Origin of the sequence: Shinella zoogloeoides, from assembly GCF_030733845.1 — a bacterium.
Lineage (GTDB): Bacteria > Pseudomonadota > Alphaproteobacteria > Rhizobiales > Rhizobiaceae > Shinella > Shinella zoogloeoides_C.
The window spans coordinates 57,672-114,054 of the sequence record NZ_CP132313.1; the positions used below are offsets into that span (position 1 = coordinate 57,672).

The 56,383-nt window shown below is 65.2% G+C and carries 55 protein-coding genes and 1 riboswitch (2 of these 56 only partly in view); of the genes, 27 read left to right on the forward strand and 28 right to left on the reverse strand.

All coding sequences use genetic code 11. The features are described from left to right. From Q9316_RS22975 to Q9316_RS23000, 6 genes are all read right to left on the reverse strand, one after another. Positions 1 to 471, reverse strand: the 5' portion of a protein-coding gene (locus Q9316_RS22975; RefSeq protein WP_306036137.1) for a hypothetical protein. Its footprint begins 123 nt before the window's first position; the window shows 471 of its 594 coding nt (coding positions 1-471); its start codon is at positions 469 to 471; the stop codon falls past the left edge of the window. Beyond that, complete coding sequence (locus tag Q9316_RS22980) at positions 468 to 1,064, reverse strand: hypothetical protein (RefSeq protein ID WP_306036138.1); 597 nt, start codon at positions 1,062 to 1,064, stop codon at positions 468 to 470. The genes Q9316_RS22975 and Q9316_RS22980 overlap by 4 nt, the downstream gene beginning before the upstream one ends. 134 nt (positions 1,065 to 1,198) lie before the next feature. Beyond that, a complete protein-coding gene (locus Q9316_RS22985) occupies positions 1,199 to 2,443 on the reverse strand; it encodes an ABC transporter permease (RefSeq protein WP_306036139.1) in 1,245 nt (414 codons plus the stop codon). After that, positions 2,440 to 3,126 carry an ABC transporter ATP-binding protein gene (locus tag Q9316_RS22990; RefSeq protein WP_306036140.1) on the reverse strand — a complete coding sequence of 229 codons (687 nt, stop codon included), beginning with the start codon at positions 3,124 to 3,126 and terminating at the stop codon, positions 2,440 to 2,442. The genes Q9316_RS22985 and Q9316_RS22990 overlap by 4 nt, the downstream gene beginning before the upstream one ends. A gap of 2 nt (positions 3,127 to 3,128) precedes the next feature. After that, positions 3,129 to 3,593: a hypothetical protein gene (locus tag Q9316_RS22995; RefSeq protein ID WP_371878073.1), complete on the reverse strand. Its 465-nt coding sequence runs from the start codon at positions 3,591 to 3,593 to the stop codon at positions 3,129 to 3,131. A gap of 78 nt (positions 3,594 to 3,671) precedes the next feature. Then, positions 3,672 to 5,426, reverse strand: coding sequence for an alkaline phosphatase (locus Q9316_RS23000; RefSeq protein WP_306036141.1), 1,755 nt, complete (start codon positions 5,424 to 5,426; stop codon positions 3,672 to 3,674). 191 nt (positions 5,427 to 5,617) lie between these two features. Here Q9316_RS23000 and Q9316_RS23005 point away from each other — a divergent pair, with 191 nt between their 5' ends. The 13 genes from Q9316_RS23005 (at position 5,618) to Q9316_RS23065 (ending at position 19,154) form a co-directional block, all read left to right on the forward strand. Next, on the forward strand, positions 5,618 to 6,286 hold the full coding sequence (locus Q9316_RS23005) for a DUF2161 domain-containing phosphodiesterase (RefSeq protein ID WP_306036142.1): 669 nt from the start codon (positions 5,618 to 5,620) through the stop codon (positions 6,284 to 6,286). Between the two features lie 100 nt (positions 6,287 to 6,386). Continuing rightward, a complete protein-coding gene (locus tag Q9316_RS23010) occupies positions 6,387 to 6,563 on the forward strand; it encodes a hypothetical protein (protein ID WP_306036143.1) in 177 nt (58 codons plus the stop codon). A gap of 165 nt (positions 6,564 to 6,728) precedes the next feature. Continuing rightward, positions 6,729 to 8,252, forward strand: coding sequence for an ABC transporter substrate-binding protein (locus tag Q9316_RS23015; RefSeq protein ID WP_306036144.1), 1,524 nt, complete (start codon positions 6,729 to 6,731; stop codon positions 8,250 to 8,252). A 60-nt stretch (positions 8,253 to 8,312) separates the two neighbouring features. Next, positions 8,313 to 9,251, forward strand: a complete 939-nt coding sequence (locus Q9316_RS23020; RefSeq protein WP_306036145.1) for an ABC transporter permease — start codon at positions 8,313 to 8,315, stop codon at positions 9,249 to 9,251. Positions 9,252 to 9,262: 11 nt separating this feature from the next. Beyond that, positions 9,263 to 10,114, forward strand: coding sequence for an ABC transporter permease (locus tag Q9316_RS23025; protein ID WP_306036146.1), 852 nt, complete (start codon positions 9,263 to 9,265; stop codon positions 10,112 to 10,114). Continuing rightward, positions 10,111 to 11,778: a dipeptide ABC transporter ATP-binding protein gene (locus Q9316_RS23030; protein WP_306036147.1), complete on the forward strand. Its 1,668-nt coding sequence runs from the start codon at positions 10,111 to 10,113 to the stop codon at positions 11,776 to 11,778. The genes Q9316_RS23025 and Q9316_RS23030 overlap by 4 nt, the downstream gene beginning before the upstream one ends. Then, entirely contained in the window at positions 11,768 to 13,219 is a 1,452-nt protein-coding gene (locus Q9316_RS23035; protein WP_306036148.1) for an amidase, read from the forward strand. Before Q9316_RS23030 ends, Q9316_RS23035 begins: the two co-directional genes overlap by 11 nt. Positions 13,220 to 13,231: 12 nt before the next feature. Beyond that, the gene (locus Q9316_RS23040) at positions 13,232 to 14,161 is read left to right on the forward strand and encodes a MurR/RpiR family transcriptional regulator (protein WP_306036149.1); all 930 of its coding nucleotides are present in this window, start codon (positions 13,232 to 13,234) and stop codon (positions 14,159 to 14,161) included. Between the two features lie 36 nt (positions 14,162 to 14,197). Continuing rightward, positions 14,198 to 15,382, forward strand: a complete 1,185-nt coding sequence (locus tag Q9316_RS23045) for a serine hydrolase domain-containing protein (RefSeq protein ID WP_306036150.1) — start codon at positions 14,198 to 14,200, stop codon at positions 15,380 to 15,382. A 220-nt stretch (positions 15,383 to 15,602) separates the two neighbouring features. Beyond that, on the forward strand, positions 15,603 to 16,505 hold the full coding sequence (locus Q9316_RS23050) for a bile acid:sodium symporter family protein (RefSeq protein WP_306036151.1): 903 nt from the start codon (positions 15,603 to 15,605) through the stop codon (positions 16,503 to 16,505). A 75-nt stretch (positions 16,506 to 16,580) separates the two neighbouring features. Next, positions 16,581 to 18,137, forward strand: coding sequence for an alpha/beta fold hydrolase (locus tag Q9316_RS23055; protein ID WP_306036152.1), 1,557 nt, complete (start codon positions 16,581 to 16,583; stop codon positions 18,135 to 18,137). Between the two features lie 132 nt (positions 18,138 to 18,269). Next, positions 18,270 to 18,749: a carboxymuconolactone decarboxylase family protein gene (locus Q9316_RS23060; protein WP_306036153.1), complete on the forward strand. Its 480-nt coding sequence runs from the start codon at positions 18,270 to 18,272 to the stop codon at positions 18,747 to 18,749. Positions 18,750 to 18,794: 45 nt separating this feature from the next. Next, the gene (locus tag Q9316_RS23065; RefSeq protein ID WP_306036154.1) at positions 18,795 to 19,154 is read left to right on the forward strand and encodes a nuclear transport factor 2 family protein; all 360 of its coding nucleotides are present in this window, start codon (positions 18,795 to 18,797) and stop codon (positions 19,152 to 19,154) included. A gap of 55 nt (positions 19,155 to 19,209) precedes the next feature. Here Q9316_RS23065 and Q9316_RS23070 read toward each other — a convergent pair whose 3' ends face one another. The 3 genes from Q9316_RS23070 to Q9316_RS23080 all read right to left on the reverse strand — a co-directional run bounded on the left by Q9316_RS23070 (position 19,210) and on the right by Q9316_RS23080 (position 22,320). Then, a complete protein-coding gene (locus Q9316_RS23070; RefSeq protein ID WP_306036155.1) occupies positions 19,210 to 21,252 on the reverse strand; it encodes a caspase family protein in 2,043 nt (680 codons plus the stop codon). 211 nt (positions 21,253 to 21,463) lie between these two features. Next, complete coding sequence (locus Q9316_RS23075) at positions 21,464 to 21,961, reverse strand: RES family NAD+ phosphorylase (protein WP_306036156.1); 498 nt, start codon at positions 21,959 to 21,961, stop codon at positions 21,464 to 21,466. Positions 21,962 to 21,969: 8 nt separating this feature from the next. Then, positions 21,970 to 22,320, reverse strand: a complete 351-nt coding sequence (locus Q9316_RS23080; RefSeq protein ID WP_306036157.1) for an MbcA/ParS/Xre antitoxin family protein — start codon at positions 22,318 to 22,320, stop codon at positions 21,970 to 21,972. Positions 22,321 to 22,494: 174 nt separating this feature from the next. Between Q9316_RS23080 and Q9316_RS23085 the strand changes: the two genes are divergently transcribed. Further along, positions 22,495 to 22,713 carry a hypothetical protein gene (locus Q9316_RS23085; RefSeq protein ID WP_306036158.1) on the forward strand — a complete coding sequence of 73 codons (219 nt, stop codon included), beginning with the start codon at positions 22,495 to 22,497 and terminating at the stop codon, positions 22,711 to 22,713. Positions 22,714 to 22,856: 143 nt separating this feature from the next. Here Q9316_RS23085 and Q9316_RS23095 read toward each other — a convergent pair whose 3' ends face one another. From Q9316_RS23095 to Q9316_RS23115, 5 genes are read right to left on the reverse strand one after another with little or no spacing between them, the layout of a single operon-like run. Continuing rightward, positions 22,857 to 23,615: an iron ABC transporter ATP-binding protein gene (locus tag Q9316_RS23095; protein ID WP_306036159.1), complete on the reverse strand. Its 759-nt coding sequence runs from the start codon at positions 23,613 to 23,615 to the stop codon at positions 22,857 to 22,859. Then, positions 23,612 to 24,583, reverse strand: a complete 972-nt coding sequence (locus tag Q9316_RS23100) for an iron chelate uptake ABC transporter family permease subunit (protein ID WP_371878075.1) — start codon at positions 24,581 to 24,583, stop codon at positions 23,612 to 23,614. Before Q9316_RS23100 ends, Q9316_RS23095 begins: the two co-directional genes overlap by 4 nt. Continuing rightward, entirely contained in the window at positions 24,573 to 25,538 is a 966-nt protein-coding gene (locus tag Q9316_RS23105; RefSeq protein WP_371878076.1) for an ABC transporter permease, read from the reverse strand. Before Q9316_RS23105 ends, Q9316_RS23100 begins: the two co-directional genes overlap by 11 nt. A 47-nt stretch (positions 25,539 to 25,585) precedes the next feature. Next, positions 25,586 to 26,509 carry a siderophore ABC transporter substrate-binding protein gene (locus Q9316_RS23110; RefSeq protein ID WP_306036161.1) on the reverse strand — a complete coding sequence of 308 codons (924 nt, stop codon included), beginning with the start codon at positions 26,507 to 26,509 and terminating at the stop codon, positions 25,586 to 25,588. A 55-nt stretch (positions 26,510 to 26,564) separates the two neighbouring features. Further along, complete coding sequence (locus Q9316_RS23115; protein WP_306036162.1) at positions 26,565 to 28,673, reverse strand: TonB-dependent receptor domain-containing protein; 2,109 nt, start codon at positions 28,671 to 28,673, stop codon at positions 26,565 to 26,567. A gap of 168 nt (positions 28,674 to 28,841) precedes the next feature. On the opposite strand from Q9316_RS23115, the gene Q9316_RS23120 reads away from it, so the two are divergent. Beyond that, positions 28,842 to 30,311 (forward strand): glycosyl transferase family protein, encoded by a 1,470-nt coding sequence (locus Q9316_RS23120; RefSeq protein ID WP_371878095.1) that lies wholly within the window; start codon positions 28,842 to 28,844, stop codon positions 30,309 to 30,311. Between the two features lie 69 nt (positions 30,312 to 30,380). Here Q9316_RS23120 and Q9316_RS23125 read toward each other — a convergent pair whose 3' ends face one another. The 6 genes from Q9316_RS23125 to Q9316_RS23150 are packed head-to-tail and all read right to left on the reverse strand — an operon-like array spanning position 30,381 to position 36,640. Then, positions 30,381 to 31,049 carry an adenosylcobinamide amidohydrolase gene (locus tag Q9316_RS23125; RefSeq protein WP_306036164.1) on the reverse strand — a complete coding sequence of 223 codons (669 nt, stop codon included), beginning with the start codon at positions 31,047 to 31,049 and terminating at the stop codon, positions 30,381 to 30,383. 4 nt (positions 31,050 to 31,053) lie between these two features. Further along, the gene (locus tag Q9316_RS23130; protein WP_306036165.1) at positions 31,054 to 32,088 is read right to left on the reverse strand and encodes a DUF6925 family protein; all 1,035 of its coding nucleotides are present in this window, start codon (positions 32,086 to 32,088) and stop codon (positions 31,054 to 31,056) included. Continuing rightward, on the reverse strand, positions 32,081 to 32,878 hold the full coding sequence (locus Q9316_RS23135) for an ABC transporter ATP-binding protein (RefSeq protein WP_306036166.1): 798 nt from the start codon (positions 32,876 to 32,878) through the stop codon (positions 32,081 to 32,083). Before Q9316_RS23135 ends, Q9316_RS23130 begins: the two co-directional genes overlap by 8 nt. Next, positions 32,875 to 33,876, reverse strand: coding sequence for a FecCD family ABC transporter permease (locus tag Q9316_RS23140; RefSeq protein ID WP_306036167.1), 1,002 nt, complete (start codon positions 33,874 to 33,876; stop codon positions 32,875 to 32,877). The genes Q9316_RS23135 and Q9316_RS23140 overlap by 4 nt, the downstream gene beginning before the upstream one ends. Then, on the reverse strand, positions 33,873 to 34,721 hold the full coding sequence (locus tag Q9316_RS23145; protein WP_306036168.1) for an ABC transporter substrate-binding protein: 849 nt from the start codon (positions 34,719 to 34,721) through the stop codon (positions 33,873 to 33,875). Before Q9316_RS23145 ends, Q9316_RS23140 begins: the two co-directional genes overlap by 4 nt. Further along, positions 34,721 to 36,640, reverse strand: a complete 1,920-nt coding sequence (locus tag Q9316_RS23150; RefSeq protein ID WP_306036169.1) for a TonB-dependent receptor plug domain-containing protein — start codon at positions 36,638 to 36,640, stop codon at positions 34,721 to 34,723. The genes Q9316_RS23145 and Q9316_RS23150 overlap by 1 nt, the downstream gene beginning before the upstream one ends. Before the next feature lie 158 nt (positions 36,641 to 36,798). Next, positions 36,799 to 37,002: riboswitch (cobalamin riboswitch) on the reverse strand. A gap of 176 nt (positions 37,003 to 37,178) precedes the next feature. Between Q9316_RS23150 and Q9316_RS23155 the strand changes: the two genes are divergently transcribed. Together Q9316_RS23155 and Q9316_RS23160 are read left to right on the forward strand one after the other, a co-directional pair. Then, positions 37,179 to 37,475, forward strand: a complete 297-nt coding sequence (locus Q9316_RS23155) for a type II toxin-antitoxin system TacA family antitoxin (RefSeq protein WP_306036171.1) — start codon at positions 37,179 to 37,181, stop codon at positions 37,473 to 37,475. Next, complete coding sequence (locus tag Q9316_RS23160; RefSeq protein ID WP_306036172.1) at positions 37,472 to 37,969, forward strand: GNAT family N-acetyltransferase; 498 nt, start codon at positions 37,472 to 37,474, stop codon at positions 37,967 to 37,969. Before Q9316_RS23155 ends, Q9316_RS23160 begins: the two co-directional genes overlap by 4 nt. 12 nt (positions 37,970 to 37,981) lie before the next feature. On the opposite strand, the gene Q9316_RS23165 is transcribed toward Q9316_RS23160, so the two are convergent. After that, entirely contained in the window at positions 37,982 to 38,761 is a 780-nt protein-coding gene (locus Q9316_RS23165; RefSeq protein WP_306036173.1) for a FadR/GntR family transcriptional regulator, read from the reverse strand. Positions 38,762 to 39,035: 274 nt separating this feature from the next. On the opposite strand from Q9316_RS23165, the gene Q9316_RS23170 reads away from it, so the two are divergent. From Q9316_RS23170 to Q9316_RS23200, 7 genes are all read left to right on the forward strand, one after another. Next, a complete protein-coding gene (locus Q9316_RS23170) occupies positions 39,036 to 40,007 on the forward strand; it encodes a substrate-binding domain-containing protein (protein ID WP_306036174.1) in 972 nt (323 codons plus the stop codon). Between the two features lie 119 nt (positions 40,008 to 40,126). Continuing rightward, on the forward strand, positions 40,127 to 41,659 hold the full coding sequence (locus tag Q9316_RS23175; RefSeq protein ID WP_371878077.1) for a sugar ABC transporter ATP-binding protein: 1,533 nt from the start codon (positions 40,127 to 40,129) through the stop codon (positions 41,657 to 41,659). Positions 41,660 to 41,671: 12 nt separating this feature from the next. Then, positions 41,672 to 42,673: an ABC transporter permease gene (locus Q9316_RS23180; protein ID WP_306036175.1), complete on the forward strand. Its 1,002-nt coding sequence runs from the start codon at positions 41,672 to 41,674 to the stop codon at positions 42,671 to 42,673. 9 nt (positions 42,674 to 42,682) lie between these two features. Then, complete coding sequence (locus Q9316_RS23185; protein ID WP_306036176.1) at positions 42,683 to 43,582, forward strand: aldose 1-epimerase; 900 nt, start codon at positions 42,683 to 42,685, stop codon at positions 43,580 to 43,582. A gap of 42 nt (positions 43,583 to 43,624) precedes the next feature. Beyond that, the gene (locus Q9316_RS23190) at positions 43,625 to 45,262 is read left to right on the forward strand and encodes a GMC family oxidoreductase (protein ID WP_306036177.1); all 1,638 of its coding nucleotides are present in this window, start codon (positions 43,625 to 43,627) and stop codon (positions 45,260 to 45,262) included. A 47-nt stretch (positions 45,263 to 45,309) separates the two neighbouring features. Beyond that, positions 45,310 to 46,458, forward strand: a complete 1,149-nt coding sequence (gene dgoD, locus Q9316_RS23195) for a galactonate dehydratase (RefSeq protein ID WP_306036178.1) — start codon at positions 45,310 to 45,312, stop codon at positions 46,456 to 46,458. Between the two features lie 11 nt (positions 46,459 to 46,469). After that, entirely contained in the window at positions 46,470 to 47,249 is a 780-nt protein-coding gene (locus Q9316_RS23200) for an SDR family oxidoreductase (RefSeq protein ID WP_306036179.1), read from the forward strand. A 33-nt stretch (positions 47,250 to 47,282) separates the two neighbouring features. Here Q9316_RS23200 and Q9316_RS23205 read toward each other — a convergent pair whose 3' ends face one another. Beyond that, entirely contained in the window at positions 47,283 to 47,531 is a 249-nt protein-coding gene (locus Q9316_RS23205) for a hypothetical protein (protein ID WP_306036180.1), read from the reverse strand. Positions 47,532 to 47,705: 174 nt separating this feature from the next. On the opposite strand from Q9316_RS23205, the gene Q9316_RS23210 reads away from it, so the two are divergent. Further along, positions 47,706 to 48,002, forward strand: a complete 297-nt coding sequence (locus Q9316_RS23210; protein WP_306036181.1) for a hypothetical protein — start codon at positions 47,706 to 47,708, stop codon at positions 48,000 to 48,002. Between the two features lie 42 nt (positions 48,003 to 48,044). Here the strand turns inward: Q9316_RS23210 and Q9316_RS23215 are convergent, their stop codons facing one another. The 6 genes from Q9316_RS23215 to Q9316_RS23240 are packed head-to-tail and all read right to left on the reverse strand — an operon-like array spanning position 48,045 to position 53,146. Then, positions 48,045 to 49,154 (reverse strand): amino acid ABC transporter permease, encoded by a 1,110-nt coding sequence (locus Q9316_RS23215; protein ID WP_306036182.1) that lies wholly within the window; start codon positions 49,152 to 49,154, stop codon positions 48,045 to 48,047. After that, positions 49,151 to 50,332 (reverse strand): ABC transporter permease subunit, encoded by a 1,182-nt coding sequence (locus tag Q9316_RS23220; protein WP_306036183.1) that lies wholly within the window; start codon positions 50,330 to 50,332, stop codon positions 49,151 to 49,153. The genes Q9316_RS23215 and Q9316_RS23220 overlap by 4 nt, the downstream gene beginning before the upstream one ends. A gap of 18 nt (positions 50,333 to 50,350) precedes the next feature. After that, on the reverse strand, positions 50,351 to 50,878 hold the full coding sequence (locus tag Q9316_RS23225; RefSeq protein ID WP_306036184.1) for a protein-tyrosine phosphatase family protein: 528 nt from the start codon (positions 50,876 to 50,878) through the stop codon (positions 50,351 to 50,353). Further along, a complete protein-coding gene (locus tag Q9316_RS23230; RefSeq protein WP_306036185.1) occupies positions 50,875 to 51,447 on the reverse strand; it encodes a GntR family transcriptional regulator in 573 nt (190 codons plus the stop codon). The genes Q9316_RS23225 and Q9316_RS23230 overlap by 4 nt, the downstream gene beginning before the upstream one ends. A 44-nt stretch (positions 51,448 to 51,491) precedes the next feature. Then, positions 51,492 to 52,073, reverse strand: coding sequence for a protein-tyrosine phosphatase family protein (locus Q9316_RS23235; protein ID WP_306036186.1), 582 nt, complete (start codon positions 52,071 to 52,073; stop codon positions 51,492 to 51,494). A 29-nt stretch (positions 52,074 to 52,102) separates the two neighbouring features. Next, a complete protein-coding gene (locus Q9316_RS23240; protein ID WP_306036187.1) occupies positions 52,103 to 53,146 on the reverse strand; it encodes a transporter substrate-binding domain-containing protein in 1,044 nt (347 codons plus the stop codon). Positions 53,147 to 53,510: 364 nt separating this feature from the next. Here Q9316_RS23240 and Q9316_RS23245 point away from each other — a divergent pair, with 364 nt between their 5' ends. Together Q9316_RS23245 and Q9316_RS23250 are read left to right on the forward strand one after the other, a co-directional pair. Next, positions 53,511 to 55,619, forward strand: coding sequence for a TonB-dependent receptor family protein (locus Q9316_RS23245; protein ID WP_306036188.1), 2,109 nt, complete (start codon positions 53,511 to 53,513; stop codon positions 55,617 to 55,619). A 16-nt stretch (positions 55,620 to 55,635) separates the two neighbouring features. Then, positions 55,636 to 56,383 carry the 5' portion of an ABC transporter substrate-binding protein gene (locus Q9316_RS23250; RefSeq protein WP_306036189.1) on the forward strand. The gene runs 236 nt beyond the window's last position, so 748 of the gene's 984 nt are visible here — the first part of the coding sequence; its start codon is at positions 55,636 to 55,638; its stop codon lies off the right edge, out of view.

Genomic DNA, 56,383 nt, shown 5'->3' on the forward strand with positions numbered 1-56,383 from the left:
CACCAGCGTTTCGGCGATGAGGAGGACCCCGCCGTCGATCTCGCCTTCAGGCAGCTCGAAGATGAGCAGCATCGGGCGCGGGATACCCGGTTCCAGCCGTTCGGATCCCAAAAGGCCGATTGGATCATGGACGCGCGTGCTACTGGCGAAGCGCCTGCCGGACGGTCCTTGCCATGCGGCAGAGGCGAGGGTGACGGATTCGTCTTGCGCCCTCGCCGCCGCCTCGATAACGAGCCAGCGCCCGGAGGTCGTATAGACACGCGGTTCTGCGAAGCTCGAAACGATCAGCTTCCCGGCCATATGGACATTGGCGACACCGAAAACGAAGCGCCCGGTTTCAGCGGGTTTTCCTGCGGCGGCCGGCACGGTCACCGGCGAGAGGATTTCGCTGTAGTAGGGTGTGGATTGCTGCAAGCCGAAAAGCAGCACTGCGGCCAGAAGAATGGCGAGGATGTTCGCGAACGTCGTCACGTGTCAGCGCTCCCGTCCTTCTGGGCCACAGTCAGCGGCACGACCGCCACGGCGTCGCGGTCGAACCAGTTCGAGGCGCCGTAGAGGTTGTCGCGCTTCTTGTAGATCTGGCTCCCTATCAGCAGCTTCAACTCGCGGGGCAATACCTGCCCGGCCGGCCATTCCCAGGTAGCGGTCAACTTCTCCGGCAGGCCCGGATGCAAGCCGCCCCCGATTGCCTTGTCCCGCACCAGATAGAAGGTCGGAGGCGCAAGTTCCGTCTCCGGGATGGCGAAGGTCAAGAGCTTGGCCGGCAAGTAAGCCGTGGATGCAGAGCGGTTGTCTGCCTCGAAATCGATGAGCAGGAAGGTTTTCGGCTCGAAGGGCTCGCTGCCGGAAGGCGGAAGATGGCTCATGCGGGCGCTGCCGATGGTGACATGCCATTGCCCGGTATCGACCCTTTCTCCCGGTGCGGCCGAATGCAGGGGCTCCGGATTGGCCGCGTGATAGATGGCGGTGCCAAAGGAAACCGCGCTTGCGACCAGGCTTCCGATGCTGGCAGCGGCAAGGGTGAGTAGCCGTTGCCGGAAACTTCGCCGTTGCTCGTTCGTCATTTCGACTCCCGGTCAGCAGCCCCTTGCATTGTCCCCTGACCCGGAGGATAGCCCGATTTTTACGTATGCGCCAAGCTCGCCTTGGCAAAAGCGCGTCGGCGGTTCACGCTTCCAATCGACAGATCGCCTGAAATTCAGCTCCTCAGCGCGCTTGCCGGGCTCAGGCGAAGTGTCGAGAGTGCCGGGAGGATGGAGACGAGTATGGCGGCGAGGACGAACCAGAAAACGAGGGACAGGTCCTCGCGCGCGAATTCCACCGGCATGCGGATGGCGGTCGTCGCGGCGAGGTTGGCCGATATCAGGTGGGCTGCGCAGTAGCCGATAGCGATGCCGAGCGCGAGGCCGGCGAGGAAGAGCAGGAAGAGTTCGCCCCAGACGATGGCGAGGATCGAGCGCCGCGGCGCGCCGAAGGCCCTCAGCGCTCCGATCTGCCGCCGCCGGGCGCCGACATGCATGATGGTGACGAGCAGCACGGCGGCGACGACGATGATCTGCGTGCCGATGGCGATGGCAAGCAGCAGGCCGCGGGCATCGCCGAGCGTCGCGTAGAGGCGGGTCAGCACCTCGGCGGGGAAGACGGCAAGCGTCGTCTCGCCGCGATAGTCCTGGCGCAGGCGATAGGCATCGGAAATGGATCTGGGCTTGACGAGGACGGCGGGAATGCCGGGCGTCGCGGCGTCGAAATGTTCGTCGAGCGCGGCATCGGCCTCGACAGGCGCTTCGTGATCATGGTCTCCGTGAGCCGCTTCGCCGCCGTGGTCATGCTCTTCGTCCCCCGCCATGCCATGCAGTTGCCAGACGGCGCGGATCGGCACGAGGATGGCGCGGTCCCAGGCCGTGCCCGTCGGGGCCATGCGGCCTCTCACCGTGTAGACGATCTCGGTGTGGGTGTGGCCGCCCTGGTCTGCCGTCCCATGCATCGGCTTGATCTCAGCGCCGATCCGCTTCGGTACATCCGAGCCGATAACTGCATCGCCGAGATGGGAGAAGATCGCGCCCTCGGCAAGCGTCGGCGACAATGCAGCGATAAGGTTGCTCGTCGTGCCGACGACCGGATGACCGTCGGCGGAATCGCCGAAGCCGACGGGCGCGGCGAATTCTACGCGTGGATCCTCCGAAAGCCTGGCCAGCACGCTGCCTGCCATCAGCGGCAGCGGTGAGGGCTGGAGGAAGACGGCGGAAAGCGCGAGCTGCGTTTCGCTGCCGGCGGCGCCGACCAGCAGGTCGAATTTTTCCGCTGCGCGGGCGCTGCCGAGCCTGACGGCGCGCTCCTGGAGGGTGACGGTGACGCTGAGCGCGACCGAGAGCGCGATCAGCACGACGACGGCCAGTGCGCCGCCCTTGAACCGCATGATATCGGCGAGGATGAAGCGGATCATGCTGCCAGCGCCTCCGCGCTGTCCGCAACGATGCGGCCGCCCTCAAGGCCGATGCGCCGATCGAGCCGTTCCATCAACGCCGGATCGTGGGTGACGACGACGAGCGTCGCGCCGTCCTGCCGGGCAAGGCGTACGATCAGCTCGGAGATCGCCTCGCCGGTGCGGCGGTCGAGGCTGGCGGTCGGCTCGTCCGCGACGATCACGCCCGGTTTGGACAACAGCGCCCGTGCCACCGCGACGCGTTGCATCTCGCCACGCGACAGTGTTTCGACGGGTTGGCCCGGCCGGGCGATGCCCGTCGTTTCGAGCAGGTGGTGCGCGCGCTCGCGCATCGCCGGCGTCAGGCGGCGGGAGAGTCGCGCCGGCAGCACGACGTTTTCGAAGGCGGAAAGACCGGGAAAGAGATGAAAATCCTGCATGACGAGGCCGATATGGGCGGCGCGGAAGGCGTCACGCCTGCCGGCGGAGAGGGCGGCAATGTCCGTGCCGCCCCATGAGGCGGACCCTTGCGTCGCCGTTTCGAGGCCGGTGACGACGTTGACGAGCGTGCTCTTGCCGGAGCCCGAGGCGCCGGTGACGGCAAGCTGGCTGCCTGCGGGAAGATGCAGCCGGGAAATGGAAAGCACCGGCGTTTCAAGGCCGGGAAAGCGCATTTGAAGGCCGGAAATATCGAGCGCCAGCATGGTCAGACCGTGTTGAACGCCGCGTCGCGCAGGCGCAACTGGCTGCGGAAGCCGGTTTCCGGGTCGGTCCAGGCACCATATTCGAGTACGCCATGCGTTTCGATGGGCGCATTGTATTGCACGAAGGTCTGCTTTTCGGCGAGGTAGACGACGAGGATATTGTCCGGCCAGTCGGCATCCGAGGAGCAGAACGGGCAGAGCGACATGGGGATTTCCGTGAGCACGAAGAAGTTGGCCTCGGCCTTCAGCGGCGGCGCCATGAAGCCCTTGAGGGTGACCTCCGCGCCGTTCAGCCGCTTCACCTTGTCGGAGAATTCGAGGCCGAGCACGCCGAAGCTCTTGTAGAGTTCGCCGAAGCCGAGTTTTTCGCCCGATGATGCCGGGCGGGCGAAGGAAAGGGCGGGCAGGGCTGCGAGCGTCGAGAGCATCCGTCGCCGGGTGAAAAACGCGCGCGGGATATCCGTCATGGCCATGCTTCCTTCTTCCTTCACGATGGTGCGGACAGGCAGCACAGCGCCGCCTGTCCGCCAAAGGGCAAAAGCCGCTCAGTCCTTGGCCGTGCCGAGGGCGAACGTATCGGCGAGCACGCGGTAGACGTCGCTCTGTTCCATATAGCCGCGGAAGCCTTCCGCGCCGGGGCCGGCCGCCTGGAGCACGATGTCGTCGACGGCATGCACGCCGGTGTCCTCGTCCTTGGGAATGTTGCCCGTGACGAAGACCGCGCCGGGAACGTCCTTGTAGGCTTCGTTGGCGATATACTCCTTCGCCTCGTTCTGCACGGCCGGAACGAACGGGCCGTCGAGCTTGGGACGGAAGGTCTCGTAGTGATCGGGACCATTATTGGCGGCCAGGAACAGGCGGCGCGAGACATCGACGCGGTCGGGGTAGCCGTCGCCGTCCTTGTCCTCGTAGTTGGGGAAGCCGGCATTGTCATAGGTGCCGACCTTCTCGCGCATTTCCGTGCCCGGCTTCTCGTCATCGACCGTGCCGATGATGCCGACGCCGTGCGTGTGGTCGCCCGTCACGACGATCAGCGTGTCGGGATTCTTGTCGGCGAATTCCCGGGCGACGGCGACGGCCTTGTCGAACTCGATCGTTTCGATGAGCGCGCGATCCCAATCGAGGGGATGGCTCATCTTGTCGACCGAGGCGGCCTCGACCATCAGGAAGAAGCCTTCCGGGTTTTTGGAAAGCTTGTCGAGCGCGGCCTTCGTCATGTCGACGAGGCCCGGCTGGTTCGGAAACTTGTCCACGGTGCCCTTCTTGAGGAACTCGCGGTCGAGCGTCACATCCATGTTGCCGGTGTGGAAGAGGCCGAGCAGCTTCTCCTGGTTCGAGCCGGCCGCCGCGGCCAGTTCCGTCTTGTCGATCGCCAGCGCATAGCCGGCATTCTTGAATTCGGCGATATAGTCCTTGTCGTCCTTGCGCTTGGAACCCGGCACGTCCTTGCCGAGGAAGTAGGCCGAGCCGCCGCCGAGCAGCACGTCCGGCTTGACGTCGAGCATCATGCCGACGATCTCGGCCTTGTCGGCGCGCTTGCGGGTGTGGGCAACGAGCGCGGCGGGCGTCGCATCCTCGACTTCGGCGGTCGTGACGATGCCGACGGCTTTTTTCGTGGTGCGGCGCAGCGCCTCGGCAATGGTCTCGACCTTGGGATCGTCAAGGCTCTCCGGCGTGCGGTCGGCATAGACGCCGAGCGCGTTGACGCGCGACTTGTGGCCGGTCATGTAGGCCGATGCGGTGTTGGCGCTGTCGGTCGCGATCGAATGCGTGGAGGACGTGCCGATGAAGGCGACCGGCGGGATGTCGTCCATGGCGAGGCGGCCGTCGGCCTTGCCCTCGGTCATGCCCTTGGACATGATGCGCGCGCCGGTGCGGTGGGCGACGGAGAGGCCGTCGGCGATCATGAAGATGATGTTCTTGGCCTTCGGTTCCGCGACGGTCTCATAGACGTCCCAGGCGACCGACTTGGCTTCGCTGCCTGCCGAAACCTCGACCTTGTAGGCGCCGGCAACGCCGATCGTCAGGCCGCGCAGGATGAGCGCAGAGCCCAGCACCTTGTCCTCGGCGCCCTTTTCCTCGGCAACGAATTCGGCCTTCTTGCCGAAGACGGCCTCATAGTCCTGGCCGTTGACGGTGACCTTCACGTCTTCCGGCTTCACCACGGCATCGAACTCGACCTTGAAGTCGAAGGGCGAGCCGACGAGGATCGTCGCGCGGTCGAGCGGATAGACGGTCGCCGCCTCGGCGGCGCCTGCGAGCATCGTGGCGGATGCGAGGGCAAGGAGAAGTTTACGCATGGGGAGTGCCTCTCTTGAGCGGTGCGTTGCCCCCTTGCGATAAGAACCCTCCATGACAGGCGTATTACATATGACGAGCCGCGGTGGAAAAGCCTGCCTCCGCCTCTCACCGCGCCGGAGGCGGATGCGGTGTCGCTTGCGGACGGATCGATGTAGGTTGGCGGTGATTCTCAGCATCGACCCGCAGGCCCATGGAAACGTCGCTCTATCCACCCGTCAAAACCTTTCTCGAAAAGGCCGGCTATGTCGTCAAGGGCGAGGTCGGCGGCTGCGATATCGTCGGTCTCAGTGAGGACGATCCGCCAGTCGTCGTGATCTGCGAGCTGAAATTGAGCTTCAATCTGGAACTGATCCTGCAGGCCGTCGACCGGGCCGCGATCTCGGACGAGGTCTGGATCGCCGCGAGGGTTTCGGCCAAGGGCAGGGGGCGGGAGGCCGACAGGCGCTACCGCGATCTTTGCCGCAGGCTCGGCATCGGCATGCTCGGCATTTCCGATGCCGGTGACGTCAGCATCATCGTCGGCTCCGTATCGCCCATGCCGCGGACCAACCCGAAACGGCGCTCGCGGCTCCTGCGTGAACATCAAAAGAGGCGTGGCGATCCGGCGCTCGGCGGCAGCACGCGCACGCCCCTCATGACGGCCTACCGCCAGCAGGCGCTCGGCTGCGCGGCAGCGCTGGAGGCCGGGCCGCTGCGCGTGCGCGAGATCCGCCCGGGCGTTCCGGAGGCCGGCAAGATCCTGCTTTCCAACGTATACGGCTGGTTCGAGCGGCTTGACAGGGGTGTCTATGGGCTGACGGATGCCGGTCGCGAGGCATTGCGGCGATGGCCGCAGCCCGGCGTAGCGGCCGCCGAATAGCGCCTACGGGGATAGTGCTCCCGGCAAGCCATGCCTTGGTAAGGCCGGCACGCGCGCTATATGGCGTGGTGGACCCATCGAACGCCGCAAGGAGTGCAGCATGGCCATCATTCCGAACGAACCCGATCCCGGCCCGAACCCGATCCCCGATATCCCGCCAATCGGCGAGCCTGCGCCGCCGATCAAGGAGCCGGAGCCCGATCGCCTGCCGGACGAGGAGCCCAATCCGACCCCGGACGAGAACGACGACCCAGCCAAGCAGGTTCGCCCCCTGTAGGTATCTTCCTCCGGAAAGCGCCCGGGTCGTCTTCACACGCCCTATGTTGAATACATAACATCATTGTTGACCAATGGGGAATATATAACATACTCTCCTCAATGTGTCTGGCGGCACGTTGGATCTCGGGAGGAGAGAAAGATGAATTTTTGGAGCAGACCTCGCATGCGGGCGAAAGGTTCGGCACTGCGCGGCATGACGGTTCTGGCCGTGGGGCTGATTGCGTTCGAGCCGGCTTTGGCGGCCGATGTCATTCGCATCGCCTCGCCCTACCAGACCACGACATTGGACCCGATGCGTTCGGCGGCGGCAGGCAATATCGAGACCTACGGCCAGCTCTATTCGCGCCTGCTTCGGCGCAATTCCGAGACCGGCGCGCTGGAGCCGGGGCTGGCCGAGAAGTGGGACATTTCCGAGGACGGCAAGACCTACACGTTCCATCTGCGCGATGCCCAGTTCTCCGACGGGTCGCCGATCACGGCCGACGACGTGGCTTTCAGCCTCGACCGTATCCGCAGCGACAAGAAATCGGCCTATCCGGCGCCGCTGGGCTCGGTGGAGTCGCTGACGGCGGCCGATCCGAAAACGGTCGTGGTCAAGCTCAAATCCGCCTTCGCGCCGTTCCTCGGCAATGCCGAAATCTGGAACATGGGCATCGTGTCCAAGGCCGATGTGGAAAAGCGCGGCGAGGACGAGGCCTTTTCCACGGTCCCGGTGACATCAGGGCCCTACGAGGTCAAGCAGTGGAAGCCGAACGAGCGGCTTATCCTCGAGCCCAACCCGCACTATTGGCGCGAGGGCTATCCGAAATCGGACGCCACGGTCGAGCTGATCGAGATCGCATCGCCCGAAACCCGCATCGCCATGCTGAAGGCCGGCGAGATCGATGCGGTGCGCGCGGTGCCGTGGGCGCAGATCGACGAACTGAAGACCGTCGAGACGATCGACATGCGGATGGAGCCTTCGACCACCATCTACATGACCCTGCTCAACCACAAGCGCGAGCCCTTCTCCAACCTGAGGGCGCGCCAGGCGGCGGGCATGGCGATCGACAACAAGGCCATGGCCAAGGCCATCACGCGCGGCTATGCCGAGCCGGCAAACACCACATTGCCGGGCAGCGTCGATTTCCACGACAAGGACTATCCGGGCATTCCCCACGATCCGGCCAAGGCGAAGGAACTGCTCGCCGAATCCGGCATGGCCGGGCACGAGGTAAAAATCCTGGCGACCGCCGATGCGCCGTCCCAGCAGACGGCGCTGCTGATCCAGGCGCAGTGGCAGGCGATCGGCCTTAAACCCGTCATCGTCAATGTCGATGGCGGCGCCTGGTGGGATGCCACCGGCAAGGGCGACTACGACGCGGCGGCCAACTGGTGGTACAACGAGACGCCCGATCCCGACCTTGCCGTGCGCTGGGCCGTGTGCGGTAGCTGCGGCTCGAACTCCTACAACACCTTCTATGCGAACCCGAAGGTGGACGAACTGGTGGAGCAGGGCACCAAGGAGGCCGACGAGGCCAAGCGCGCGGAGATCTACAAGGAGATTCAGAGGATCACCACCGAGGAGGTCGCGCAGATCCCGCTCTACTATGCGCCGAACGCGGTGGCCTATTCGAAGCGCCTCCAAGGCCTCAAGCTGACGCCTTCGCTGCAATGGACCCTGGAAGAGACATCCATCGGCCAGTGAGCCGCCTCAAGCGCGCCCCGAAGAGGGGCGCGCCCTTGAAGCTTAAACCGGAGAACCGGATTGCCCCTTCTGCAACTCCTTGCGCGGCGCCTGCTGCAACTGGTCGGCGTGCTCGCCGGCATCAGTCTCGTGACGTTCCTGCTTGTGCACATGGCCCCCGGCGATCCGGCGCGGCTTCTTGCCGGGGAGAGGGCCAGCGCCGAGACCATCGCGGCGATCCGCTCGCAATACGGGCTGGACCTGCCGCTCTGGCGTCAGTTCCTGACCTATCTCGCAAACCTGCTTTCGGGTGATATCGGCCTGTCGCTGCGCTTCCAGCGGCCGGTCAGCCAGCTTATCGAGCAATTCATGTGGCCGACGCTGTTCCTCACCGTCTACGTCATCTGCCTCGCCATCCCGCCGACGGTCGCACTCGCCATTCTCGGCGCGCGCCGACCGGGCGGCGTCGCCGACCAGATCATCCGTCTGGTGGGCATTGCGGGCCTCACAATTCCGGTGTTCTGGCTCGGCATCATGATGTCGCGCTTCTTCGGCGTCAGCCTCGGCTGGTTCCCCGTGTCCGGCTACGGCACGGGTTTCACCGGGCACCTGCATCACCTCTTCCTGCCTGCGGTATCGACCGCCATCTGGCTGGTGCCGGTCCTCACGCAGAGCCTGCGCGCCGCCCTGATCGAGAAGACGACCGCCGATTTCGTCACGGCCGCGCGGGCGCAGGGCGCCACGGAACGCCAGATCTTCTGGCAGACCATGCTGCCGAACGCCGTGCTGCCGACGCTCAACCTGCTCGGCGTCATGGTGGCCTTCATGATCGGCGGCGCCGTCATCGTCGAGACCGTCTATGCGGTGCCGGGCCTCGGCACGCTGATGGTCAACGCGCTGCTGGGCCGCGACTATTACGTCGTGCAGGGGCTGACACTGGTCTTCGCGGTCTCGACCGTGCTGATCACGCTGTTCGTGGATTTGCTCACCGCCTTCATCGATCCGCGCGTCCGGCTCTGAGGAGATCGCACATGGCCGAAAGCCCCGCTCTGGCGCAGACCGCGCCCGCCATCCGCCGCATCACGCCCACCATGCTGGTCGCGCTCGCCATCCTCCTCGGGTGGTTGGTGCTGGCGCTGGCGGCTCCGTTGATCGCGCCCTACGACCCCGATGCCATCGACATCATGAACATGCTCTCGCCGCCGAGCGCCATCCATTGGTTCGGCACGGACCAGGTCGGCCGCGACGTCTTCTCGCGGGTCCTTTTCGCAAGCCGCGTCGATCTGCTGCTGTGCGTGGCCGGCGTGCTTCCACCGCTGCTGATCGGCACGACCATCGGCCTGCTGAGCGGCTATTTCGGTGGCGTGGTCGACAATGTGTTCATGCGTATCTACGACCTCACCGTCGCGTTCCCGTTCTTCGTGCTGGTGCTGGCCATCGTCGGCGTGCTCGGGCCGGGGCTCCTCAACTTCATCCTGGCGCTGACGCTCGTCGGTTGGGTCAGCTATGCGCGCCTGGTGCGTGCGCAGGTGCTGACGATCCGGGAAAGCGAGTATATCCAGGCGGCCAAGTGCCTCGGCTATTCGCCGGCCGCCATCCTCGGCCATCACGTGCTGCCGAACGCCATCGGGCCTGTCATCGCCTATGCGGTCAGCGACGCCGTGCTCGTCATGCTGGCCGGCGCGAGCTTCGGCTTCCTCGGCATGGGTGCGCAGCCGCCGCTCGCCGAATGGGGCGTCATGATCGCCGACGGACAGGCATTCGTGCAGCAGGCCTGGTGGATATGCCTGTTTCCGGGTCTGGCCGCGATCTCGCTCGGCCTCGGCTTTGCGTTGCTCGGCGATGGATTGGGACAGATACAGCGCAGGGGAGTTACGGCATGAGCGCGCTGGAAACCGGCAAGCCGCCGCTGCTTGACGTCAGGAACCTTTCCGTCAGCTTCGGCGGCTTTGCGGCGGTCAGGAACGTCTCGTTCACGCTCCAGCCGGGAGAGATCCTCGGCATCGTCGGCGAAAGCGGCTCGGGCAAGTCCGTGACCTGCCGCGCCGTGATGCGGCTCCTGACCGGTGCGGCGCAGGCCGAGGGCACGGTCGCGCTCGACGGACAGGATCTGCTGGCGCTCGGTGAGGAAGAACTGTGCGCCATTCGCGGCCGCGACATCGGCATGATCTTCCAGAACCCGGCCTCGCATCTCGATCCGCTGCGCCGCATCGGCCAGCAGGTCGCAAGCCCGATGATCCGTCATCTCGGCCTCGGCCGGCGCGAAGGCTTGCGCCGGGCGGTCAAGCTGCTGGACGACGTGGGCATCCGCGAGCCGGAAAAGCGCGCGCGGTCCTATCCGCACGAATTTTCCGGCGGCATGAAACAGCGCGCGATGATCGCCGCCGCCATCGGCTGCGAGCCGAAGCTGCTGATCGCGGACGAGCCGACGACCGCCCTCGACGTCACCGTTCAGGCGCGCATCCTGCAGCTTCTCAAGGAACTCAACCGCAAGACCGGGCTGGCGATGATTCTAATCTCGCACGACCTCGGCGTCGTCGCGGATATCTGCTCGCGCGTGGTGGTGATGCGAAACGGCGAGGTGGTGGAGCAGGGGCCGATCGACGACGTCATCAACCGGCCGCGCCATCCCTATACGCGGCTGCTGATCGAATCCCAGCCCGGCCGCAAGACCTATGGCACGGCCGGCGGCCCGGACCGGGAAATGCCGTTGCTCAGCATCGAGAACCTCTCGGTATCCTTTTCCGCCGGGCAGGGCCTGCTGGGCGGGCTGGCCGGCGGCGGCAATTCCTTCCGTGCGCTCGATGGCGTGGACCTCACGATCAATGCCGGCGAAACGGTCGGCATCGTCGGCGAAAGCGGTTCCGGCAAGAGCACGCTGGCCCGATCGATCATCCGCCTGAACACACCGAGCGGCGGGGCGATCCGCCTCGAGGGACAGGATGTCGGCGCGCTCGCCGGCGCGGCGCTGACGGCGTTCCGCCGCCGCGTGCAGATGGTGTTCCAGAACCCGTACGATTCGCTCAATCCCCGCCTGACGATCGCCGAGGCCGTCGCCGAGCCGATCTGGCGGCACGGCCTTGCGGATCGGAAAACGGCGCAGAAAGAAGCCGACGCGTTGCTGGAAATGGTGGAACTGCCAAGCAGCCTGCGCGATCGCAAGCCGCGCCAGCTCTCCGGCGGGCAATGCCAGCGCGTCGGCCTTGCGCGGGCCCTTGCGCTGAAGCCCCAGCTGCTCATCGCCGACGAGATCACCTCGGCGCTCGATGTCACGACGCAGGCGCAGATTCTGGAATTGCTCGTGCGGCTTCAGCGTGAGCGGTCGCTGACGTTGCTCTATATCTCGCACGACCTCTCCGTGGTCAGCAGCCTTTGCCAGCGCGTCTACGTCTTCAAGGCGGGGCGCATCGTGGAACAGGGCGTGGCGCGGCAGGTTCTGACCACGCCGCAGGACCCCTATACCCAGGCGCTGGTGGGCTCGCTGGCCCGCCTGCCAGCTGCACAGACAACCTCTTCATTACAATCGGTATCGACCCATGCGCCTTGATGAATATGCCGCCCATGACGGAACCGGCCTCGCCCGCCTGCTGGCGAAGGGCGAGGTCACGCCGAGGCAACTCGGCCGATGCGTCGAGGAGGCCGTTGCGGCGGTCAACCCGGCGCTGAACGCCGTTATCGAACTCTATCCGGATGCCCTGGAAGGCTTGCCCGAGACAGCGTCCGCCGGTCCATTCGGCGGCATTCCCACGCTCACCAAGGACTTCCCGATCGAAGCCGGGCGGCCGGCCGAATTCGGCAGCCGCCTGGCGGAGGGGTTTCGCGCCGGCCACGATGCCGTCTACTGGGCGCGCCTGCGCGCCGGGGGGCTGGTCAATGCCGGGCGCACGACGAGTTCCGAATTCGGGGTGCCGGCGGCGACGGAATCGCCGCTTTATGGGGCGACCCGCAATCCCTGGAATCCGGAGCGCGGCGTCGCGGGCTCCAGCGGCGGCGCGGCGGCTGCGGTCGCTTCCGGCATCGTGCCCTTCGCGCAGGGCAGCGATGGCGGTGGGTCGATCCGCAACCCGGCCGCGTTCTGCGGCCTGATCGGGCTGAAACCCTCGCGCGGCCGGGTCACCGGTTCCCCGAACGGGAACGCCCCGCTGCTCGGGCTGGCAACGGCCTTCATGCTCACCCGCTCCGTGCGCGACACGGCCGCGCTGCTCGATCTCTGTCATGGACCCGACGCCGGCGACGGCTATGAAATCGCCCCGCCGGCGGGCAGCTATCTCTATGCGATCACGCGTGCTCCGAAAGGGCTTCGGATCGCCTTGTGCACGCGGTCCTGGTCCGGCGTCGAGATCGACCCGGAGGTCGCGGCGGCGACCCGGTCGGCCGCCGAACGGCTTGCATCGAGCGGCCATCATATCGAGGAAGCATCACCGGACTTCGACTACCCGGCGTTCCTGCATGCGCAGAAAGTCATCTGGGCAGCGGACGCCGCCGCGAGCATGCCGGCGATGGCGAAGCGTATGGGGCGCACGCCGGAGGCGGCACTCGGCGCGAGCGTCTACGCGCTCTACCGGCGGGGTCTGGCGGTCAGCGGCGCGCAGCTCATCGCCGCGCTTTCCGCCTATGACCGGGTGACCCGGCAGATCGGACGTTTCCTCGCCCGATACGACCTGTTGCTGACGCCCACCAGCGCCATCCTGCCGGAGCCGATCGGCACGTTCGATCCCAACCGCGCCGGCATCGACGCGGACGGCGTGTTCGATGATCTGGCGCCCAAGGAGACGTTCACGGCGTTGTTCAACGCGACCGGGCAGCCCGCCATCTCCCTGCCGCTGGGGCGCAGCCGCGACGGCTTGCCGATCGGCGTCCAGCTCGTTGCCCGCTTCGGGCGCGAGGACCTGCTGCTTGCGGCCGCGCGGCAAATCGAGGAAGAAATGGAAAGCGCTCCCGGCATCTGGGGGCAGGGGCGTCCGGCCGTTCATGTCGGCAATTTCTAGGAGACCGTCACTGTGGCGAAAGCGCGAAGCGGCAAGGATGGCAAGGCATCGAACGGCGCCGAGGAGAAGATCGACATCGAGGCGATCCTGCGCGCCCGCATGCCCGATTTCTCGCCCTCCGAGCAGAGCCTTGCGGCCCATATCCTGAGCAACATCCAGATGCTGCCCTTCGAGACCGGCACCAGCATCGCGCAGGCTGTGGGCGTCAGCGAGATGACGGTGACGCGCTTCGTCCGCGGCCTCGGCTTCGAAAACCTCCGCGACCTGAAGAACCGCCTGCGCGTGGCGGTGACGGAGAAGGACAGCGAGATCGACGACTACATGGCGCGCTTCCAGATGCGCGAAGGCCGCCAGCAGATGCTGCAGGAGAGCCTGCGCCTGGAACTCGACGCCATCGTGAAGGCCTATGCCCTGACCACCACGGATGTGTGGGACGAGACCTCCAGCCTGCTCGTGAAGGCGCGCACCATCTACGTCGTCGGGTTCCAGGCTTCGACGGGGCTGGCGATGGATTTCGCAAGCCGCCTGCTGTGGGCCCGCTCCAACGTCATCTTCGTCGGCAATGCCTCGGGAACGTTCGGGGAGATCATCAATGCCGATCCCAAGCAGAGCGCCGTCGTCCTCGTCGATACCGCCTCCTACGCCACGCGCGGCATCAAGCTGGCTGAGATGCTGAAGTCGATGGAGATGCCCCTGGTCATCGTCACCGACAAGTTCAGCCACTGGGGCTTTGCCTATACGCGCTTCGTTTTCGAAGCCCATACGCATGTGAAGACCTTCTGGGATTCGACGGCGAGCCTCAGCGTCGTCCTCAACCTGATGATCGATGCTGTCGCTACCAAGCTCGGCCCGAAGGCCAAGCGGAACTTCTCCATGATGAGCGACATGGGCAGTCTCTTCGGGGAATTCGTCGGCGGCAGCTATCTTCGCCGCAATGATTGAACGCGCATCGTTCCAAACCGCAAACGAGAGCATATCATGACCAGCATTCCGCCATTCCGCGATCCCGCAGCGCCGGGCAAACCCGTCATCCCGCGGCAGGACTGGGACCGCGCGCCCTGGAACCGCTGGACCTTCCAGAATGTGCGGGACATGGTGCCGACCACGCGGGTCTGGCGCGGTGAGGGCCCGGCGAGCCCGTTGCCGACGAACCTGCAGGACATCGACGCCATCGCCTTCGATGCGGACGGCATTTCCGGCACCATCGGCACGTTTCTCGAGGAGGGCTATGCCGATGGCCTGCTCGTGCTCCATCGCGGCAAGGTCGTCGCCGAGCGCTATCTGAACGGCATGAGCCCGCACACGCTGCACCTGTCGCAATCGGTGGCCAAGTCGATCGTCGGGACCCTGGCGGGCATTCTGATCGGCCGTGGCCTGCTCGATCCCGCCGCCCCGGTGACGCACTATCTGCCGGAGCTCGAAACGACCGCCTATCGCGGCGCGACCATCCAGCATGTGCTGGACATGACGAGCGGCGTGGTCTTCGACGAGACCTACACCGCGCTCGATTCCCACATGGCGCAATTGGATGCCGCCTGCGGCTGGAAGGAGCGCTGGAACCCGCAATGGCCCTTGCATGTCTGGGACCTGATCCTGTCGCTCCAGGACCTCGAATGCCCGCACGGCGCCTCCTTCCGCTACCGCTCGATCGAGACGGACGTGCTGTCCTTCGCTCTGCAGCGCGCCGCCGCCACGCCGCTTGCCGAGCTTGTCAGCCATGAATTGTGGGCACCCATGGGTGCGCAAGAGGATGCCTGCTTCACCGTCGATCCCGCCGGCTATGCGCTCGGCGACGGCGGCTTCAACGCGACCTTGCGCGACTACGCCCGTTTCGCCCTGCTGCATCTGCGCGGCGGGGAGCTCGATGGCCGGCGCATTGTACCCGCGGAATGGATCGCCGGCACGCGCTTCGGCGCGGACCCGACGCTCTTCGGCGGCATCTATCACGATGTCCTGCCCGAAGGCGCCTATCATAACCAGTTCTGGATCGAGGACACCGCAAGACGCGCCTATATGGCAAGGGGCGTCTTCGGGCAGTTGATCTACATCGATCCGGAAGCTGACTTCGCCGCGATCATCCTGTCGAGCTGGCCGGAGTTCGTCAGCACGATCAGGACCCGGACAGCGTTGGCGGCGGTCAGGGCCATCCGCGAGGCCTTGTGACGGCAGCGGGACTGTATCGGTTTCGCTGATGCTGTATGCGTGGATCGGCCTCGGCCCACGCATTGGCGCGAATGAATGCCGCGCGACGAGGTGCAGGGTCGATCAGTGCGATATCGCCGCAAGATTGCGCGCCAAAGAGGCGATTGCACTCTGGCGGGACGATGGCACAATGCTGCGGACTTGAGCGGGATCGACAACACCTAGCGGAAAGAGAAGCAGGATGGAGCAGTCCGCCCTTATCGACATCGGTTTGCCGGTCGCCGTGTTCATCATCATGGCCGGCATTGGCATGACGCTCGCACCGACGGACTTTCAAAGGGTGGCCCTGCGGCCGAAGGCGTTGATCTGGGGCATTGTGGCCGCGCTCCTTCTCCTTCCGGTGGTGGGGCTGTCGCTTGCCATGCTCATGGGCCTGCCGCCGGAAATCGCGGTTGGCCTCGTCGTCATCGCAGCCTGCCCGATCGGCACCACGTCCAGCCTGTTTTCCTACCTCGCGCGGGGGGATCTGGCGCTGTCGATCGCGCTCAGCGCCGTCGGCAGCCTCGTTGCGATCGCGACGCTGCCGCTCTTTGCGAATTTCGCGATCGAACGTTTTGACTATGGCGATGCCCGCATCTCCCTTCCCGTCCTGCGCACCATCGGCATGATGATCGCGCTTATCCTGTTTCCTGTTGCCCTTGGCATGGGCATCCGGCACAAGGCCACCGCTTTCGCCGCCCGCGCCGAAAAGCTCGTCGGTGCCTTCGGCATCGTTGTGCTGGTGGTCTTGATCGTCGGCATCGGCATTTCGGTCTATGATCGGTGGGTGGAAATCCTCGTTGCCGCCGGACCGGCGGTGCTCGCACTGGTTTTCTGCGGCATTGCGCTGGGCTTGTTTGGCTCGCGCCTGCTCGGCCTCACGGCGGCGGAGGCGATGACGGTCACCTTGTCCATCACCATTCGGAACGCGGCGATCGGCATGGTTCTCGCGATCACGATGATGCATTCGCCGGAAATCGCCGTGCCGCCGGCGCTGTTCGGCCTTCTGATGTATGCGGCGGGCTTCGCGCTCGTTCCCTACGGCCGCAGGACAATACGGTCCACTCTGGAAGAACCCGGCCGCCCGTCGACGGGGGCGGCCTGATCGCGGGGCCGGCGCCGCGCCGATTCCTCCTTGTTCCATATTATGCTAATATATTGGCTTGCACGGAGGGTGTTCGTGAAGCCGGTCGAAACGCGGTATGCCGAAAGCAGCGGCGTGCACATCGCCTACCAGGTCGTCGGTCAGGGCGCGCTGGACCTTGTCCTCGTTCCGGGCTTCATTTCCAATCTCGATGTGAACGGGGAAGATCCCGGCTACAGCCATCTTCTGAAGCGACTGTCGGCATTCTCTCGGGTGATCCAGCTCGACAAGCGCGGCACGGGTTTGTCGGATCGCGTCGATCCGGCGGCGCTGCCCGATCTGCGGAGCCGGATGGACGACGTTCGGGCCGTCATGGACGCGGCCGGAAGCGGCCGGGCGGCGATCTTCGGCGCTTCCGAGGGCGCAGCGATGGCGATCCTCTTCGCGAAGACCTATCCTGAGCGCACACGCGCCCTCGTTCTCTATGGCGGCTACGCGCATTTTCATCGCTGGGTGATGGACGAAACGGATTTCCAGCGCTTCCTTGATACGACGGAAGCCTTCTGGGGAAGCGGCGTGACGCTGAAGGCGCTGGCGCCAAGGCTGAACGACGAGCGGTTCGCCACGTGGTGGGCCCGTCTGGAGCGCCTGTCGGCCAGCCCTGCCGCGGCTTTATCGCTGGCGCGCATGAATGCGGCGATCGACATACGAGGCGTGCTACCGACGGTAGACGCGCCGGCATTGCTGATCCATCGCAGCAACGACGCCTATGTGAGCATCGAGGGTAGCCGCTACATCAGGGACAGGATCGCCGGTGCGAGGCTGATCGAGATACCCGGCAGCGACCATCCGGTCTGGACCGGCGATGTCGACCGTATCGCTGACGAGATCGAGGAATTCCTGACGGGAACGCGGCCGGCATCAGAGATCGACCGCGTGCTCGCCGCCCTTCTGGTGGCGCGCATAGATGGTGCCGAACGCCTTGCCGCCCGTCTCGGAGACCGGGCATGGCTGAAGCGTTGCGAGGACTTGCGAACCGCGGCTTTCGCCGCGGCCGAGCGGTTTGGTGCACAAGGCATGCGCTGGGACGGCGACAGGCTTCTTGCGCGCTTCGACGGCCCGGCCCGCGCCGCCCGCACGGCGCTAGCGTTGAGAGATGCCGGCACGGCGCTTGGGCTTCCGCTGGCGCAGGGCGTACATGTCGGGGAGATCGAGACCGGCGGCGATACGATGACGGGGCTTGCGGTGCAGATAACCGAGCGCATCGCCGGCTGGGCCAAGCCCGGCGAGATCGCGGCGTCTTCGCTCCTGGCCGAGCTCAGCGCCGGCTCCGGCCTGCATTTCGCGGCGCAGGGCATGGCAGAGCTCGAAGGTGCCGGCCATCCTCTGCCGGTCGTCCTCGTGGTCGCCGAGCAGCATCTTGAGCCCATGATGCCAAAGACACGCATGCAACCGTCGCTCGATGTGCTCACGGCGCGCGAGCGCGAAATCCTTGCGCTCATTGCCGATGGCATGAGCAATCCGCGGATCGCCGCCAGGCTCGCCCTCAGCGAGCATACGGTAAAGCGCCACGTCGCCAACATCCTCGCCAAGCTCGACCTTGCGTCGCGCACGGCGGCAGCGGCATTTTCCGTCAGCCAGGGCGGCCACTGACCGCTGGCCCGCAGAGCCATGTGCGGCATGGCGCTTTCGGGCGAAGCGGCACGAACGGCAAGAGCATAGTCTGCCTGCATGCATTCCCCGGCGATGGTTGCCACAGGGAACGCGCAAGGAGGAGACAGGACAATGACACCGACGAAGACGGGTTTTATCTTTGCGGCTGCGCTGGTGGCAGGCGTCGCGCTTGCCGCGCCGCTACGCGCCGACGACAGCTCGGCTGCCGCCTACAAGGATATCGAGGCGACGCTCGGCCAGGTGCCGACCATGTTCAGGGTTTTCCCGGAGATCGGCATTGCCGGCGCCTGGGCCGAGTTCAAGTCGATGCAGCTCAATCCTGACAGCAAGCTCGACGGCAAGACGAAGGAACTGCTCGGGCTGGCCGTGTCGGCGCAGATCCCCTGCCAGTATTGCATCTACTTCCACACGGCGGCGGCAAAGCTCAATGGCGCGACGGACGAGGAAATCCGCGAGGCCGTGGCGATGGCTTCCATCGTGCGGCACTGGTCGACCGTGCTGAACGGCATGCAGGTCGACGAGGCGACGTTCCGGAAGGAAACGGACGACATTCTCGCCCGCGCCGCCGAGATGGCGAAGAAGGCGCAGTAGGGCCTTCGATTTGACCGCCGCATCATGCGGCCACAGGAGGACGACATGCTTCAGGCAAAGGCCGTGGATGGCGCGGCACTCAAGACGGCCATCGAAGGGCGCGACGGCAAGATGCTGGCGAGCTTCTATACGGATGACGCGGTCGTGCGCGTCATCGACAGGAACAACCCGCCGAGCAAGCCGCGCGAAATTCACGGAAGGCAGGCGATCGCCACCTTCTGGGACGACATCTGCAGCCGGGCGATGACCCACAAGGTCGATGCAGCCATTGCTGAGGGCGACCGCCTTGCCTTCACGCAGGCGTGCGCCTATCCGGATGGAACGCGCGTATTCTGCGCCGCCATCCTGGATCTTTCCGACGGGCGAATAGCCCGGCAGACGGTCGTGCAGGCCTGGGACGAATAGGTCGCTGAGGTTGGGGGCGGCGGATGGGCAATATCTGCCGCCCGAAAGCCCCGCCTCACTGCTTGCCTGCATCCTCGGCGCTCTGCTGGTCAATCGCGAAAGCCGCCACGCATTTTTCGAGTTCGCCGAGCATTGCCTTGGAGCCTGCGAGGCTGGCCCCCTCGCCATCGACGATGATGGCACTTCCGGCTTTCAGGGCCTCGACGAGATCGGTGCGGCTGCCGAGGCCGTAGGCGATCTCCTGTTCGGAATAGGCTCTGCCTCGCAGCGACAGGGTGTACTTGTCGTCGATCCGCACTTCACCGAGCTTTTCGAAGGCATAGGGGAACTTCATCGAAGGATCGAAGAAGCCGAAGCTTGTCTCGCCTGCCGGGTAGCGGCGGAAGAAGGCCATCACCGCGCCGCGATGAGGCCGGAACGCGCGGCAATTCTTGAAAGTGTTGTTCTCCACGACGGCGACGATATCCCATCCCGAAATGGTGCGCGCTTTCCGGTAGGCTTCCGTCACCACCGGATCATACAATGGCGCGGCGCCATCGACCGCGTTGCGGCGATTGAAAACCTCGATCTCTTTCTTCTGTTTCTCGGCGTCGATCTCCGCCACTTTGCGTAACGTGTTCTGATATTTCCAGGTCAGGCCCAAATCGGCCGCGCTGACGAACTCGAATTCGTATTCCTGTCCTTCCTCGACGCTTCTATTCTTGAAGCGCATGAGCGCCTGGAAATAGACGCAGTCGTCCTCGCATCCGATCTCGATGAGGTTTTCACGGGCCGCAGCGGTGGGCTCCATGAGGGATACGCCCATATAGTCGTTGTTGTCGCGATGATCGACGCGGAACATGATGCCGCTCATATCGCGCCCCAGTCCGCCATCGAAATAGCTGTAGACGCGCCGGGCCTGTTCCAGCGTCAGATCGATGCCGCTTCTTGCGAAGACATCGCTGTTGGCGAGATTGGCGGCTTCCGGCCGGTCGGCCGTCTTTCCGGCCTGTGTTACATGGCGGAAGTATGAGGTCATGGCACAGCCCGAAGACGGCATCCAGAAGAGGAATTTCATCAACACCAATTCGCCATCGGCAACCGTGTTGTGCAGCCGCTCGTCCGAGTTATTGAACCGGAAGGCGCCGCATCGATCGTCGTAGTCGTTTTCGAACGTCACGTACTGGAATGTCTCGTTCTGCCGGCGGAAGCTGAAGTCCCTGTCCATGAATTCGATCTTCTGTTTGGCAAGGCTCGCAAACATGCCCGTGGGGAAGCGGGCGAGGTATTTCTGGTAGGCTTCCTGGCTATCGGCCAGTGCCGCGAACTCAAAGATCGCGATCTCGCTGTCCTGTGTCCCGTCAGCCTCTTTTTCGACGAAGCGGAAGTCGCCGTAGACGGCGCTGTTTTCCCACGGCTCCTGCTTTCCGCCGGTGCGCTCCTTCACCGTGGCGCGCACCCGCTTGAAGATGCCCTCTAGCGCCAGACCCGGGATCTGGATGGATTCGGCGAGCGCGGAAGCATAGGGGCTGGCGCCGGTATCACCGTCGCTCGCGACATTGCCGGGCGACGTCGAGAAGGCGATCAGCTTGCCGAGCTTCTCGGGTGCTTCGGCAAGGCCGCGCTGCAGCCCGCGCGTCTGGTCCTCGAAGGGATTGTCTCGACAGCTGTCGAGCACGATGATCTGCAAGCGGCTATCGAGCGCATCAAGCCGGGTTGAGAGTTGACCGAGCGCCAACGAATGGGCCTTGATCTCTTCGCTGGAGCCAACCTTCACATCGACCGCGAGCAGATAATTCTCGCCGTCGAGTTGTACGCCATGGCCCGCGAAATAGACCACGACGACTGGGTTGTCGGCCGCCTCGACGTCCTTGACGAATTCATCGACCACGGCAAGGACGGCCTCGTGGCGCACATTGGTCGCCTTGCGGGTGGAAAAGCCGCTCTTTTCCAACGCTGCCGCCACCATCTCGATATCGTTTTCCGGATTGCGCAGTGGGGCCGCCACCTCATAGCGGCTGTTGCCGATCAGAAGTGCGAAACGTTCCTCGGCCATTGCCGCGCTGGCCGAGCCGGCAAGGATGAGCATTGCGAAAGCACACGAAATGAACCGCTGCATAACCATTTCCCCCCGAGCGTGCCGTCCCTGTCTTCCCGTCAGATGGCGGAAGCGTCCTTTAAATTAGCATATTATGAATAACAGGCGAGCCGTTCGGCCAAAATTGCTTTGCATCCGGCTCATGCCTTCTGGCGGAGCCTGCGCTCGCGGCGAGACAGGAACGCCAGTCGAGGCCATTCGATAGAACGTGGTCGCGTGGGCAAGCCCCTTGCTACCGCGACAGCCGGTTCTCGTCGTCGATCAAGGTCAGGCGGCTCGGCGCCGTCGCGCTCCACGTCCACGCGACGAGATTGACGTCATCAGCACCGGCACCCGGCGCGAAGCTCCTGACGAGCAGACCGTGATAGCCCATGGCCGCAAGGCGCCGGGCGAAGGCCTGGGTCCTGGCTTCGCCGGTCGCTTTCATCTGGTCGCGCCAGGTCGGATCGGCGAGCGATGACAGGTCCATTCCTTCCGCACGCAACGCCGTCTCATCCCGGCCGTCGAAGACGCGCTCGATATCGGCATCGTAGGAGACCAGGGTCGTCGGCTGCAAGCTCCCGACCTGGTTGGCCTCGCGCAAGGCCGTCATGACCGACAGGGACATATAGAGTGCCGGCGTGCCCTTCGCATTGAAGCGTCCGCCATAGAGCTGCGCGCCGCGCCCGGACAGGGGCTCGCGCGCATAGATGGGGTTCAATGCCCGGTACAGGGCTCCGCTGAAACGCATCGACCGGATCAGGCGTGAACGCCGGCATCGACCGCGTCGATATAGTCGAGCACGTCATCGGCGCGCCCCTCCCTTACAAGCTGCATGGCCGTCAGGCCGGAAAAGCCCGGCAGGGGCTCGGAGCGATACCAGGCATAGGCCATCAGCGCTGATCCGAAACGCGGCTCGACCTTGTTGACGATCTCGGTCATCTCACGCAGGCGGCGCTGCGTCTTGTCGGACCGGATGCGGTCCTTGCGCTGGATCGCATCCTTTCCAAGGCCGGCGGTCCGGGCGATCTCCTCGCTCGTCGTGCGCAGGGCATCCGCGATCTTGCGCGGCGAAAAGAGCCCGTTATCTGCATATTGAGCGAGGCCCATGCCGCTGTCTCCTTTCCGCATAACGATAATTATGACGCAATATAGCGTCAAAAATAGCGGCATTCAATGGGATGGCACCATACACGACGCTTAGAACCGAAATCGCTGCGGGCCCGCATGTACCGACAAGGCAATGGAGTATAAACGAGGCCGACAAGACCCGAGAGGAAACCCATGGAACAGGCCGACACGACGACCATCGCGAACCGCAGCGATTTTGCCCAATGGGCGATCGAGCGCGCCGCGGCCATCGTTGCCGAACAGGGCGGCGATCTTGCTCTTGCCGCGCGCGGCGAAGGCGACGAGGCGATTGCCGGGGCGGCCAATGCGCTCGGCCAGGCCATCGTCGATGCCATGCTGGAAGTGTTTGACGGCCTGGTTGGGCAAGATTGAGCGCCCCCGCGCCCTTCTTGCCTTCCCCTTATCGCGCGCGCAAAGCGCGAGTGCGAAGGTGCCTGTGCTTGCCACCTGCCATGTCTATGTCGACGACCGCTGGCTGGACCGGGTCGGGCCGCCCGGGCCGATCGTGACCACGGCTAGACATAATAGTTGGCCAGCCTTTTCCCGGCTGTGACCGTCACCTCGAACCTCGTGCCGTAGAGGTCTTCCAGCACGTCGGGACAAATGATCTCCTCCGGCGTGCCCTGGCGGAAGATGCGGCCGCCGCGCATGGCGACGATGCGGTCGGCGTGGCAGGAGGCGAAGTTGATGTCGTGCAGCACGACGACGACGGTCTTGCCAAGCTCGTCGGCGGCGCGGCGGATCATGCGCATCATCGAGACGGCATGGCGGATATCGAGATTGTTGAGGGGCTCGTCGAAGAGCACGTAGTCGGTGTCCTGGCAGAGCACCATGGCAACGAAGGCGCGCTGGCGCTGGCCGCCGGAGAGTTCGTCGAGGAAACGGTCGCGCAATGTGCCGAGTTCCATGTAGTCGAGCGCGGTCTCGATATGCCGCGCGTCGTCGCGGTTGAGGCGGCCGCGCGAATGGGGATAGCGGCCGAAGGCGACGAGATCGCCGACCGTCAGGCGCGCCGTCATCTGGTTGTCCTGGCGCAGGATCGAGAGGCGCCGGGCAAGCACGTCGCCTTGCGTCTTCGTGACGTCGAGACCATCGACGCTCACCGTGCCGGCATCGAGGCCGATCAGGCGGCTGATCATCGACAGCAGCGTCGACTTGCCCGCGCCGTTGGGGCCGATGATCGCCGTGACGCCGCCCGTGGCAAGGTCCAGGCTCACGCCATCGACAACGACGGTTTCGTCATAGCGCTTGACGGCATTCTCGACGCGGATCATCGGGTTTTTCCCCTTACGAGCAGGATGAGGAAGACGAGGCCGCCGGCGAACTCGATAACGATGCCGACGGCGGTGTCGAAGGCGAAGAGGCGTTCCAGCACCAGCTGCCCGCCGACGAGGCTGATGGCGGCGGCAAGCACCGCCGCCGGCAGAGTGAAGCGATGCAGGCCGAGCGGCATGACCTGATAGGCAAGGCTTGCCACCAGCAGGCCGAAGAAGGTGACGGGGCCGACGAGTGCCGTCGAGACCGAGACGAGCACGGCGATGAGGATGAGGATCTGCGTCGTCACACGGCGATGCTCGACGCCGAGCGTGATGGCGTTTTCGCGGCCGAGCGCCAGAATGTCGAAGGCGTGGAACAGGCGCCACGCCGCAAGGCTCGCCGCGGCGATCATCAAGGCGGCGAGCACCAGAAGGCGCGTGTCGAAGCTGTTGAAGCTGGCGAAGAGCCGGTCCTGCAGCACGATGAAGTCGTTGGGGTCGATCACCCGCTGGAGGAAGCCCGAGACGCTGCGGAACAGGATGCCGAAGATGATGCCGACCAGCATCAGAACATGCAGGCTGCGCACGGCGCCGGAAAACAGCCAGCGATAGAGCAGGCAGGAAAACAGCACCATGGCGCCGCACTCGACGAAGAAGAGCAGCCGTGGATCGATCGCGCTCGTCGCCTGCGCGCCGAGGAAGAAGACCATGACCGTCTGGATCAGCGCATAGAGCGCATCGAAGCCCATGATCGAGGGGGTTAGGATGCGGTTATTGGTGATCGTCTGGAACAGCACGGTCGAGACCGCGATCGCATAGGCGACGAGCAGCATGCCGGCGAGCTTGGAGCCGCGGAAGGGCAGGACGAAGGACCAGCTTCCCTTTGCGCCGAGCGTCATGAAGAGAAGACAGACGGCGAGCGCCACGACGGCAAGCACGATCAGCCTGCGGCGGGAGCGGGCGAGAAGGACGGCTCTAGGCTGCACGCGAACGTCTCCGCAGCAAGAGATAGAGGAAGAAGGCGCTGCCGAGCATGCCGAGAACGGTACCGACGGGCACTTCGAACGGGGCGATGACGAGCCGGCCGATCATGTCGCAGGCAAGCACCAGTCCGGCCCCGCTGATGGCGATCCAGGGCAGCGAGCGGCGCAAACGGTCGCCCATGACCATGGCGACGAGGTTCGGCACGATGAGGCCGAGAAACGGCACCATGCCGACCGTCACCACGACGGCGGCCGTCACCATGGAGACGATGACGAGACCGAAGGCGACGACGCGGCCGTAGTTGACGCCGAGATTGGTGGCGAAGGCCTCGCCCATGCCGATGACGGTGAAGCGGTCGGCGGCGGCATAGGCGAGCGCCGTCAGGCCGAGCGAGAGCCAGAGCAGTTCGTAGCGACCGCGCAGCACGGCGGAAAAGTCGCCGGTCGTCCAGGCGCCCAGCGATTGCAGCATGTCGTAGCGATAGGCAAAGAAGGTGGTGACGGCATTGATGATGCCGCCGAGCATGATGCCGACCAGCGGCACCATCAGCGGCGAGCGCAGCGGAATGCGCGTTAGGATGAGAAGGAAAAGGCTGGTGCCGGCGAGGGCAAAGGCCGTCGCGACGAGCATTTTCATGTAGACGGGCAGCTCTGGTGCCAAGAGCAGCACGGCGAGGATGCCGAGGCCAGCGGATTCGACCGTGCCGGCCGTCGACGGCTCGACGAACCGGTTGCGCGCCAGCATCTGCATGATCGTGCCGCAGACCGCCATGCCCGCGCCGGCAAAGACGAGCGCCAGTGTGCGCGGAATACGCACTTCGACGAGGACGAGCCGCGCCGTGGCGTTTTCGCCGGAGAAAAGGCCGGACAGCGAAAGGTCGCTCACGCCGATGAAAACGCTTGCAACCGAAAGCAGGACGAGGGCTGATAGGGCGGCGATGTATTTCAAGACGGGCACTTACCGGGAAATAGCATGCGGGGCCGCAGGGCGGCCCCGCCTTGGGATCAATCCTTGGAAAGCTCGGTGGTGAGTTGGTCGACCGTGCGCTGCATCGAGGAGATGCCGCCGCCGACGAGATACCAGGCGGCCGCATCGAGATAGACGACGTGGCCTGCCTGCCAGGCCTTGGTCTGGCGCACCACCTCGTTGTCGAGGAACTGGGCGGCTGCCGTGCCTTCGCGGCCGATCGCGGCGTCGCGGTCGATCACGAAGAGCCAGTCCGGATTGGTCTCCAGGATGTATTCGAAGGAGATTGCCTGGCCATGGTTGCCGACATGCTCGGTTTGAGCTGCGGGCGTGATGCCGTAGGCACTGTGCAGCATGCCGAAGCGCGAACCGGGGCCGAAAGCGCTCATCTTGCCGCCGGTCGTCAGCACCAGCAGGCCCTTGCCCTTGCCGGCCGCGAGCGTGTTGAGGTCGGCGACCGAGCTGTCGAGCTTGGCGAGAAGCGCCTCGCCCTCCGCCTTCTTGTCGAAGAGGCCGGCGAGCGTCGCAACGTTGCCTTTTGCCTCGGCAAGATAGTTCTTCGCATCGACGGAGAGGTCGATGGTCGGCGCGATCTTGGCGAGATCGGGATATTTGGAGGCCGAGCGGCCGGCGACGATGATGAGGTCGGGCTCGGCGGCGTTGACCGCTTCGTAGTCCGGCTCGAACAGCGTGCCGATCTTCAGGTATTTCTCGTCGTTGTAGCCCTTCAGATAATCCGGCTTGCCGCCGCCGGGCACGCCCGCGACCTCGACGCCGAGGGCGGAGAGCGTATCGAGCGAGGCGAGATCGAAGACCAGCACCTTCTCGGGCTTGGCGGCAAGCGTCGTTTCGCCCTGCTTGTGCTTGATGACGATGTCGGCAGCAAAGGCGGCGCCACCGAGGAGGGACGTGGCGGTGAGCGTGAGCGCAGCGAAAAGCGACGCGGGCTTGAGGAACTTCATGCTTTCAACTCCAGCAATCTCCAGGGGACGCGGGGATCGTCTCCCCGCGCATCGATCAGAATTCCGATTTCATGCTGATCCAGAAGCGGCGTCCTTCCATCAGCGTGTTGAAGTCGGTCGGCTCGACCTTCTTGTCGAACACGTTGTAGACGGCCGCGTTCAGCGTCACGTTGTCGTTGACGAGATACTGGAGGCCGAGGTCGAGCGTGGCGTAGGGATCGTATTTGCGCCCCGGCTGGCCGTTGATCGACACCGGCGTGCCGTTGGTGCCGATACGGGCGCCGGCGGCGATTTCCGAGCCGTGGTAATTGGCGCTGGCCCAGGTGGTCAGGCCGTCGACGCTGGTCGTCCAGTCCGCGCGGATGTTGCCCGTATGCTCCGGTGTGCGGGCGAGCGGGAAGCCGGCGAAGCTGCCCGTCTTCTGCTCGGACTTGGTATAGGTGTAGCTGGCGCGCAGCGAAAGGTCCGGCATGGCGTGCCATGTGGCGGCCAGCTCGACGCCCTGCATCACCGCATCGTCGACATTGTAGTTGTACCAGAGGCGATAGTTCGAATCCTCGTCCCAGCGGGCGATCGAGCCGTCGGGGTTAAGCACCAGCGCGTTGGCGATCTTGTCCTTGAAGTCCGTGTAGAAATAGGTGCCACTGAGGACGACGTCGCCATTGTCCCAGATCGCGCCGAATTCGTAGCTGGTGCTGCTTTCGGCTTTGAGATCGGGGTCGCCGATGATGACGCCGCACGTGCCGGCAGGACCGTACGAGCAGCCGCCGCCGCCTGTGGTCATGGCATAGCCGGGCGCGATCTGGCGAATATCCGGTGCGCGGAAGCCGGTCGAGATACCGCCCTTGATCGTCAGGTCGCTCGTCGCGTTCCAGACACCGTAGATGCGTGGGCTGAGATGGTGGCCGTACCGTTCATGATGGTCGATGCGCAGGCCGGTGGTCAGCGCGAAGTCGTCCACCATGCGCCATTCGTCTTCGGCGAAGAGCGCCCATTGCGTTGCCGAGAAGGTCTCGGTCAGGCCGGTGCGGCGGCCGGGGTTCTGGTCGCTGAGGCGCGCCTCGAAATACTGGCCGCCGGTGACCAGCGTGTGCTGGCCGAAGAGGTCGAACGGGGTGGTGAACTTGCCGTCGATGACCGTGTTGCGGATTTCCGGCCGGCGCGGATTGAGGATGTAGCGGTCGGCGGCGGCATTGTAGCTGTAGCTGTCGCGCTGGCCCCATTCCTGCTGGATGGAGAAGTCGGAGGTCGTCGGTCCCCAGCGGCCGGTATGCGACAGCGACCAGTGATCGCGGCTATTGAGGCGGAACGCCTCGGTGTCCCCGGTTTCCAGCGCCTTGCCGATGGTCTCGCCGCGGCGCAGACGCTGGCGGCCCGCCTCGAGCTTGATGTCGTGGTCCTCGTTGGGCGTCCAGGTCAGGCGGCCGGTGAGGTCGAAGTCCTTGGCGCCGAACGCGCCGCCGGCGATCCGGTCTTCTGAGCGGCGATAGCCGCTGCCCCAGAGCTGGAGGCCGAGGGTCTCTTCGAACAGCGGGCCGTTGACATACCAGGAGGCCTTGCCGCTGTTGCCGAACTTGGAATGCTGCTGGATCGTGCCTTCCGTGGTAATCGAGCCCGACCATTTGTCGGCAACCTTGCGGGTGATGATGTTGATGACGCCGCCCATGGCGTCCGAGCCGTAGAGCGAGGACATCGGGCCCTTCACCACTTCGATGCGCTCGATGGCCGACAGTGGTGGAATGAAGCTCTGTTCGTAGCCGGAGCTGCCGTTCGGGCGCGCATCGCGGGTGCTCTGCCGCTTGCCGTCGACGAGGATGAGCGTATAGGTGCCGGGCAGGCCGCGGATATAGATGTCCCGCTCGTTGGCCACGCCGGTGACCGAGACGCCCTGTACTTCGCGCAACGCATCGGTGAGGTCGCGGAACGAACCCTTCTCCAGCTCCTCGCGGGTAACGACGGTGATGCTCGCCGGCGCGTCCTTGACGCTCTGCTCGAAACCGGCGGCGGTCACGACCACCTGCTCGAGAACCGTTGCATCGGCCTGTTCCTGCGCGAGCGCGATGCCGGGCGTGACCAGCGCCGTGCCGGCTAGAAGGGCAACGCCCCAGCGCCGCGTGCTCGGCCCCTGGCCGCGATCGGTATTCCTGCCTGCAAAGCCCGTCATGCATGCCCCCTGCAATCACATCTGTGTTATTCCTCACGTGCTTAACTTGAGGAAACGTGTCCACTTATGTAGTCCAGGGATGGGTGGTCAACCGCGGTGATTTCGAACGATTCTAAATTCGAAATAACGCAATTCGCTTGGGCTGGTGGCGTGAAGGATCGGGAAGCGGTGAGGAAGGAGGGCGGGGGCGTAAGCGATCCGGCGGGCAGACTCGACCGGCCGGGACAACTGCGTCTTCTCGTCGTCTTCGATGCGCTGCTGCGTGAGGGCAGCGTCGCTAAGGCTGCGGCCGGCCTCGGGCTGCAGAGCCCGGCGGTCAGCCGCATGCTCGCCCAGTTGCGCGAGCTCTACGGCGACCCGCTGTTTACCCGAACCGCCAAGGGGCTGGTCCCGACGCGCTTCGCCGAAGGTCTGCGGCTGCGTCTGCGGGCGCTTGCCGCCGAGACGGAGCAACTTGTGACCGCTCCGATGGCGGCGGCGCCGGCAGCGCGTACAACGATCGATGACGACTGGATCCGCCCGCCGCTGATATCCGCGCCGCCGCTCGCGGTCCGCCCGAGCGTGCTCTTGCAGGGGCAGCCGACGCCTGACGACTTCGCCCGCAAGCTCGCGCGCATCGGCCACAACGCGGATCCGCAACGGCGTCTTGCGAAGTATATAGCGACGTCCGGCAGCGGCGTCGGCCGGTCCCGCCCTCTGGCGCGCGAGGAGGCCGAAGACGCCCTGGCGATCATTCTGGACGGCGAAGCCGACCCTGTGCAGGTCGGCGCACTTCTGGCGACGATGCAGTATCGCGGCGTGACGGCGGCGGAGATGGCGGGTTTCATCGAGGCGCTGCGGCGCCACATCGGTGCTTACGACGTCTCCGACGGGCACGCGGACCTCGACTGGCCGGCCTACCTGTCACCGAAACTGAAAACCCCGCCCTGGTTCCTCCATGCCGCACGGCTGGTCGCAATGGCCGGTTACCGTGTCCTCCTGCACGGCCACTATGGGCAGGGGCCGGATGCCGGCAAGCTCGAGCTGGCGGCGGAAACGGCGGGCATTCCCGTTTGCGCATCGCTCGGCGAGGCGAAGGCGGCGCTCGCCGCCGGCTCGATTGCCTATCTGCCCATCGGCGGCGCCTCGACGCAGATACAGCGCCTTTTCGGCCTCTATTCTCTTCTTGAAATGCGGCTGCCGCTCAATGCCGTCGTCCACCTGCTCAATCCGTTGGGCGCAGCGGCCAGCCTGCTCGGCGTCGCCATGCCGTCGCGGCGCGATATGCTTCGGGACACGGCGATGCTGCTCGGCGCGCGCGCCCTTTCGATCCTCGGCAACAACCGCGATTTCGCCGAGTTCACCCCGTTCCGCGCGACGACGCTCTTCCGGCTGGTCGACGGCGAGCCGATGGACACGCGCATTGTCGCACGCAGGGCAATAGCAACCGCGCCGCCGCCGGCGGCCTATACGAGCCGCGAATATTGGCAGGCGGTATGGACCGGTGCGGCGCGCGATGAGGTCGCCGAGGCAATCGTGGTGGATACGGCGGCGGCCGCGCTGCTGACGATCCCGACATGCCCCGCCGCGACCTTTGAGGCGGCGAGAAGGGAAGCAGCAGACCTATGGCAGGGCCGGAATTCCACAAATCCGCGATAGTTCAGTAACATCGCAGATTATGTGGTGCCGGGTGGCGGGACCGAGGATGATCTTCCCGGTCACGCCTGATCATCGTTCTGCCCCAGCCGCCGCCCGTTCCGCGAGCCAGCGCAGGCCTCCATCCCTGACCGCGTCGTAGACGGCGCGGCCGAGCGAGATGCCGGCATCGGTATGGAGGCCAGCGAAGGGGATCGCGGGATTTCCGCGAGGCGAGGCGACGACGATGCAGTCCGTTCCGGTGCCGGTCACGATATGGCCGTCGCGACGAAGCCCAAGGTCCATGACGGCTGCGGTGCGGGCCTCGGCGGCGATCGAAAGCGCTTCGATGCACGCCGCCTCGGACAAGGATGTTCCGACATGGGCGAGAAGGTTGATCGTGCCGACGGGCGCGCGCCCGTCAAAGGGTTCGCCGACCCGGCCGGCATTGGAAAGGCCGACGGTGGCGAGGCAGGAGGAGGTGACGGCGCCGGCCGTGGCGCTTGCCAGATCATGCTGGGCGAGGCTGCGCGAGGTCATGAGGTGCACCGCCTCGCCATGGCCGGCTTCGTTCATGCGCCGGTGAAGGAGTTCGGCGGGATCGACGTCCACCGGCAGGTCTCCGTCCCGCACCTCGAGCCAGACGACGGACCGCGCAACGACGAAGCCGGGTCGGGTCAGCGACCAGCTCAGCATGTTCTGCGGCTCGGAAAATTCCGCGACTAGGAAAGGAGGTGTCCAGCGGGCGGTGAACGCGGGCATTCGGCTAGTGACCGGGCGCGTCGTCGTCGGCCGTCGCGGTATCGGAGACTTTGTCGAAGGCCTCCCGCCAGCGGGACACCAGATCGCTGTAGCTGCCGCCGGCGAACTTTTCGGCGAGGCGATGCTGCTGGCGAAGCGTCAGGCGCAATGCCGCCCGGCCGAAGCGATCGGACTGCACCGTGAATTCATGCGGTTCGACCTTCCTGCCCAGCGCCTCCAGCACGGCCTTGCGCAGCAGCGGCAGGTCGGGGCGGGCGAACTGTTCGTAAAGGCTCTGGAACCGCGCGTGGTCGTCGATGTCGAATTCCATGTCGGCCCCCATGCCGTCCATGACGGGGTTCGCCGGATGAAGGTAGCCGAGCGGAACCAGATGGTCCGGGATCGGCGTATTGGCCGAATGCGTGCGCCCTGCCTTCAGGAACTGGGGCAGGAGATGGGTGTGCGGACCGGGCGGCGAGACGCCGCCGGTATCCGGCCCGCCGATCTTCTGGAAGACCTCGATACGTCCGATGCGCGTCAGCGCAACGCGGTGCGGGTGGGCCTTCAGGATGGCGCCGCCGGCCGGATTGCCCGGATCGAACAGGCTGCGCCCGGTATTTTCCCGAAGGATGGCGAGGAGGTCCGGGTCCTCGGTGCGGATGCAGAAGTCGCATTGCGCGAGAGCAAGGCCCATGTCGAAGAGTATCGCCCTGCGGTCGGCCGGGCGCACGGCGTCCCCATCTGGGCCGAGTTCGGTAAGGGCGCTGCGCCTGCTTCCGGCGGCATCGCGGTGAGGCAGGCAGAGCGCAAGCGCATGGCTCCAGCGCTGCGGCTTGGGGCTCAGCGTCTCGTAGGCGACGGGCTCGATCTTCTCGACCGTCGCGGCATTGAGGCGGATCGCGCCGCGGCGTGTCGCCCGCACGAAGAGCGCCGGCGCGTCGGCCTCCAGATACTCGCCCTTGTCCTGGTGGAATTCCGCGACGGCGCCGAAGGAGCCCATGCTCCAGCCCGCCTTCTCGTCGGAAAGATGACTTTGCAGGATATCCCGGAGATCAGCCATGGCCGTTTTCATCCTTCTTCTGTGGCAGGTCGACCGGCTGCACGATCAGGCCGCCCGCGGCGGTGCCGATGAACGCCTCGACCGTGTAGACGTCTTCAAGTGTTTCGGCGGTCAGCACGGCCTCCGGCCGGCCCTCAGCATGGGCGCGGCCGCCGTGCAGCAGGAGCAGCCGGTCGCACCAGCGCGCGGCGAGCGTCAGGTCGTGCATGGAGGCAATGACAATCCGGCCCTCTGCCGCCAGCTCCCGGAAGAGCCGCATGAGCGCGATCTGGTGCTGTGGGTCGAGGCCGGCCAGCGGCTCGTCGGCCAGAAGCACCGGTGTATCCTGCGCGAGCGCCCGGGCGATGAGGACCCGCGCCCGCTCGCCGCCAGAAAGGCTGGTGACGGCACGGTGGCGGAAGGCGGAAAGGTCCATGCGCACCAGCGCGGCCTCCGTCGCCGCCCGGTCGCGCTCCGAGGGCGCGGAAAAGCGTGCGTGATGCGGCAGCCGGCCGAGCGTCACCACGGCTTCGACGCTCATCGCCCAGGCGGTCTCCCGCTCCTGCGGCAGATAGGCGACGTGGCGTGCGCGCTCGGATGCCTTGAGAGCGGAGAGATCGACGCCGTCGAAGCGGACCACGCCACTGGCAGGGACAAGGCCGAGGCAGGCGCGCAGAAAGGTCGATTTGCCGGCACCGTTCGGGCCGATGAGGCCGGTGAAGCTTCCCTTGCCGACCGTGAGCGACACGCTCTTCACGACTTGCTTGCCGGCGAGCGTGGCCGACAGGTCTTCGATGGTGAGAACGCTCACAATCCCGTCCTCCTGTGCGACCAGACGAGCCAGAAGAAGAAGGGCGCGCCGACGATTGCGGTCAAAACGCCGAGCTTGAGGTCGCGATCCGGCGCGACGACCCGCACGAGAATGTCGGCGGCGAGCAGCAGGGCCGCACCGCCAAGCGCACTGGCTGGCAGAAGCCGCGAGGGCTGCGCGCCGACGAGCGGACGCAGCACATGGGGCACGACGAGGCCGACAAAGCCGATGGCGCCGGTAACGGCCGTGGCGGCCCCGACTGACAGCGCCGTGCCGACGACCGCAAGACGCTGTACCTGCCGGAGATCGACGCCCATGCTCGCGGCCGCGTCAGGGCCGAGGCTCAGCGCATCGAGTGCCCGGCCGAGGCGGAACAGCAGCAGCCAGCCGATGACCGTGAAGGGCAGCATCAGCCAGACATGCGGCATCGAGCGGTCGGTGAGCGAGCCGAGCATCCAGAACATGATCTCCATCGCCGCGAAGGGGTTGGGCGAGAGGTTCAGCACCAGCGAGGTCATCGCGCCCGCGAGGCTGGAAATCGCGATGCCCGTGAGGATGACGGTGAGCGGCCGCCCGTCCGCGCCCGCCATCGCCTTGAGAACGAGGACGGCCAGCATCGCGCCGGCCAGCGCCATGAGCGGCAGGGCGAGCACGAAGAGCGCGGAAAGCCCGGTATAGATGGCGATGACCGCGCCGAGCGAGGCCGACGCGCTGACGCCGATCAGCCCCGGTTCGGCCAATGGATTGCGCAGATACCCTTGCAGCGCGGCGCCGGAAAGGCCGAGCGTTGCGCCGACCAGCAAGCCGAGCAGGGCGCGGGGCAGGCGGATCTCCTGCATCACCAGGACAAGCAGTTCCTCCCCGCCGCCGAAGAGCGCATGAAGACTGTCGAAAAAGCCGACGTCCGCCGGGCCGGTGGTGAGTGATAAAAGAAAGAGCGCGAGGGTGGTCGCCGCCAGGGCGGCGAGGGTGGCGCGGTAGTGGGTATTGATCGTCACGGTGCGCGCCCCTTTGCCCGGCGGGCCGCGTCCTGCAAGGCGCGGGCGGCTTCAAGGGTGAACGGCCCACCGCAGACTGTCAGCCGGTTTTCGAGCGGCGCTTCGGCATTGGCGGCTGCGAGCGCGCGATAGGCGGGATGGGCAAAATTCTGCTCGGCAAGGGCAGGGCCTTCCGCTTGCGACCGCCCGCCGGCCATCAGTTCCGGATCGGCTAGGACGAGCAGTTCCAGCGGCAGGCGGGCAGTGCCCTCCATGCCCAGCGTCTCGGCGATGTTGTCGAGGCCGGCGCGCTTCACGACTTCGGAAACGAGCGTGCCGGATCCGGACGTATAACTGTTGGCGAAAGTAAGGGCGGTGCGCAGCCGCGGCGCGTTAGCGGTTTCGAGCGCCGCGATCTCCGCATCCATTCCCGCGATCAGCGTTTTCGCCCGCTCGGGATTGCCGAGCAGCTCGCCCATGCGGGCGAGGTTGGCGCGGACCTCGTCGAAGGAGGCTTCCGGCGGGAACTCCTCGACGCGGAAGCCCAGCCGGCGCAGCAGCGCGACGGTCGTGCGCGTCGTATAGGTGCCGGCGAGCACCAGGTCGGGCTTCATCAGGAAGATTTCTTCGGCCAGGCCGTGATTGACGACATAGGCCTCGGCCTGCCCCGCCATCGCGGATGTGCCGGCATCGCGCGCCAGGTAGGAGACGGAATAGAGCTGGCCGGGTCTTGCGATGAGCATGGCCATCTGGTCCGTACAGACATTCATCGACACCACGCGCCGCGGAGCGGCGTCGGCACAGCTTGCCGCTGCCGGCCAGAAGAGGCCGGCAAGGATCATCGCATGCCAACGCCGTCCCTCCATCAGAAGGTCGCCTTCAATCCGGCAAATGCGGTCAGGCCCGGCGTGTTGAAGCCGTAGACTTCCTGGTAGTCGCGGTCGAACAGGTTGTCGATTCGGCCGAAGACCTCGACCGTGTCGTTCACCTTGAAGCTGCCGCCGACATTGACCACCGTGTAGCCGCCGAGCGTCACGCGCGGCGGGACGAAGGTGGCGAAGACCACGTCCTCCATCTTGCCGTTGAGGACAGCCTCGGCAAAGACGCGGGCTCGGCCCTCGTAAAACACATAGGCGGCGTTGAGCGAGCCGGCGTGACGCGGCCGACGGACCTCCGGCAGGCGCGGCCCACCCGCCACGCTCTGCTCCGTCGCATCGGTATAGGTGTAGGCGCCCGTCATGGTGAGGCCGTTGAAGAAGTCCACGGTCGCGGAAATCTCGACGCCCTGCCGACGACTTTCGCCGTCTCGGTTGACCGGCGACGACGTGAAGTCGGGATTGTAGACTGTGGCGATCTCGTTTTCGAGGTTCTGGTTGAAGTAGGTGACGTCGACGATGAGGCCGCCGTCGAAAAAGCTCTTTTCCACGCCGATATCCCAGCCGAGGCTTTCCTCCGGTTTCAGGTTCGCATTGCCCCGGAACGTGCCGGGAATATAGCCGAACTGTTCGTAGAAGGTGGGATTGGTCACGGCGGTGCCGACCGAGGCATGCAGCCGCGTTTCGGCATTCGGGATCTGCCAGGCGGCGCTGACCGTCCAGGTCGCGGCATTCGAGAAAGCGTCATTCCAGTCCTGCCGCGCACCCGCATTCAGGTAGAACTGGTCGAAGAACTCCCCGCGATATTCGCCGATCAGCGAATGGGCGTTGCGGCTGAAGGTCTCGGTCAGATGGGAAGGCGAGAAGGTCTCGCGCTGCCATTCGTAGCCGGCCGTCAGTTGGTGGACCTGATTTTCCAGGTCGTCGTATCGATAGGAGGCCTGGTAGGTCGCGTTGTAGCGATTGCCGTCGCTCCAGCTATCGCCGAATGCGCCGGAGTGGTTGAAACGGTAGATGTCGTTGCCGGAAAAGCGTGCCTTCTGGGTCAGTGCGCCGTCGAGCGCGGTGTTGGTGAGGCCGACCGAGCCGAAGAACTCGCGGCTTTTCGAATAATCGTCCGCGTCGTAGGTCATCGCGGTGTCGTAGTCCTGCGGATCGAGGTCGCTGCGGCGGTTGACGTAGCGCAACGTGCCGTCCACGGTCGTGTCGGGCGAAATATCCACGGTGAACCTGCCATTCAGCGTGCCGTTGCGGTCGCCGTCGTCCTCCTTGCCAATCTCGGAAATATTGAAGCCTTCGGACCGGCGGAGGATGCCTGAGAGCGAATAATCGTAGTTCTCGCCGCCGCCGCGGGTGGAGAGCGCGCCGAGGACCGTGCCGTCCGTACCGAACTCGGTGCGGGCCGTCGATCGGGCCGAATTGCGCTCGCCCTTCCTGGTAACGATGTTGATGACGCCGGACATGGCGTTGGCGCCCCAGAACGTGCTTTGCGGGCCACGCAGGATCTCGATCCGCTCGATATCCTCGGCAATCAGGCTGCCGAAGTCGAATTCGCCCTGGCCGTTGTCGTTGACCTCGACGCCGTCGATCACCACCAGGACATGGTTGCCTTCCGCGCCGCGCACGCGCGCCTGGGTGAGGCCGCCGGCTGAGCCGGTGCGGGAGATGGCGAAGCCGGGCACGAGCCTCAAGGCATCCGCCACGTAGTGGATCTGGTTCTTTTCCATCTCCTCGCCGGTGATGACGGTGACGGCACGACCGGATTTCTTCAATTCCACGGATGTCAGGCCGTCTGCGATGACGACCGGCTCGAGTTCGGTCGGTGCATTGCTCGCCGCGCGATCCTGCGCGAAGCCGGGTTGGGACAACGCGATCGCGAGCAGGCAAGCCCCCGCCAGATAGTTCTTCATATTTCCTCCACGACAGGGCGCGCCTGCACGGTTTTTCTACCGCGGGCTGGGAGGGGTCTTGTGGGAACGAGGTTCCATGGACCGTCCGGCGACGCAGCGACATCTTCGACAATGTCACCGCTACGGACGGCCGCGCCCGGACACTCCCCGTATCCTGGCATGGGTGACCGGCACAGGCAGGTCTCCTGACTTCCGCGTCATCGCTCTCCCCGCCTTCCCGCGCTTTCGCGCAGTGGCATCATGAGGCAAGCTCGGCGGTTACAGTTGCGGGGGCAGTCACGGTCTCGGCCCCTGATGGGTAGTCCTCACCGTGTTCCCTTTTCATCCGTCGTGCTGACGGAACCTGTTCCGAAAACAAAGCTTATCGGCGGCCGAGAAGCCGGGTCAAGGGGCATTCGGCTGTACCCACAGATCGAAAGGGCGCATTTATCAAGTGAGCGGCGATTGCGAAGCGAAGGCGGACGTAAAGACAGCGTCATTACGTCACTTGTAAGGACGATGTCGTTACGCTATGGTGTGTGCCGATAGGAGTTTACCCATGCCGATATCGCAATCCCGGAAAAATCCCGACGCCAGCGTGCCGTTGAATATTCGCATCAAGCCGGCAACCCGTAACCTGATCGATCGCGCCGCCGAACTGCTTGGCAAGACGCGCACGGACTTCATGCTGGAAGCTTCAGAGCGCCGCGCCGAAGAGGTATTGCTGGATAGGACGATTTTCACGGTCAGTCCCGACGTCTATGCCGAATATCTCGCCCGGCTCGATGCGCCCGCGCAGCCTAACGAGCGATTGAAGCGCATGATGACGACAAAAGCGCCATGGGACGAGGCGTGAGCCTCAGCGCTCCAGCGCCGCTGGCCGACGACCATGATTTGGCGGCATTCAATTCCGGCGTTCATGAACTGGACGATTGGTTGCGCCGCCGCGCCCGCGCAAACCAGGCGAGTGGCGCCTCGCGCACATTCGTGGTGTGCGGGGCAGGGCGCGTCGTCGCCTATTATGCGCTTGCCTCCGGCGCGGTGAAGCATCCGGCAGCGCCCGGCCGTCTCCGGCGCAACATGCCCGATCCGATTCCGATTACCGTCCTCGGCCGGCTCGCCATTGACAGGGACTATCAGGGGCGCGGCATCGGCAGGGCATTGGTGCGGGATGCAAGCCTGCGCCTGCTCAATGCTGCAGAAATCCTCGGAATTCGCGGTGTGCTGGTCCATGCGATTTCGCAGGATGCGCGCGCCTTCTACGAGGCGGTCGGCTTCCTGCCGTCACCGTCCGATCCGATGATGCTGATGGTTGGGCTGCGCGACCTGAGCCACGCACTGAATGCCTGACTGCGTTCTCGGTCACGTCTCCATATCCGGCTTGCGCGCTTTTCGAAGGGCGTCCGTGATTTCGCTTCTGGCAACGCCGATCAATTGCTCCATCGCATAGCGCGCGGCATCGGGGCGGCGCATGCGGATGGCTTCCAGGACGTCCTGGTGCTTGAGGATCGCCTGTTCGTGGGATTGGCTCGCCCGATTGGTGAGGCGGAAGCTCGCGAGCAGCGCCGCCCTGATGGCGGTGGCGAATTGCCGGTAGACCCAGTTACCGCTCGCGTTGATGATCGCGGTGTGGAACTCCAGGTCGGCGCGGCTCCATTCCTCGTTGTCGCGCGAATTGGCTTCCACCATGTCCTCGAAGGCTTTCGCGATCTGGGAAAGCTGGCGTGCGCTGGCATTGGCTGCCGCCTGCGCAGCCGCGGCCGGCTCCAGCAACTGGCGGGCATCGATCAGGGATGTGTAGAAATTCTCGTCGGCGCCGACCGTCAGCATCACGTCCAACACCAGCGGATCGAGATAGTTCCAGTTCTCCCGGGGAAGCACGATGGTGCCCGCCCGCGTGCGCGAGCGCACCATGCCGAGCGCCGACATATACTGCATTGCTTCGCGCAGGCTCGTCCGGCTCACGCCGAACGTTTCGGTCAGCTCAGCCTCGTTCGGCAGGGTGGATCCTTCCACCATGTCGCCGGTGACGATGTTTTGCACGATCTGCCGCAGCAGCGCCTCGCGCACGCTGCGCTTGCCGCGCTCGGCGATGGGGTCTCCGTCCTGCGTCAATGCGCGTGCCGTTCGAGTCGCCGTCACTCCGTTCCTCCTCATATTCGCGGGGCGCAGATTTCCGCCACTTTGCCGCCCGGTCAAGCGCCAGCCATCATGCGCTTTAAATACTATTTATTGCCCCGTGTTTATCGCATAATCGAGGAACTTACCAGCAGGAGGCTTCAAAATCATCGATCAGGAAAAAATAAATCGTATTTATATTGACATTCATATGACGTAGATTAGGGTGCCCTTCATCGTGAGGAGGCTGCTGGTGGCTTACTCCCTCACGCCCCATATCAATTTACGGGAGGAGCACATGAAGTTCATCGCCAAGGCTGCGCTCGTGACGCTTGCTGCGTTCACGGCATCCGCCTCATTCGCGCAGGACAAGGATCTCAAGGTCGGCGCCATCTACATGGACGCGCAGGGCTTCTATGCCGGCGTGCGCAAGGGCATCCAAGACGGCGCGAAGGATGCCGGCCGCAAGCTCGAAGTCATCGAAACCAATGCGCAGGGCGACGTCAGCAAGGAATCGTCCTTCATCGACTCGCTGATCTCGGCCGGCGTTCAGGCCATCATCGTCTCGCCGGTCTCGGCGGACGGTTCGTATCGCGCGATCCGCCGCGCTCACGATGCGGGCATTCCCGTCGTGTGCTACAATACCTGCCTCAGCGAAAACGACATGAAGGAATATGTCTCCGCCTATGCGGTCGGAGACCCCTACCAGTTTGGCCACAAGCTGGGTGATGCGGCCGCGGAATACTTCATTGCGGAAAAGAAGGATGCGCCGACGATCGCCGTGCTCAACTGCGAATTCGTCGAAGTCTGCGTGACGCGCCGCAAGGGCTTCGAGGAGGCGTTGTTCGCCAAGGTTCCGGGTGCGAAGATCGTCGACAACCAGGAAGGCGCGGTGCTCGACAAGGCGGTTTCCGTGGCCAGCACCATGCTGTCCTCGCATCCCGATCTCGATGCCTTCTTCGGCGAGGCGGGCGGCGCCACCCTCGGCGCGGCACGCGCCGTCAAGAGCCAGGGCCGTGTCGGCAAGACCGTCGTCTTCGGTGGCGACATGACGACCGAGATCGCGCAGGAAATGGCTGATTTCAGCGTCATCAAGGCCGTCGTCGACATTTCCGGCCAGGGTCTTGGCAAGCTCGCGCTCGACCAGGCGATCAAGTCGATCGACGGCAATGCGCCGGCGGATATCAAGGTCCCCTACGACATTGATCTCTACAAGAGTGCGGAAGACGGCAAGGCCTGGCTCGAGGCTCACGCCGACGGTATTCCCTGACCTCCCAAGCCGGCGGTAGAATACCGCCGCCGCGATGAAGCCGGCCGGTGTCCGTCAAGGATATCGGCCGGCGCCACCGCACAGGTTCCGGCATGTCAAGAATCCAAGCAGGCCCCGTCATGACCCAAACCGCAAGCAAGCCCGGCATCGAGCCGGCCATGGGCGCGATCGCCGCGCTCGAAGGCTGCACCAAGCGCTATCCCGGCGTGCTGGCGCTCGACAATGCCACGTTCCGTGTCGCCCCCGGCGAGGTGCGCGCGCTTCTCGGCAAGAACGGCGCGGGCAAATCCACGCTGATCCGGCTGCTCACGGGCGCCGAGGTTCCCGATTCCGGCACGGTGACGATTGCCGGCGCGGCTCTCGTGCAGGGCGGGTCGGCCCGCGCGCAGGAAGCCTTTTCCCGCGGCGTGCGCGTCGTCTACCAGGAACTCAGCCTGGTTCCCGGCATGTCCATCGCCGAAAACCTCTTCCTCGGCCGCTGGCCAAGGCAGGCAGGCATCCTCGACTATACCGGCATGGAAGCCGAAGCGCGTGTCGCCATGCAAAGGCTCGGCCTGGACATGCGCCCCTCCGATCCCGTAGCGGGCCTCAGTCCCGCCGAACGTCAGTTGGTGGAGATCGCGCGTGTCCTGCTCGGCAAGCCGAAACTCGTCATCCTCGACGAGCCGACCAGTTCTCTCGCCGCCGCCGAGGCGGAAAAGGTGATGACGGCGGTCCAGCGCATCGCGGCGGATGGCATCGCCGTCATCTATATCAGCCATCGCATGAACGAGATCCGGCAAATCGCGCGCTCGGCGACGATCATGCGCGATGGCCGCATCATCGATACTGTCGATGTGGCCGGCGCCGACACCCGCGAGATCGTGCGGCTGATGCTCGGCTCCGAAGCCACCCAGTCCGCGGCGCTCGAAACGAAAGCGCGCGAGAAGATCATTCTCGACGTCGCCGACCTCGCGCTTGCCCCGAAGCTCAATTCGATCTCCTTCCGCCTGCGCGAAGGCGAAGTGCTCGGCATCGCCGGATTGCTTGGGGCAGGGCGGACGGAGCTTCTGCAGGCCATCATGGGCGTGCGCCCATTCGAGCGCGGCCGCATCGCAGTCGACGGGAAGGCCGTCGGCCGGCCGGGTTATCGAGCCATGCTCAAGCGGGGCTTCGGCTATACGCCCGAGAGCCGCAAGGAAGAGGGCATCGTGCCGCTTCTCGGCGTCGACGAGAACACCGTCGTGACCGATTTTTCGGCCGTCAGCAGGAGAGGCGTTCTTTCGGCGCGGCGGATTGCGGAGGCGACCCGCAAGGTGATCGCGCGTCTGCACGTCAAGACCGCCAGCACCGAGACGCCGATCGGATCGCTTTCCGGCGGCAATCAGCAGAAGGTCGTCATCGGGCGCTGGGTGCACGCCGACAGCCGTATTCTCCTCCTGGACGAGCCGACCCGCGGCGTCGACGTGGAGGCGAAAGCGCAAATCTACGCGATCATCCGGCAGCTTGCCGCCGAAGGCCGCAGCGTCATCTTCGTTTCCAGCGAGATCGAGGAACTGCCGCTCGTCTGCGACCGCGTTCTGGTGCTGCGCGAGGGCAGGCTCCAGGAAGAATTCACATCCCCCAATATCGATCAGGACGCCGTCATGGCAGCCTGCATCGCCGGTCATTGACGGAGACCAATGATGTCCAACGACCAGGCAATCCAGAGCGCAACGACCGCGGCGCGCCGCCGCCGCGGCTTTTCGCAGCATATGAACGAAGTCAGCCTCTTCGTCGCCATCGCCGTGCTCTACGTGGTGTTCACCACGACGGCCAACGGCTTCATGAGCTTCAACAACCAGATCAACATCCTGCGTGACGCGGCCACGATCGGCATTGCGGCCTGGGCGGCAACGCTGATCATCATTTCCGGCGAGATCGACGTCAGCGTCGGCCCCATGGTGGCGTTCATCTCCGTCGCGCTCGCCTACCTGTTGCAATGGGGCATTCCGACGCCGCTCGCCTTCGCGCTGGCCATCGTGATCGGCGCGGCGCTTGGCTCAATTGCCGGCATCCTGCGCGCCTATTTCGACGTCCCGTCCTTCGTCGGCACGCTCGGCCTGTGGAGCGCGCTGCGCGGTACCGCCCTTTTCGTCACGGATGCACTTCCGGTCTCGATCGGCCGCAACGATATCGTCGACATGCTCGACCGCCCCGTCCTCGGCATTCCGCCGGCGGCGATCATCATGCTGCTGCTTTTTGCCGTCTTCGCCTTCGTCAGCCGCAAGACGGCTTTCGGCCGCTCGGTCTATGCGATCGGCGGCAACCCACAGGCCGCCTTCCTGTCCGGCATCAGCGTCTCTCGTATCCGTGTGATGCTGTTTGCGATCGCCGGCGCCATGGCTGCCGTCTCCGGCATCCTGCTGCTCTCCCGCCTTGGATCGGGCAATGCGACGGCTGCCAGCGGCCTGGAGTTCGACGTCATCGCGGCAGTCGTCGTCGGCGGCACGGCGCTGTCCGGCGGGCGCGGCTCCATGCTGGGCACGCTGCTCGGCGTGCTTGTCATCACGCTTATCGGCAACGGCCTGGTATTGCTCGGCATCAATCCGTTCTTCCAGCAGGTCGTGCGCGGCCTCATCATCGTCGTGGCTGTGCTCGCCAATATCCAGGCGATCAAGCGCGGCGCGGCGCGTAACAAGGGCTGAGGGAAGGCCATGACGGTCATCGCCATCGGAAATGACGGGCTGACAGCCCGGATCTCCATTGCCGGCGGCCTCGTGCTTAGCCTGTGGTGGACGCCAGAGGACGTCCGCCTTCCCCTGCTGCGACCGGCCCCGGGCGACGAGGCCGACGCGCTCGCCTCGGGCTGCTACCCGCTCGTCCCCTTCGGCAACCGGGTCCGCAACAATACGTTCCAGTTCGACGGCAGGGACTACCGGTTCGAGCCGAACACCGCGTGGGACCCGCACTACCTGCACGGCGAGGGCTGGCAGGCGGACTGGTCCGTCGCCGAAAGCAGCGAGAGCGCCGTTGAGCTCTCATTCCACCATATCGAAGGTGAAGGCACACCCTATCGCTATTCTGCAAGGCAGCGTTTCTCGGTGGAGGACGGGTCCTTCGTGCTCACGCTTGCCGTGACAAACCAGGGCGATGCAGCCTTGCCGTTCGGTCTCGGCTGGCATCCCTATTTCCCCATGACGCCGGAAACGACACTTCTTGCCCCCGCCCGTAAATACTGGACCGAGGTTGAAGGCTGGTTGCCCGGCAACGCCGTCGATATTCCAGAGGACGTGGATTTTCGCGCGCCGCGCGGCTTGCCGCATCGATGGGTCAACAACGGCTTCGAGGACTGGTCCGGCGAGGCCCGCATCGACTGGCCGGAGCGCGGCGCGCGCCTGACACTTGCCGCCGACCCGCTGTTTCGCCACGCCTTCGTCTTCGTTTCCGATACCGCCTTCGATCCGGCGTTCCAGCGCGATTACTTCTGCTTCGAGCCGATGTCGCACCTGGCGAACGGCCATAACCTGCCGGGCCTTGGCGGCCTGCGCGCCCTGCAACCTAACGAAACGCTGGCGGGCAGCGTCCGCATGACGCCGTCCCTGCTGCCTGAATGAACTGAGAATGCCGACGATCGACGTGCGGCTGGAGAAGTCTTGATGTCCCAAGAGACACGGTATGACTACATCATCGTCGGGGGCGGCAGCTCGGCCTGCGTCGTGGCGGCACGGCTCGTGAAGGATGCGCGCGCCCGCGTCCTCATTCTCGAGCGCGGCCCGCGCAAGGCCAGCCCGATCATGCATTTCCCGGCCGGCTACATGAAGTTCCTTGCCAAGGATACCTATCTTTCGATGCACCACACCGCCCCACAGCCGCAGCTGAACGGCCGCGGGCCGATCGTGCCGCAGGGCAAGGTTCTTGGCGGCGGCAGCACGGTCAACGCGATGGTCTACATGCGCGGCCAGGCGGCGGACTACGACCGCTGGAACGCGACGATCACCGCGCCGGGCTCGGCAAACGACGGCGCCTGGTCCTACCGGGATCTCCTGCCCTACTTCAAGGCGCAGGAGGACAACGACCATCTCGCCGGCGAATTCCATGGCGTCGGCGGTCCGCTGAAGATCTCGAATCTCGGCCATACCAGCGCGATGACGCGCACCTACATCAAGACCCTGCAGGATATGGGCATCCCGTGGAATCCGGACTTCAACGGGGCGGAGCAATTCGGCGTCGGGCTGATGCAGCACACGATCGACTGGCAGACGCGCCGGCGGTGCAGCGCGGTCGATGCGTTCCTTGCGCCCGTGATGGACGACCCGCTGCTCACCATCGAAACGGAAGCGACCGTCACGCGCCTCGTGCTCGAAGGCGGGGTCGTGACCGGGGTCAACTATCGGCAGGGCGGGGCCGACAGGACCGCCCGGGCCGGCGTCGAGGTCATCCTGGCGGCCGGTGCCTACCAGACACCGAAACTCCTGATGCTCTCGGGGATCGGCCCGGAGGAGGAACTCGCCCGGCACGGTATTCGTACCGCGGTGGCGCTGCCCGGCGTCGGCCGGAACCTCCAGGACCATTACGAGTGCCCCGTCGTCGCCACCACGAAGGGCGCGTTCGGCTATTACGGGCAGGATCGCGGCTGGCCGATGATCAAGGCCGGTCTGCAATACCTGCTCTTCAAGTCCGGTCCGGTGACCACGACGGGCGTGGAAACCTGCGCCTTCTACGATCCTGACGGCAACAATGCCGAGCCGACCATCCAGATGTTCTGCGTTCCGACGGTCTATCTCGACCGCGACGTCATGGGCACCGACCCGGGCGACGGCGTCACCATCAATTCGCTTCTGCTGCGGCCGAAGGCGCGCGGCGTCGTCACGCTTTCCTCGGCAGATCCGTCGGCCGATCCGATCGTCGATACCGGCATCTTCAATCATCCGGACGATCTTCGCCTGACGATCGCGGGCTTCCGGTTCGCCCGCTCGGTGCTCGCCGCCACGCCGTTGCGCGATCTCATCGAGCGCGAGATCTTTCCGGGCACGGACGTGACCAGCGACGAGGCGATCGGCGAACATTGCAAGCGCACCGTCAAGACCGGCTATCACCCGGTCGGAACCTGCAAGATGGGCCATGACGGCGACGACATGGCCGTGCTCACGGCCGATCTGAGAGTGCGCGGCGTGCGCAACCTGCGCGTCGTCGACGCCTCCATCATGCCGACCATCGTCAGCGGCAATACCAATGCCGCGGTGCTGGGCGCCGCCGCCAAGGCTGCCGACCTCATTCTCAAGGGCGCTGCCTAGATGCGGTTCTGCAGCATGAAAGCCCAGCCAGACAGGAAACCGGCTCCATGAAGATCACGAAACTGACGACCTACATCGTGCCGCCGCGCTGGCTCTTCCTGAAGGTGGAAACGGACGAGGGCATCGTCGGCTGGGGCGAGCCGGTGGTGGAAGGCCGTGCGCTGACGGTGGAGGCGGCGGTGCACGAACTGTCGGACTATCTCGTCGGCAAGGATCCGCTGCTGATCGAGGATCACTGGCAGGTCATGTACCGCGCCGGCTTCTATCGCGGCGGTGCGGTCCACATGTCGGCCATCGCCGGCATCGACCAGGCGCTGTGGGACATCAAGGGCAAGGCCTATGGCCAGCCGGTCCATGCGCTGCTCGGCGGCCAGGTACGCGACAGGATCAAGGTCTATTCGTGGATCGGCGGCGACCGGCCTTCCGACGTCGCCAACAATGCCCGCGAGGTCGTGGCGCGCGGCTTCAAGGCGATCAAACTCAACGGCGCCGAGGAGATGCAGATCGTCGATACGCATGACAAGATCGATGCCATCGTCGAGACCATAGGAACCGTGCGCGATGCGGTTGGCCCCTATATTGGCATCGGGGCGGATTTCCACGGCCGTGTGCACCGGCCGATGGCCAAGGTGCTGGCGAAGGAACTCGAACCGTTCAAGCTCATGTTCATCGAGGAGCCGGTGCTTTCGGAGAACCGTGAGGCGCTGAAGGAGATCGCCAACCATTGCTCGACGCCGATCGCCCTCGGCGAACGGCTCTATTCGCGCTGGGACTTCAAGTCGGTGCTGTCGGACGGCTATGTCGACATCCTCCAGCCGGACCTGTCGCACGCCGGCGGTATCACGGAATGCCGCAAGATCGCGGCGATGGCCGAGGCTTACGACGTGGCGCTGGCGCCGCATTGCCCGCTCGGCCCGATCGCGCTCGCCGCCTGCCTGCAGGTCGATGCCGTCAGCCACAACGCCTTCATCCAGGAACAGAGCCTCGGCATCCACTACAACAAGGGCAACGACATCCTCGACTACATCTCCAACAAGGAGGTACTGCACTATGCGGACGGTTTCGTGTCGATCCCGCAGGGTCCGGGCCTCGGCGTCGAGGTGGACGAGCAGTATGTCATCGAGCGGGCGAAGGAAGGCCACCGCTGGCGCAACCCCGTCTGGCGGCATGAGGACGGCAGCGTCGCCGAGTGGTGAGGAGAGCGGACATGGCAGGACGTCTTGACGGAAAACGGATCGTCGTCACCGGGGCGGCGCAGGGCATCGGCCTTGCCATTGCCGAGGTCTTTCTTGCGGAAGGTGCAAGCCTCTTCCTGATCGACCGCGACGGCGATCTGCTGGCGAGCGAGGCCGGACGGCTGGGCGCAGCCGGCGGCAGGGTCGGCCATGCGGCGGCTGACATTACCGATGAGGCAGCGATCGAACGGGCCATGGCGGCGGCGGCGAAGACGATTGGGCAGCCGAACGCGCTGGTCAACAATGCCGGCGTCAACGTATTCTCCGAGCCCTTGAGCCTGTCCGATGCCGATTGGCAGCGCTGCTTCGACATCAACCTCAAGGGCGCGTGGAACTGTAGCAAGGCCGTGCTGCCGGGCCTGATCGAGGTGGGCGGCGGTGTTATCCTCAATATCGCCTCCACCCACGCCTTCACTATCATTCCGCATACCTTTCCGTATCCCGTCGCCAAGCATGCGCTGCTCGGCATGACCAAGGCCCTGGGCCTCGAATATGCGGGGCAGGGCGTGCGCGTGAATGCGCTGGCGCCGGGCTATGTGCGCACCCAGAAGGTGGTGGACTACTGGAACAGCTTCCCCGATCCCGTCGCGGCGGAGGCCGAAACGATGAAGCTTCATCCCGGAGGGCGCATCGCGTCACCCGAGGAGATCGCCAGGGCCGCCCTCTTCATGATCTCGGACGAATGCCCCTTCATGAACGCCACCTGCCTGACGGTCGATGGCGGCCTGACGGTCCTGCACCATCCGGGCTGAGCAGCGAAAGGTCGTGGTCCCCGACGCCGGTGGTCAAGGTACTCCCAGTATCGCAAGGACGGCGGTCGGCAGAAGAGCCTTTGCCTTGACCCCGTCGGCCGCAGTGAGGACCAGCTCTCCCTCTCCCCACATGTCGTATTCCATTTCCACGCGCAGGCCGTCCCGTTCCAGCAGGGCCCACGAATGGTCGAGGCCACCGCCCATGTCGAGTGACCATCCCTGCTCGCGCAGCGCGGATATCGCCTCGTACCAGACGTCCTTGGAAATACCAGAAAAGTGCATTCGTTCGGACACTTTCACCACCTGCGCCAGAGCATCGCGAGTGTTTCGCTAGCAATGCGTATCCCGAGGGGGCCATGTATTTCGCACCGTGGCCGTGACATTCTTGACGCCATTGCGAATATCGGGTCCACCAGTCGGAAACCATTTGCACATCGCGGCCGCGAAAGGAATACGATGCGCTTTCTCCTCATTCTTGGCTCGCTGATCGCTGGAACGATCGCCGGCATCTATCTGTTCGGGATGATCTGGCGCACCACTGCCCCGGAAGGAACAACAGCCATGGTCGTCGGGGGAGGCACACCGGTCCTGCTCGGGGCTTTGACGTTTCTCGGCACGAAGGCGGCGGACGGGCAGCGACCGAGCCTCGGCAACCCGCGCACATGGTTTGCCCTCTTGGGAATAGCGGCGGCAGCGGCCGGGCTCTTCGTGCTCTTGATCGCGGCGCTTTTCCTGGTCGTGCAGCGCGGCTAGCCATCCGCCTTTACACGCTGATCAGACCGTTCGTTCACCACCTCAGCGGGAAGCCTTGAGGTCCCGGCTTCGGCCCTTGGCTGCCCGCGCGGCGAGACGCCGGCCGATCCAGGAGAGGTAAGCGCAGGAGATGAGGAACCAGGCGCCGACGAACACATAGGCCTCCAGCGCCTGGTTTCCCCAGGCGACGTCGCTGAAGGCCATGCGGGCGGTGGCGCTGAGGTCGTGCAGGCCGAGGATCACGACAAGGGACGTGTCCTTGTAGGCGCCGATCGTGCTGTTAACGAGAGCGGGCATCGCCCGCTCGATGGCCTGCGGCAGGAGCACGAGGCGGGCCGTCTGCCAGAAACCGAGGCCGAGCGAGGAGGCCGCCTCGTGCTGCCCCGCGGGCAACGCCATCAGGCCGCTGCGCACATCCTCCGCAAAATAGGCGGCGTGGAAGAAGACCAGTGCGATGAGCACCGCGACGATCGGGTCGATCGCAATACCCCTGGGCAGGGTCAGCGGCAGCACGAAGACGCCGACGAAGAGCAGCGTCACCATCGGCACGCCGCGCATGATCTCGACATAGGCGCCTGCGGCGCGGTGCAGCAGTCGATGGCGCGTCTGATAGCGGGCAAGCGCCAGCAGAACGCCGACCGGCAGCGCCAGGGCGAGCGCGATGGTCGAGAGGATGAGAAGGATCGGCAGGCCATTCCACCTGTTGGCATCGACCGGAACAAGGCTGAGCACGCCGCCGCCCATCAGCACGAAGGATGCGGCCATGCCGGCGAGCCAGAGCGCGGCAAAGAGGCGAATGTCCGGCCAGCGTCCGCTGACGGCCATCTGGCCGGTAGCAATGGAGAGGCCAAGCAGCAGGAGCGAGACCAGCATCGGCCGCCACTGCTCATCGAATGGATAGGTGCCGAAGAGAATGAAGCGGGATTTTTCCGCCCAGAAGGGCCAGCAGGCACCGGCCGCCTCGGCGCAGGCGGCAGGGTCGGCGAAAGGCGGCACGGCGGCAAGCACAAGCCAGTCGGCGACGATCCAGAGGATGGCGAGGGCGAGGCCGCCGCTTGCCAGCGACAGGAGACTGGAGCCCGGCCGGGAAAGCTGTCGTCGCAGCCAGGCCGGGGCTCGGCCGTTTGCAACAGGCTGGATGTCCGCGTTCATCGCGACCCCCGTCCTTCCCGGGCGCGGATGCGCGCGCTCCAATGGTTCAGCGCGCCGGTGAGCGCAAGGCAGAGCAACAGATAGATCGACATGGTGATCAGCATGGTTTCCAGCGGCCGGAAGGTCTGGTTGATCGCCGTGCCCGCGACGGACATGAGGTCGGAATAGCCGACGGCGATGGAGATCGACGTGTTCTTCAGGAGATTGGCGAACTGGTTGTTAAGGGGTGGGACGACGGTTCGCAGCACCTGCGGCACGACGACGAGACGGGTCGTCTGGCCGCCCTTGAGGCCGAGCGCCGCGGCAGCCTCGATCTGACCGTTCGGCACGGCCTCGATACCGCCGCGCAGCACCTCGGCGATCTGGGCGCCGTGATAAAGGCCGAGTGCGAGCGCCACCACGCAGAACTGGATGGAGAGGGCGACGCCGCCCTTGACCGAGAAGCCTTCCAGCGCCGGCCAAGATAGATCGAGCGGCGCGCCGAGCGCAACGGCGAGCACCGCCGGCACGGCGATGGAAAGGGCAAGGGCGACCGGCCACACGGGCGCGCGACGGCCGACGATGGCCTGTCGGCGAGTGACCCGGCGGACCCACAGCCAGACGAGGAGCGGAACGAGCAGCAGGCAGGCGATGAGCCAAAGCGTGTTGCGCGGATCCTCCGAAAGCCATGGCAGGTAGATCGCCCGATTGGAGATCGTGAAGGGACCGAGCACTAAGGCCTGCCGGATGGCCGGCAAGCCATTCACCGCGGCGACGAAGATGACCAGCAGGACCAGGATTTTCGGCAGGTTGCGAAACAACTCGACATAGGCGAGCGCGAAGAGCCGCGCAAGCGGCGCCTTGCTGACGCTGAGAAGGCCGAGCAGCAGGCCGGCGAGGGAAGCGATGACGAGGCTCGCCACGGCGACGACGATGGTGTTGGCAAGGCCGGCGAGGATCGCACGCAGATAGCTGTCGTTCGCGCCGTAGGGAATGAGCGTTTCGCTGAGGTCGAATCCGGCCTGCTGGGTAAGGAAGGCGAAGCCCGGCTCGATGCCGGCCGCCAGCATGTTGGAATGAACGTTGTAGGCGATGAGGGCGAAGGCCGCGAGGATCGCAAGGCCGACGCCGATATCGGACCAGGAAACGGCAGGTCCCGTCCGGGGCGGACCGTCCTGCGCAGCGTGAGGAGTTTGCAAGTTCTGGTCCATGGCCGTTCAGGGGTTCGTTTCTGCCAGGTGGCTTGGCCGGGTGGGGGCTTGGAAACGGTCTACCAAAGCCTTCTGCGCCTCTGTCTCCGGTCCGGATCCGGCGCTGGCGACAAGCGCCGTGGCCTCCACCGTCTTGAGACCAAGGGCGCGCAGGATGCAGATGGCGACGGTGCCGGTGCGGCCGATACCGGCCGCGCAATGCACGAAGACCCTTCCACCGCCTGACAGATGCCGCGCCGCTTCATCGGCAAGGGCGGAGAGGCTGGCTTCATCCGCGGGAATGCCGAAATCCGCGATCGGGAAACGGGCAATGGCGATGTCCATCTCGCCGCCGAGGGCAGTCGCATAGGACGGCGCCTTCTCCTCGATTTCCGCAAGCGGCGTGAGGCTGACGATGCGAGTGATTTTTTGTGCCCGCAGATCGTCCATATCGTCGCCGAACGGGCGCAGCCGGCCGGGCATCGGGCCGAGCCAAAGGGCGCCGGCAATGCCGTGCGGCAGCCGGACGGCGCGCAGGAAAGGTGTTTCGCTCATGCGGTTTCCGCTGCAAGGCCGGCAAGAAGGGCGGTTGGCGTCTGCGCTGCCGAAACGGCCGCGACGGTTGCGCGCAGCGCCGAAAAGGCGGCATCGATATCCTCGCGCGCTGCCTGCATGCGCCAGCGGATCACCCGCCAGTGCAGGGCGGCGTGGGCCTCTGCGGCGATCGGGTCCTGCACCAGACCGGAGACGAGATCGAGGAACTGGGTGCGGATGGTGAAATAGCTTGCGAGTGGCGTCTCGCCGGGATTGGCCGTGAGCTCGGTGATCGTGGCGAGCTGGATGCGGGTGGGCATGGCGAACGCCGGCACGCAGCAGCGCGTGCAAAGTCGCAGCATGTCCGACAGCATGGAAAAATGCAGATCGCGCTGGGCGGGGTCGAGCGTGCTTACCACCGTGCCGACGCCGGAGCGCGTTTCGAGGAGATGCTCGAAGGAGAGCCGCTGCAGGACCTGGCGGATCGGCGTGCGGCTGACGCCGAATTCCTGCGCCAGCTTGCCCTCGTGCAACATCATCGGCGTGTCGGGATGGGTGGTGCAAATGCGGAAGCGCAGTTCCTGCAGCATATCTTCCGAACGGGGCGGACCGGATCTCGATATTTGCGGTAAGCTCACGCTTTTACCTTTCCATTCGCTTGGCGCGCATCCGCGCGGCCGTTGTCATGAACATGCAGCCAGGCTTCCTGAAGGGGACTTTCGACCGATTCCGGAAAAGCCTCGCGTATGGTCGACAGGGCCTCCTCGACCGAAAGGCCCCGCCTGTTGAGAATATGGGCTGCGGCCAGGCCGCTTCGACCGGCGCCGTAGCTACAGCACAGCGCAACAGCATGCCCGGCGGCAAGCAGCGCCGAAATCCGCCCGTCGAGCCGTTGCCAGGCCCGCATCCATGAAGGTCCGGGGGCCGCGAAATCGTCGATCGGCAGCGCGGCAAACGCCATGCCGGCCTGTTTGACCTTCCCGCGCAGCATTGCCCGGAAGCGGGGAGGGCAATCGCTGTCGCGCGCCAGGAAGAGGAAGAGGCCGGCCCCACGGGTGGCGAGCGCTGCCAGCGTCTCGTCGATGCCGGCCGGATCGACCCAGGCATCGCCTCGATGGTCGATGGTTACGCCGGGTGCGCCGAGGGTCACCAGACGCCCGCCGCCGGGGCAATCGACGGTGGCGCGGATGGATTTGGGATCGTCGATATCCGCCACGCCGCCTCTCCTCCGTCTGGCCGTCAGCCTCACCGTATCGGATAGGCGTACATCAGGCCACCTTTGCTGGCGGACGCGTTCTGACTGCCCTCGCGTTTCAGATTGAAGGGCGTCGCGGGACCGAGATGGCGATCGAATACCTCGCCGTAGGAGCCAACCTGCTTGATAACCTGATAGGCCCAGTCGGCGGGCAGTTTCATCTTGGCGGCCATGTCGGCGGTCGCGCCGTCCTTGGCGAAGAGACGCTGCACGGCTTTCGGCTGCTTGTCGAGATCGGCGATGGCGGCATCGACATTGGTCGAATTGATGCCGAGTTCATCGGCATTCAGCATGACCTGGAAGGCCCAGCGCACCGCTTTTTCCAGCGTTTCGTCCGGCTGTGTCGCCAGTGTCAGCGGTTCGGCCGAGATGACGTCCGGCAGCAGTTCGTAATCGTCGGGATTGTTGGCGAGGCGCCGATCGGCGGCCAGCGCCGTCATGTCGGAGGCATAGGCGTCGCATTTGCCGGCGAAGAAGGCCTGCAGACGCGCCGTCTTGTCGGCGATGTTCTCGACCTTGTAGTCGAGACCTTCGGCGGCGAACCAGTCGGCGATGTTGAGCAGCGTCGTCGAACCGTCCTCGGCGCAGATCGTCGCGCCCTTCAATTCCTTGGCCGATTTCACGCCGAGCGCCTTCGGCACCATGAAGCCCTGGCCGTCATAGAAGGTCGTCGCGACGAAGGAGAGGCCGGGATCGGCCGAGCGCGTGCCGGTTTCCGTGACCGAGCGGGACGCCATATGCGCCTGCCGGGAAACGAGGCTCTTCAGCGAATCGGAAAAGCCGATGCCGCGAATGTCCGCCTTGCTCGCGTCACCAAGGATCGCTGCCGCCGCCATGCGGCAGAAATCGGCATTGAAGCCCTGGAAGACGCCATTGCTGTCCGGCACGGAGAAGCCCGGCGCGCTGGGGCTGACCAGGCAGACGAGCTTGCCGCCCGAGACCACCTCGTCGAAAACGGCGCCAGCCTGCGCATGGGTCGTGACAGAGAGAACGCCAGCGCAGGCAAGCGCTGCCGTGAGATAAGACCGAAGCATGATATTCCCCCTCCATGATCAGGTAGAGACAGCTATACCTGTATACATGTTCAACGTATGAGACGTTTCTCCCGCTGTCAACCGGATTGCGATGAACCGGGATGGCATACGTCGAAACGATCTGCGATGGCGTGCTTCCTTGAAGGGTTTGCGTCAGCGGCGGCGACGACAGGTGGAGATGCAGTTCAGCCCCGCGCATAAATAACATGTATAGAAAACTCAAGTTTTAGAACTTGTTTGCGCCAGCGCAAAGAGCGGCCTCGCTCGAACGTGCGATTGCCTCCGCAGGGCAATCGACAAGTGGGGCGTCAGTCAGATGGTGCGGATGGGTGGGATAGGGTTTGTGGCGGCAACGGCGTGCCTTTTGGCAGGAACCGCGCCGGCTGCCTGGGCGCAATCGGCGACGCCCGGTTCGACCACGCTGCTGGATGAGATCGTGGTCGACGGCGGCAAGTGGAGCGACACCGTCCTTAAGGCCCGGGATCGTCTTACCGCCATCCCCGGCGGCGTTGCGGCCATCGGCGGCGAGGAACTGGCGGCACGGGCGGTGCCGACGCTTTCGGAAGCGCTGGCGCTCGTGCCTGGTGTCGTCGTGCAGCGTTTCTTCGGCGGGAACGACCAACCGCGCGTGCAAATCCGCGGCTCAGGCCTACAACAAAATCCGGTCGAGCGCGGCATGCTCGTCCTGAAGGATGGCCTGCCGATCAACCGGGCTGACGGCTCTTACATCGTGGGTCTTGCCAATCCCGGTCAGGCGAGCCTGATCGAGATCTATCGCGGCTATACTGCCAACCGGCTTGGCGCGAGCGTGCTCGGCGGGGCGATCAACTTCGCTTCCCCGGTCGAGGCGGGAACGAGCGTTTCCGCCGGTGGCGGCAGCTTCGGCGCGGCGGAAGTGTCCGCCCGCACCGGCTTCGACGGTGATCGTTTCGCCGGCGGCTTCTTCGTCGACAGCAGCCGCCGTGACGGTTTCCGCCGGCACAACGGCTCCCGCCGCACGAGCGTCGGCGGCACGGTCGAAGCGGAGATTTCCGATATCGTCACAACGCGCGCCTTCATCGGCTATACCGATCTCGGCTTCGACGTCTCCGGCCCCCTGACGCTGGGCGCGCTGGAAGCGGACCCGACGCAGATCTCGCTCGGCCCACCGACAAGCCTCGGTCCCAATGTGGAGCGCGACCGGCCGCGCCGCGAGGCAAGCCAGTTCATCGTCGGCTCACGCACCTCGATCGTGCTGGACGACCACCTCTTCGATATCGGGCTCGGCTATACCTATACGCAGGATATGTTCCGCTTCCCCGTATCGAGCGGCGTGCGCCGCACGGATGGCGGGGACCTGACCGGTCTTCTACGCTATGCCTACCAGCCCGATGCGGACGCTCTCCTGCCGCTTTTCGAAACGACGGCGCAATACTCCGTCGGATCGGCGGAGCGGACCTACAACATCAATCGCCGGGGCGCCGACGGGCCGGCCTTCTCGAAAAACGATCTTGACGCCTCGACCCTGTCGCTTACCGCGGGGTTCAATGTGCCGATCGGCGATACGGTGACCCTGTCGCCCTCGTTTTCTTATACCCATGCGACGCGCGGCAACGACGACCTCTGGGATACGGCAACGCGCCCGCGACTGGCCTTCACGCCTGGCGGGCCTGTTCTGTCGGGCGTCGCCGCAATCGATACGAGCTATGAGCGCAGCTATCACGGCTGGTCGCCGGCGCTGGCGGCGAGCTGGCGCCCCGACAAGAGCAACCTGCTGTTTGCCGCGATCAGCCGCAGTTTCGAGCCGCCGGCCCATGACGACCTGCTGGGCACAACGGGCGGCACACCCAACGCCTCGCCGACCGGCTTTTCCACGCCCGATCTCGACGCCCAGACGGCGACCACCGTGGAAATCGGCTGGCGCAGCGACTACGATCTGTGGAAGGTGGATGCCGTTGCCTATTATTCGTGGGTGGACAACGAGCTTCTCAGCCTGCGTGACAGCAGCGGCTCGCTGCTCTCCGCCTTCAATGCCGACCGGACGATCCACGCGGGGCTTGAACTCGGCGTCTCCGGCGAGATCCTGCAGGGCCTCACGGGCCGGCTTGCCTATACGTATCAGGGCTTCCGCTTCGACAACGATCCGCTGCGCGGCGACAATCGCCTTGCCGGCGCGCCGTCCCATGTCGTGCACCTCGCGCTGCAATATGCGGTGACGGAGGACTGGGATATCGGTGCGGCCCTGCAATGGGTTCCGGCCAAGACGCCCGTCGACAACATGAACACGCTTCATGCCGATCCATATGCGGTCGTCGATCTCAAGACCGAATACCGCATCAACGAGGCATTCAGCCTCTACGGCGCCGTCACCAACGTCTTCGACAGGACCTACGCCTCCTCCACCCTGATCCTCGATCAGGCGAGCGCCGGGCAGGCCGTCTACCTGCCGGGCGATGGCCGCGGTTTCTATGCCGGCATCAAGGCGCGCTTCTGACGAAAGGACGATCGACATGACCCTTCTCAACCGCCGTGACGTTCTGGCCGGCCTCTCTGCACTGACGGTCGCGGCGCTGGCGTCGCCTTCTATCCTGAGAGCTGCCGCACCGCTCACGCTCTATGGCCCGCCGGCCGCGCCTTCCGCCGTGCTTGCCCATGCGGTCAAGGGCGGCTTCCTCAGGGATGTCGCGCCCTCGGCGGTCTTCCGGGCCTGGAAGACGCCGGACGAGATGCGCGCGGCCGTTGCCTCGGGCTCGATGGGCGCCGTGGTGATGCCGAGCTATGCGGCCGCCAACCTGCACAACCGGGGCCTCGGCCTCGGCCTTCTCAACGTGCTCACCACTGGCCTTCTCTATGTGGTCTCGAAGGATGAAAGCCTGAAGACGGTGGCGGACCTTAAGGGCAGGACGCTCGCCTTGCCGTTCAAGAACGACATGCCGGATTTCGTGATGGCGCGGCTTCTGACGAAGGCGGGATTGGGGCAGGGCGACGTGACGCTCGAATATACCGCCTCGCCGCCGGAGGCAGTGCAACTGCTGCTGACCGGCCGCGCCGATGCCGCCCTTCTCAGCGAGCCGGCGGCGACTGGCGTCATCATCAAGGCGAAATCGATGTTCATGGCCGTCCACCGCGCCATCGACATCCAGGCCGAATGGCAGGCTGTTGCGGGCACATCGGAGATCCCGCAGGCCGGTCTTGCGTTGACGGCCGAGGTGCAGCAGGCGCTCGGCGCGGCGGGAACCGACGGTTTGCAAAAGGCGA

Coding starts and splice junctions, on each gene's coding strand:
- Q9316_RS23075 (WP_306036156.1), bottom strand. CDS start 21,961: ATGCGTTTCAGCGGAGCCCTGTACCGGGCATTGAACCCCATCTATGCG.
- Q9316_RS23125 (WP_306036164.1), bottom strand. CDS start 31,049: ATGCCCGCGTTCACCGCCCGCTGGACACCTCCTTTCCTAGTCGCGGAA.
- Q9316_RS23185 (WP_306036176.1), top strand. CDS start 42,683: ATGACGGTCATCGCCATCGGAAATGACGGGCTGACAGCCCGGATCTCC.
- Q9316_RS23025 (WP_306036146.1), top strand. CDS start 9,263: ATGGCCGAAAGCCCCGCTCTGGCGCAGACCGCGCCCGCCATCCGCCGC.
- Q9316_RS23200 (WP_306036179.1), top strand. CDS start 46,470: ATGGCAGGACGTCTTGACGGAAAACGGATCGTCGTCACCGGGGCGGCG.
- Q9316_RS22990 (WP_306036140.1), bottom strand. CDS start 3,126: ATGCTGGCGCTCGATATTTCCGGCCTTCAAATGCGCTTTCCCGGCCTT.
- Q9316_RS23210 (WP_306036181.1), top strand. CDS start 47,706: ATGCGCTTTCTCCTCATTCTTGGCTCGCTGATCGCTGGAACGATCGCC.
- Q9316_RS23175 (WP_371878077.1), top strand. CDS start 40,127: ATGACCCAAACCGCAAGCAAGCCCGGCATCGAGCCGGCCATGGGCGCG.
- Q9316_RS23155 (WP_306036171.1), top strand. CDS start 37,179: ATGCCGATATCGCAATCCCGGAAAAATCCCGACGCCAGCGTGCCGTTG.
- Q9316_RS23145 (WP_306036168.1), bottom strand. CDS start 34,721: ATGGAGGGACGGCGTTGGCATGCGATGATCCTTGCCGGCCTCTTCTGG.
- Q9316_RS23030 (WP_306036147.1), top strand. CDS start 10,111: ATGAGCGCGCTGGAAACCGGCAAGCCGCCGCTGCTTGACGTCAGGAAC.
- Q9316_RS23215 (WP_306036182.1), bottom strand. CDS start 49,154: ATGAACGCGGACATCCAGCCTGTTGCAAACGGCCGAGCCCCGGCCTGG.
- Q9316_RS22980 (WP_306036138.1), bottom strand. CDS start 1,064: ATGACGAACGAGCAACGGCGAAGTTTCCGGCAACGGCTACTCACCCTT.
- Q9316_RS23205 (WP_306036180.1), bottom strand. CDS start 47,531: ATGCACTTTTCTGGTATTTCCAAGGACGTCTGGTACGAGGCGATATCC.
- Q9316_RS23050 (WP_306036151.1), top strand. CDS start 15,603: ATGGAGCAGTCCGCCCTTATCGACATCGGTTTGCCGGTCGCCGTGTTC.
- Q9316_RS23190 (WP_306036177.1), top strand. CDS start 43,625: ATGTCCCAAGAGACACGGTATGACTACATCATCGTCGGGGGCGGCAGC.
- Q9316_RS23005 (WP_306036142.1), top strand. CDS start 5,618: ATGGAAACGTCGCTCTATCCACCCGTCAAAACCTTTCTCGAAAAGGCC.
- Q9316_RS22995 (WP_371878073.1), bottom strand. CDS start 3,593: ATGACGGATATCCCGCGCGCGTTTTTCACCCGGCGACGGATGCTCTCG.
- Q9316_RS23225 (WP_306036184.1), bottom strand. CDS start 50,878: ATGAGCGAAACACCTTTCCTGCGCGCCGTCCGGCTGCCGCACGGCATT.
- Q9316_RS23085 (WP_306036158.1), top strand. CDS start 22,495: ATGGAACAGGCCGACACGACGACCATCGCGAACCGCAGCGATTTTGCC.
- Q9316_RS23180 (WP_306036175.1), top strand. CDS start 41,672: ATGTCCAACGACCAGGCAATCCAGAGCGCAACGACCGCGGCGCGCCGC.
- Q9316_RS23095 (WP_306036159.1), bottom strand. CDS start 23,615: ATGATCCGCGTCGAGAATGCCGTCAAGCGCTATGACGAAACCGTCGTT.
- Q9316_RS23000 (WP_306036141.1), bottom strand. CDS start 5,426: ATGCGTAAACTTCTCCTTGCCCTCGCATCCGCCACGATGCTCGCAGGC.
- Q9316_RS23130 (WP_306036165.1), bottom strand. CDS start 32,088: ATGGCTGATCTCCGGGATATCCTGCAAAGTCATCTTTCCGACGAGAAG.
- Q9316_RS23065 (WP_306036154.1), top strand. CDS start 18,795: ATGCTTCAGGCAAAGGCCGTGGATGGCGCGGCACTCAAGACGGCCATC.
- Q9316_RS23060 (WP_306036153.1), top strand. CDS start 18,270: ATGACACCGACGAAGACGGGTTTTATCTTTGCGGCTGCGCTGGTGGCA.
- Q9316_RS23110 (WP_306036161.1), bottom strand. CDS start 26,509: ATGAAGTTCCTCAAGCCCGCGTCGCTTTTCGCTGCGCTCACGCTCACC.
- Q9316_RS23015 (WP_306036144.1), top strand. CDS start 6,729: ATGCGGGCGAAAGGTTCGGCACTGCGCGGCATGACGGTTCTGGCCGTG.
- Q9316_RS23170 (WP_306036174.1), top strand. CDS start 39,036: ATGAAGTTCATCGCCAAGGCTGCGCTCGTGACGCTTGCTGCGTTCACG.
- Q9316_RS23240 (WP_306036187.1), bottom strand. CDS start 53,146: ATGCTTCGGTCTTATCTCACGGCAGCGCTTGCCTGCGCTGGCGTTCTC.
- Q9316_RS23230 (WP_306036185.1), bottom strand. CDS start 51,447: ATGCTGCAGGAACTGCGCTTCCGCATTTGCACCACCCATCCCGACACG.
- Q9316_RS23070 (WP_306036155.1), bottom strand. CDS start 21,252: ATGCAGCGGTTCATTTCGTGTGCTTTCGCAATGCTCATCCTTGCCGGC.
- Q9316_RS23035 (WP_306036148.1), top strand. CDS start 11,768: ATGCGCCTTGATGAATATGCCGCCCATGACGGAACCGGCCTCGCCCGC.
- Q9316_RS23115 (WP_306036162.1), bottom strand. CDS start 28,673: ATGACGGGCTTTGCAGGCAGGAATACCGATCGCGGCCAGGGGCCGAGC.
- Q9316_RS23010 (WP_306036143.1), top strand. CDS start 6,387: ATGGCCATCATTCCGAACGAACCCGATCCCGGCCCGAACCCGATCCCC.
- Q9316_RS23080 (WP_306036157.1), bottom strand. CDS start 22,320: ATGGGCCTCGCTCAATATGCAGATAACGGGCTCTTTTCGCCGCGCAAG.
- Q9316_RS23150 (WP_306036169.1), bottom strand. CDS start 36,640: ATGAAGAACTATCTGGCGGGGGCTTGCCTGCTCGCGATCGCGTTGTCC.
- Q9316_RS22985 (WP_306036139.1), bottom strand. CDS start 2,443: ATGATCCGCTTCATCCTCGCCGATATCATGCGGTTCAAGGGCGGCGCA.
- dgoD (WP_306036178.1), top strand. CDS start 45,310: ATGAAGATCACGAAACTGACGACCTACATCGTGCCGCCGCGCTGGCTC.
- Q9316_RS23045 (WP_306036150.1), top strand. CDS start 14,198: ATGACCAGCATTCCGCCATTCCGCGATCCCGCAGCGCCGGGCAAACCC.